The following is a 57671-nucleotide window of genomic DNA, read 5'->3' as shown; positions in this document are numbered from 1 at the left end:
TGATTACTCGTGTTTTGTTATATTAATCAACGGTATTTTGAATATATAAAGATAATAATGAAGCCTGAAATATATTTCTTTTCTATAGTATTTAAGCTTAATAAAGCGTTCATTCTGACAAACAATAAAGAGTATGGTTATGATTAAAGTATTAGTGGTAGACGATCATGATTTGGTACGGATGGGTATTAGCCGTATGTTGTCAGACAGCCCTGATATCGAAGTAGTAGGTGAAGCAGACAGCGGTGATATGGCTATCAAGCAAGCCAAACTGTTACATCCTGATGTTATTTTACTAGACGTCAATATGCCGAATATTGGTGGACTAGAAGCAACCAAACGTCTGATTCAACTCGATATGGGTATCAAAATTTTAGCAGTCAGTAGCATGTCTGCACAGCCCTATCCTTCAATGTTAATCAAAGCAGGTGTCAACGGCTATATCACTAAAGGTACACCCCTCGATGAGATGATACGTGCGGTCAAAAAGATTTATCAAGGCGGTCGTTACTTCAGTCAAGACGTCGCTGAGCAATTAGCAGACGTTTTATTGTCTGATAATGCCACCTCACCTTTCGACTTATTAAGCGACAGAGAAAAACAAGTAGCTATGATGGTTGTTAACTGTCAGAGTCCTCAGCAAATCGCTGACCAACTATTTGTTAGTGTAAAAACCATCAACACATATCGCTACCGTATCTATGAAAAAGTTGGAGTCGATAGTGATGTTAAATTGACTCATTTAGCCATTCGTCACGGTCTGATTCAACCATAAAGCACCTACTTTATTACGGCCAGTTTATGAAACCTGCTACCAATCCTAGATCTGTCGTTACTCGCTACGCTAATCATGACGCTACGCTGCCTTTGTCACAATTGCGTAAGTTAGGACTGATTTATAGTAGCTATCGTTTCGTCGTTAGTCTGTTCTCTATGCTCATGCTATACATCCCTGCTCGTACTGACAGCAGCATCTCCCTACCCAGCTTTTTGCAGCAAACAACTTTAAGCTTTTATATGCTTCTAAGCTTGATACTGCTTGGGCTGTTTTATGTCGTTAGAAAGCATATGCGCCGTCAGTTGGCGTTTGGGCTGGCGTTAGACGTTATCATATTAAGTCTGCTGCTTTATACTACAGGTAATCCTGATTTGCAGTTGACCATGCTGTATATGGTTGTCGTCGCGGCCAGCTTTATGCTACTGCATAGCTCACAAGCGTTGATTATTACTTTACTTGCCATCATTCTTGTTATTTATCAGCAGTTTTTTTATGCTATTGCTAATAGCATGAGTCTAGCTAACCTAGGTGATGCGCTATTGATGTCGGCGAGCTTTTTAGCAGTTGGCGGTTTGAGCTGGTCTATTTCTCAACGACTGGTGCAACTTGAAAAAGTCGCCGCGGACCATGCTAAGGAAGTCGAGAGACTTAACGTGATCAATCAAGAAGTCATCACGCAGATGGTCGATGGTGTCATCGTTATCGATAAGCAGCATATTGTCTTAGCTAATATTGCTGCACATCAATTGCTTAGTCTTTCACTTGTCACGCATACTACAGCGCAAAATACCTTTGACAATACTAAAGACGCTCAACACAAAGCGCTTCTCTCTAACTTCGAGCATCAACTCAATAAACAACATCCACGATTATTTAGTGCTTGTTTGTCAGTAGCTTCAGGGCAGTCACGTGCTTTTACCTATGATGTACCAGCGGTGGCAAACACCTCAATATTTGGCAAATTACGCGTACAGATTATTCCACTAAAAGACGATAGCAAGCTTATCATATTAGAAGATTTACGCCGTGAGCAAGCCAGTGCTCAACAGCTCAAACTGGCTTCTTTAGGACAACTAACTGCTAGCATCGCCCATGAAATTAGAAACCCTTTAGCAGCGATATCGCAAGCTAGCCAGCTATTAATGGAAGATGTTGCAGACCAAACGGAAAATAATAGTGCATCAATAAATAAAGTGCATGCTGCTATGGAAGGCAATCATGAGCTTTATGAAATGATATTCTCACAGACAAAACGTGTGAACCGTATCATCGAGGATATTTTAAAACTGTCTCGCCAGCAGACAGCGACCCAACAGGTACTCAAATTGGCTGATTGGATGCCATCGTTTTTGGAAAATTACTTTCAAGGACACGACATTTTTCTACGAGTAAAAACCAAACCTATAATATCATTCGATACTCATCAGTTAGAGCAGATATTAATCAATTTAATCAACAATGGCCTGCGCTATAGTAGCTATGCTCACCCTCATGCTTACGTAGAAATCGACATTTACTGCGCAGACAACGATGTTATAATCGATGTATTAGATGATGGTAATGGCGTGAATGCTGAGAATTTACAACTTTTGTTCGATCCGTTTTTCACAACAGATAAAGCTGGTACAGGTTTGGGGCTTTATTTATCACAAGCATTTTGTGAAGCCAATCAAGCACGTCTACTCTATATTCCTGAACATGAAAAAACATGCTTTCGACTGATTGTGCCTTCTATTAAGTCTGATAATAAATTTCAAACCATTGAAGAAAGTCTTTCCTAAATTTATTTTTTGGAACAATATTGTTCTACGTTAATTTTACCAAACAGCAGATTTGAGATGAAATTAATAAAAGTACATGATGTTTTGAATTTGTGTAAAGCTATACGCCTATTTAGATCCAGCTATAAATTTTATAGCCATTGAATACGATGAGATGATGTATGACAACAACTGCGCTAGTCGTCGATGATGAGGTAGATTTATGTCGATTGATGCAAATTACTTTGACAAAAATGGGTATCAAAAGTGATGTGGCTTATACTTTGTCGCAAGCAAGATCATTTTGGCAAGATAATGACTACGGTTTTTGCTTGACGGATTTGAAGCTGCCGGATGGCTCAGGATTAGAGTTAGTAAAAGAAATCAGCAGGAGCTCTAATATTCCAATAGCGGTGATTACGGCTCACGGCAGTATGGATTTAGCTATTGAGGCATTAAAACTTGGTGCCTTTGATTTTGTTAATAAACCACTTGAACTACCACGTTTGCGCCAACTGGTAGAGAATGCCTTAAAAGTTATTCATCAAGATAGTGAAGTACAGCACACACCAGAGTGTTCTCCTGAACAAAAAATGTTGGATAGCAGATTGATTGGTAACTCCGCTGTCATGCATCCTCTTAAGAATACTATTTTAAAACTAGCACGCTCACAGGCGCCTGTATTTTTATCGGGTGCTTCTGGCACAGGTAAAGAAGTGGTCGCTAGATTGATCCATGATTTAAGTCCACGTCGTGATGGCAGCTTTGTACCAGTGAACTGCGGTGCGATACCATCAGAGCTGATGGAGTCGGAGTTTTTTGGTCATAAAAAAGGCAGCTTTACAGGGGCTGTCGCTGATAAACAAGGATTATTTCAACAAGCCAATGGTGGCACGTTGTTTTTGGATGAAGTAGCAGATTTACCTTTAGCTATGCAAGTTAAATTGTTACGTGCCATTCAAGAAAAAACAGTCAGAGCAATTGGTGATACAAAAGAGGTTCCAGTGGACATACGCATATTGTCTGCCACTCATAAGGACCTAAGCCAATTGGTACAAAATGGTGCATTTCGACAAGATTTATATTATCGCATTAATGTTATTGAGCTCAAGCTTCCAACCCTGAACACACGCCGCGACGACATTCCTGTATTGGCAGAACACTTTTTAGCGATGATCGCTGATGATTGGCAATTAGAGTCACCGCCATCACTGACGATTGAAGCCTGCGCACGCTTACAACGTCACGATTTTGCGGGTAATGTCCGTGAGCTACGCAACTTACTTGAGCGTGCAGTCACGTTAGCTGAAACCTCATGCATTGACGTTAGTCATTTAGGTCTTCCTGACATTGAACCTGAACTTATAAATACACAAGAGCAGAATCATAGCTCAGCTATTGACGACTCTGAACTACTTCCTAATAACGTAGAAAACCAAGTCGATGCTCAACCTACAGCCCAAGTAACAAAAAGTGGTGAGCAATCCATTCAATCTAGCAGTAATATAACGACACAGGTTAAGCAAAGTACGATTAATATACATCCCTATCGTACTAGCACCCATCACTATCCTTCAATAATACAGCAATCATCAGCTAATAGTGACAACTTGTCAACTAACGTAGCAAGTACTCATGACAAAGAGTCACTTCTTAACTCTACTTCGCACCAAGAAATATCTAAAGATATATCAAACTCGCAAGAGTTGTTTAACGATCAACTACCGCCTCAAGGATTAGAGCATTATTTGCAAGAACAAGAAAAGCAATTAATTATCACCGCACTCAAGCAAACTGGCTGGAACAAAACCAAAGCAGCTGAGTTGTTGGGAACAACTTTTCGCTCTTTACGCTACCGTATGAAAAAGCTTGAAATTTCTGAAGAGGCGTTCGATTAGCGTCTTCAAAAATTTCAACTGTGTGATTAGATGTACTATTAACTGACAGATACAAAAATCTATTCTTGTGCAGCCGTTTTTCTAACAAAGCGAATGCCAGAATCTAGCGCGCGCACTTTTACTAATTCTAGTGCTTGCTGCTCCCACGTACTCTCATTGCCTGACAAGGTCACATCAGGCTCTACGCCGATCTCGTCTATTTGCTTACCTGCTGCCGTCATATAATTGGCCACAGTCAACTTAACGGCTTGCTCATCGTTTAAAGGAATAACCGATTGTACTGAGCCCTTGCCATAACTCACTTCACCGATGACAGTAGCGCGTTTTTGTGCCTGTAAACTACTAGCAAGCACCTCTGACGCCGATGCTGAATAGCGATTTTGTAATACAATTAACGGCAAAGGCTTGAGTATCGCATCACCTTGGGTCGATAGTACGCGCGATTTATTTTGACGTGCTTGCACTTGTACCACATCAGTATCATCCATAAATAAACTGGCAACACTTACTGCTGATGTCAGTACACCACCTGGATTATCGCGCATATCTAACAAAATGCCTGATATAGGAGCATTTAGGTTAATTAAACCTTCTAACAATTTTTCACGGCTATTGTTTTGAAACGCAGGTAATTTAATAATAGCAATGCCATCAACTAGCTTAGTCTCGATAATCTGCGGATGACTATTATTACGCTGCAACGTCGTTGTGTGCTTACGTCGACCAGCTTTGGAAGTAATAATATCTACCTGCGTACCAGCAATACCTGTCAAAAGCTGCTCAACATCATTAGCCTGTCGCCCTTCATCTAACTTAAACTCATCAACCTGATGTAAATAGTCACCAACTGCGATGCCTTTTTTATCCGCAGGTGAGTCATCGATAACTTCTGTTACGACCCAATACCCTGCCTCTGGCTGATAATTAACCTTAAGTCCAATATCACCTACATCACCTTCGGTAAAAGCACGCAGGTTCTCATACTCTTCTGCATCTAGAAACTCAGCATGACTGTCAAGCTTGGTCAGCATACCGCTCATCGCATTGCTAAATAATTCTTCGTCATTGACCGTATCAACATACTCACGGCGTACTAAATCCACTACAGCCACGAACGTCTTTAGTGTCTCAGGAGAGATGGCATTTAACGATACCTGAGCGACCTCCGCTGGAATGTCCGTATTAATATCATCGGTATCATCTATTAGAGCGCTTTCATCTGGCACACTATCTATCAAATCATCTGGCTCATCGGCAACATCTAGCATATCAGCAATATTCGATAAATTATCAGCGTCGTTTTCATCCACTATCTCATCTGCATTTAGACTGATGAGCTGTAGACCGTCTGTAGAATTAGTACTATCTGCAGAAGACTCTACCCCTACTGCTGCCTGTACATTCACGCTAATCGCACAACCAAGCATACCTACCAAAATTGCAGGCTGTAAAACCGTAGACGCGGCTAACGGCTTTCCTACTGATTTACTTAACCCTTTGGATAAAAAAGAACGTGCAAGAGAAATAGGCTGCATAGAAGGACTCATTCAGATAATAGAAAATACGAATTTATGGTTATATAGCGACTGATAAGATAGCACCAAACGTATATTTCGAACTAGCATAGTATTGCAAGTAAACTAAGTAAAATGTATCACAAAAAAAGGAAAGGATAATAGGTTATCCTTTCCTTTTTGATACCTTTTAGTATAGAGATTAAATCAATATAAAGCCCAGTAACTCAAGGGCCGTTTTTGATTCGACTATCTTAGACCGCTGGGATAAGCAAGCTCTCACCTGTCATCTCCGCTGGAGCATCAATACTCATCAACGATAAAATAGTCGGTGCTATATCACTCAGTTTACCGCCATGACGTACTTGCAGCTTTTGCTCGCCCACATAAATTAACGGCACATGCTCTGTCGTATGCTGCGTATGTACTTGACCGCTTTCATAATCTTGCATCTGCTCACAGTTGCCATGATCGGCTGTGATAAGCATATCGCCACCAGCAGCACGCACTGCTGACTCGATACGGCCAACACATACATCCAAAGCCTCAACCGCTTTTACCGCTGCATCAAAGATACCTGTATGCCCAACCATATCACCATTGGCATAATTGACAACCAATACATCATACTTACCAGACTCAATCGCTTCTACTAGTTTATCCGTAACTTCAGGCGCGCTCATCTCAGGCTTTAGATCATAAGTCGCAACGTCTGGTGATGGTACTAGAATGCGAGTCTCACCTTCATACTCTTCTTCGCGGCCACCACTAAAGAAAAACGTCACATGCGCATACTTTTCAGTTTCAGCAATTCGCAGCTGCGTTTTTCCTTTATCCTGTAAATACTCTCCCAATGTATTAGCCAAAGACGTTGGGTAGTAAGCAATACTAGTCTTTGGGTTATCCGCTAGGATATCTGAATACTTCGTCAACATCACAAATGCTGCCAGTTTTGGTTGCTTTTGGCGAGCAAAACCAGAAAACTCATGGTCTGGTAAAACAAACGCTTGGGCAAGTTCACGAGCACGGTCAGCCCGGAAATTCATAAAAATAAGTGCATCATTATCATTAACGGTATATGGCACTTCATCACGTCCAATTACGGTTGTTGGACTGACGAACTCATCGGTCTCACGCGCTTTGTAAGCAGCTTGGACAGCACCATCTGCCCGTGTTGATAGACGATCAGCTTTACCTTCAGTAATCAGCTCATAGGCTTTTTGTACTCTATCCCAGCGATTGTCACGATCCATAGCATAGTAGCGTCCGATAATACTTGCGATCTGTACGCGGCCACCTTCGTAATGAGCATTCAACTTATTGATATAGTCACGCAGACGGTTGATATATTTATCAGCAGACTTAGGCGGGGTATCACGGCCATCTAAAAAGCAATGAATAAAGACATTTTTGGCACCATGGACCAACGCTGAATGACACATACCTTCGATATGGTCTTGATGTGAATGGACGCCACCATCAGAAAGCAAACCCATGATATGGACATTACCGCCGCACTCATTGGCAGCTTTTACGGCATCAACCAACGCTTCGTTTTTATAAAATTCACGGTTAGTAAGTTCACTTGAGATACGTGTCGAATCCTGATAAAGCACGCGACCAGCACCTAGGTTCATGTGACCAACTTCTGAATTCCCAAACTGCCCCTCTGGCAAACCAACATCTTCCCCTGAAGCAGAAATCAGCCCGTGAGGATACTGCTGATAGATCTTATCTAAATTTGGCATATGAGCGGCAGCGATGGCATTATCTTTATCTTCTTCACGATGACCAAAGCCGTCCAATATCATCAAGACATGCGGTATTTTTTTGTTTTGGGCACTGTCTTGGTTATTGCTAAGCTGTGTTTTGTTATTATCAATAGAGTCTGATGCTTGTTGGGTACTGGTCATATATTACCGCTCCTCGAGTGAATGAACGCCTATAATGTTGTATAAGGGAATATAAAGCACTATATATTAACACACATCTTAAAATAGCTGAAAAACTGACAATTTTTTACTAATAAACGAATGGTTTTGTATCGTTTTTATACCTTTGTATTTGTAAGCAAACCCTTACTAGTCATGCCATTCAATGGTACTGAGTATCAATCTGTAATTCAGACTTGCAATCACTCTTTTCATTGGTTAAGATGAAACTATTCTGAAGTGTTGGCTAGTAGATGTTTATTCCCTGAGCCGATAATGCTTTACTAGGATGTGGTACCTATTGTCTCATTGTGTATGCCTGCACCGCTCGCGGTGTATCAGGAAACCTGCAGAGATGATGACGCATCCGCCCTGAACTTCACGGTTCATGGGTCACCATCTTACAGCGGCACTTCGGTTGTTTCATTCGGTTAGTAACTACACCTTTTATAATTTGTTTATTTACTACCACTAAAAAGCCCCTTCCGTCATTGACGAAAAGGGCTTTTTTTATGCTTATGATTTTGTTAAATAGTTATTCGTCATTAGCAGATTTCGTAATCTTTTTTACATCTTTAGGGACGTTTTTAGCGGTACCATCAACGGTAGTATGCTGTTTAAACACATCACCAAATGGGTTCTTCTGCTGTTGACCAAATGGATTTTGACCATTCATTCCACCTGCACCACCGAATGGGTTTTGACCACCCATACCACCAGCACCGCCAAACGGGTTTTGACCACCGCCCATTTGACCACCCATCTGTTTTGCCATCATTTCCATCATTTTTTGCTGATTGTTCATGACATAATTATTGGCCAAGTCTTTTAGCTTTCTCTGCACAGGTGGCAATACGACCAATAACGCTATCAAATCACTGAGCACCCCAGGGATAAGCAATAAAATACCAGCAGCTGCCATCGCGATACTTTTGATCATGGTGGTCTCTGGTGGACGCATGGCAGGGTTCATCATGCCACCAGCTTTCATTTGCTGTGCCATTGGATTAAGAGCAGCCATACCTTTGCGTATTAATGAAATACCGATAACTGCAGCAATAATAAACCATATAAATACCCACCAGCCGCTCATAAATTGAGCAAGCAAATACCACAGTAGCATCTCGATAATAAACCAAACAATGGCTATACCAACTATCTGACCCATAAAGTGTCGTCCTATAAAATAAAAACCAATAAATTGAACGCCATGAAAATTAAAATGGCTAACATATGATGTATATGGGGATTGGTTGCTATACTATCAAACTTAAGGCTAATTTTTAAGCCATATAGTCGGTACAATATAATTTGGATACAAGGAAGATGAACGTCAGTACTACAAGTAGTAAGCTGAGCGAGCCTGACTCCGTACTCAATTTATATAGGATTAAATGTAAAACAAAATGTAAGCAAGACGGAATATTATGGCAATTATTATAGGTATTGACCCAGGGTCACGCATGACCGGTTATGGAATAGTACAGCAAACAGGGGATAAGCTGACCTATATCGATGCAGGGACGATTCGCACAGATACCAAAGAGATGCCTGAACGCCTCAAGCGCATCTTTAACGGACTAACTCGTATCACAAAACACCATTTGAAATATGCCGACGAACCTATTTATACAGCGATTGAGCAAGTATTTATGGCGGAGAACCCTGATTCTGCACTTAAGCTTGGACAAGCACGAGGCGCAGCGATTGCAGCGATGGTCGCCTTAGATTTAGAAGTATCAGAATATACCGCTCGGCAGATTAAACAAGCCGTCTGTGGCTATGGAGCTGCGGGCAAAGAGCAAGTACAAGAGATGGTATGTCGTATACTATCGTTAGAAGTTGTACCGCAACAAGATGCTGCAGATGGACTTGCCTGCGCCATCTGCCATGCTCACTCAAGCCACTCCATGAACAAGCTCATATTGAATAGTGCCATGCGCGGACGCGGTGCTTCTAAAAAGAAAGGCCGTTGGCGTTTGACTGAAGAAGATTTGGGTAACTTACGTTAAAGACAAGCGTTAAGATAGCTAGGAGTTTAAACAGGAAAGCGTTAAATAGACTTTCCATAAAAAACACGCGCTATTAGACGCGTGTTTTTTATTGCTATAAATATTTCAACTCTCAAAGCTCAAACGACAACAGGCTACTCTATAACTGAACTTTCAATCACTGCATCTAGTATATAGGCATACTTTTCATCAGCAGTATCATCTTTGATTGACTCACTGGTTTCTGATGCCTCATCGATGTTTAGCGCATAGCGTTGTAAGCGTAATACCTCTTCATGTTTGCTATCGTGCTGATAGCCATCAATTTCACCAAAGAATACTCGCCACTCTCCTTCGTGAATTTTGATGCCTTGATTATTGTAGGTGATAGGCTTAACTTGTAGACATTGTTCAGAGTTACTTGCTTCACACGGTACAGTTTCGGAGTTTACTGCCCAAAATACTGTCTCACCTTTGCTATTGTATTGTGCTTGTGCAGTAAGCCTACCATTCCATACCAAAGTCACATCGTCATCAGTAACCTGCGTTAATACTGTGTTATCGCCTTGATCTATATTGAATTCGCTACTGCCTTGCATAAATGTATTTAGGGTATTTTCAGCTCCGTCCAGATCACCACAGGACATTTTCGTACTCATACCCTCTTCAGTAGTTAAAGTATGCCCTTTTAGCTGGTAGACTGCGCTAATCGTATTACAGCCTACGCTATAGCTTAGCGTGTCTTGCCCTTGATACTGGTTAAATGAAAGGGTTATATGACTATTAATATTCGCAAGATCAGCCACAGGTTGTTCATTGGCATCGACTGCACTTATTAACATCCAACGATGATGAGATAAGGTGGTCGTTAGCTTTTCTTTATCGGTCAATTCAGTAGACTTAGATTCGTCTAGTGTAGATTTGATACTAGATATTAAACCTTCATTTTTTGCTGCGTTTGTCACTTCACTATCTTCAGCAGTCTCTGCCATATCGTTTTTGCCAGAGGCCGCTTCTTGGTGACACGCACTTAGCATCAGACTAACCACCATCACACTGGGCAATAGCAGTACTTTTAACGTTGGCTTATTTCGGCTACCTACCATATTACATACCTCTTAGTAAGCTTGTACAACTTATCTCACGTACCCTCTATGTTTTAAAACACTTATTCAAAAGATGCCATAATCTAAGAACACCTATTTTAAGTAAACGGTTCTGAAACAGAATTGATATAACGGGGTTAGACTGACCACTATAACCTTGGCTCTGTTGACCTATGTAACGAAATGTTGATTTTTATTATATTTCATAAAAAAACAGCTAACGGTTGAGGTTAGCTGTTTTGCGCTATCGCGATCAATTTACTGAAAAGGGTAATAGATAAATTTTTTAATTTGAATTATTTTCCTAGGACCTTCTAGTCGTTCACACTTGCAGGTTTTGCTTTAGCCATGTTTTTAATACTAAATCGCTCATTCATCTTTTGATAAAAACGAGCTAGGTTTGCGCCTTGTTCATTAGGATCTACTTTGAGTACTTTACCAAAGTCTAAACCTATATAGAGTACGATATCGGCAAAACTTAATTGCTCACCAACCAAATACTCGCGGTCTTCTAGTATGCTTTCAAAATAAGCAAGTGTTTTGACACCTCGTGCGATAGACGGCTCAACAAACTCTGGCACTTGCTCAACACGTTGAGCCTTAGCAGGATTACTATGTTGAAACGCCAACATGAAGTTGTATAGTACTTCGAACTCTGCAATGCGGCGCATAGAACAAACTTGTGCACGCTGTACCACATCATTACCCATTACTGAACGCTCACCGTAAACGCGGTCGAGATATTCACAAACAGCCTGTGAATCATTTAGAACAGTCCCATCAGACAGTGTTAAGACTGGAACCGTACGCATCGGGTTCATGTTAGTAAACTCATCTGAATTCTGCTCATTTTCCGCAAAATCAATATCGATAACATCGATGTCATCCATGTTATCAACATCGATACCTTTTGAGGCCAATAGGATAAGCGCTTTACGTGGATTGGGCGCGGTACGGGTGATATATAGTTTTTTCATAGTAAACTCCTTGTAATAATGATTAGACAACAACTTAGCGCTGATACGCTTTATTATGGTTGTTGTACTTATAAGTATAAACCTATTGATACGCTATACCACAGTTATAGCCTAATCTAACCGTCGTGGCAAAGTTTTATTAATCATAAAATAGAAATAATAAAAGCCCCATAACTCTAAGTCATGGGGCTTTATTTAATCACATTTAGTCATCAGTATAATTATTTGTTTGGTGCAGGTGTAGTACGTAGATACGGCTTAATCTCTTTATGACCTTTTGGGTATTTTGCAGCGATATCTTCATTTTTTACACTTGGTGGAATAATCACGTCATCACCATCTTTCCAGTCTACTGGTGTTGCAATGTTATACTCGTCCGATAACTGTAGTGCGTCAATCACACGGATAATTTCATCAAAATTACGACCACAGCTGGCAGGATATGTCAGTGTTAGACGGACCTTTTTGCTTGGATCAATAACAAAGACGCTACGTACTGTATGAGTGCTATCAGCATTAGGATGCATCATGTCATATAGTTCAGCGACTTCTTTGTTAGGATCAGCGATGATTGGAAAGTTCAGGTCTGTACCTTGAGTCTCACCGATATCGCTCGCCCACGCTTTGTGATCTTCTAGGCTATCAACAGAAATACAAATTGGTTTTACATTGCGCTTTTGAAACTCACCATTCAATGCAGCGGCGCGACCAAGCTCAGTGGTACATACTGGCGTAAAATCTGCTGGATGAGAAAAGAAAACGACCCAGTGATCACCTGCCCACTCGTGGAAATTGATATCACCTTCTGTGGTTGTAGCGTCAAAATTTGGTGCGGTATCACCTAAACGTAAATGTGCCATGTTTGAATCCTTAGTTATATGGGTGAACACTTATATCGACACGTCGGCCTCGCGTTCTATTATTATCATCGACGTGCTTAGCTATCAAATATAACATAAAGCACATCCGTAAAAACTGACTTTATCTTAACAAACTGGTTATGAATGTCTTGTGACGGATTGTAATGCGGTTATTCCATCTAACGCTAAGCTGATGGACAGAGTTTTTAATAAGTTTTATGAATCAACAGCTTTAATAAATAACTAGACCACCATACCAGCATCCCATAAGCAAAATTCGCCAAACTTACCTTTTCTGCTAGTACCACCAGTGGCACGTCCAGCATCAGCCAATACTAGATCCCCATCTTGCGTTTCTAGATAACCCGCTGCAAGCAGCTTTTCATTCAAGTCTTGAGTTTTTAAACCTAACTCTTTAGCAAGCTTAGCAGTGGTCAGTTTAGAATAATTAGGTGTAGATTCTGTCGTAGAGTTGACAGCTGCACTAATAGTAGAGTTTGTCGTTTTAGTATTATGTTCAGACTTACTTTCAGTTTCGGTCACTTTCTCAAGTGACATTCTAACTTCGTCACTGATACGGATAATGCGCTGCGCTTCCTCATAGGTGTCGGCGTAAAGCTTGGCATCGTCATTACGATAAATTAATACACCCATTTCATTGTTATTAACTTGGCTAAATTCATAAAGATTTAAACTGGTAATAATGCATTCGTTTTCGTTTAGGTAGCATTTCGCATGTAAATTTTTGCAAAAGCTAGTACGAATAAATGTCAGATTTTTGAGCCAGTTGATTTCTTCAGGGTGTAAGTCATTCTTACCATAAACAATGCGAATGTCGATCTTAAGACGGTTTCGGTCTTCTAATAACTCTTTGATACGTTCATTAAGCTTCAAATATGGGCTAATAATAATCAACCTGTCAGAAGCGTTTTTAATCAACTCTTCTAAATGATAAGTTGTCCCACTGCTGTTTAGAAACTTTGCCATTCTTATTTCCTCAAATCTTACTATGCTTAACTTTAAACTACACACGAAAAAGCCCATCCCTAGCGTACTAGAAATGGGCTTGCTTGCAAACTACTATTGTTCAGTATTATTTCAAAGTATCCTGTCCATTTGGATAACAGCGCTTTTCAAATATTAAACGAATATAAATTAGGCTGGCTTATAGCTATCACGCAAGCTAACGATTTGGTTAAATACTGGCTTATCGGTGCTGTGATCTTCGCTGTCAGAGATGAAGTAGCCTTCACGCTCAAACTGGAAGCGCGTGCCAGCATCTGCATTAACCAAAGATGGTTCAACTACTGCGTTTAACTCAGTGAGCGAGTTCGGATTTAGCGCTTGATGAACGTCAGCCACACCACTTGGGTCTTCAGCACTGAACAGCTGCTCATACATGCGTACTGTGGCTGGTACACCTTGGCTGGCTGATACCCAATGAATCACACCTTTGACCTTACGCCCTTCAGGGTTATTGCCCAAAGTAGTAGGGTCAATTGTCGCTTTTAGCTCAACGACATTGCCATTTTCATCAGTGATATGCTCAGTGACTGCTAGCACGTAAGTATTACGCAGACGAATCTCTGGCTTTTCTGGAGAGAGACGCTTGTAGCCTGCAGGCGGTTCAATCTCATAATCACCCTGATCGATATATAGCGTTTCAGTAAATGGAATCTCACGCTCGCCCATATCGACGTTAGGATGGTTCGGCTGAGTCAACCAAAGCGTCTGAGTCGCCCCATCAAAACGTGCATTAACGCTATCGGCTTTTTGCGACTCCCAGCTACTGACCGCTTCTGCAAAGTTGGTGATAGTCACTTTTAATGGCTTCAATACCGCCATACCGCGACCAGTAGTCGTTTCTAACGATTGACGAACGCTAAACTCTAGTAAACGGAAATCAACCACACTATCCGCTTTGGTCACACCCACACGCTCACAGAAATCACGCAAGCCCTCTGGCGTATAACCACGGCGACGCATGCCAGCGACGGTCGGCATACGTGGGTCATTCCAACCACTGACGATCCCTTCATCTACCAATTGCTTTAGCTTACGCTTACTGGTCAATGTATGGTCAACGTTTAAGCGGCTAAACTCGTACTGATGCGGCGGTACGTCAAAGCCGACTTTCTCAATAACCCAATCATAGAATGGACGATGATCTTCAAACTCAAGCGTACATAATGAATGGGTAATACCTTCTAGCGCATCCGAGAGTGGATGAGCAAAATCATACATGGGATAAACGCACCATTTATCACCAGTCTGATGATGCGCTTGATGCATTACACGATAAATGACAGGATCACGCAGGTTCATATTTGGGCTGGCCATGTCAATTTTGGCACGCAAGATAGCCTTTCCTTCAGCGTACTTACCTACTTTCATATCATCAAAAAGCGCTAGGTTTTCTTCAACACTGGCATCACGATATGGTGAAGGCGTTCCTGCTTCATTAAATGAACCACGGTTATCGCGGATTTGCTCTGGGGTTTGCAAATCAACATAAGCGTCGCCTTGCTCAATCAATTGGACTGCCCATGCATGTAGCTGATCAAAATAACCTGAGGCATGATGTGCCTCGCCTGCCCACTCAAAACCTAACCACTGTACATCGTTCTTAATATTGTCGATGTAATCTTGCTTTTCAGCAGTTGGGTTGGTGTCATCAAAACGCAAGTTGCACACACCGCCGAACTCTTTGGCCACACCAAAGTTCAAGCAGATAGATTTTACATGGCCTAAATGCAGGTACCCATTCGGCTCAGGCGGAAAGCGCGTTACAATTTGCTGGTATTTTTGCGCATTGACATCGTCACGAATGATATTACGAATAAAATCGTTTTTTGGTTCGTCTTTTTGTGCATTGTTGCTTGAGTGATCACTCATCGGGCATTGCTCCTAACGCAAATTGTCAGTTCATGGTGCGTGCCATCACGCATCACAGAACGTTTAAACTAAAATATAAAAATAAAATGAGAATATAAAAATTTAGATAGTGCGACTGCATTATCAAAATTTGTCAAAAATGGATAAAGTTGCGTTATTCTATCAGCTTTTGCAAACGCATTAACAGCCTGATACATGACACGAGATAAAAAAGTCGTTAGACTATCCGTAACTTTTTAACCACCACCCACAATAGTGCTATTTAAGGCGCTGCAATCAAAAAGGAATCTCCCATGGTAGACATGCCACCAGTAGTAGAACTAGAAACCAATATGGGTGCGATCGTTATCGAACTCAACGATGAAAAAGCACCAAAAACCGTAGAAAACTTTTTAAACTACGTAAAATCTGGTCAGTATGACGGTACTATTTTCCATCGCATCATTGATGGTTTCATGATTCAAGGCGGCGGAATGGACGCTGAAATGAATGAAAAACCAACCAATGCGCCTATCGAAAACGAAGCGGACAATGGTCTAAAAAATGACAAGGGTACTATCGCAATGGCGCGTACCCAAGACCCGCATTCAGCAACTAGCCAGTTTTTCATCAACGTAAAAGACAACGACTTCCTAAACCACTCTGGCAAAAACATGCAAGGTTGGGGCTACACCGTATTTGGTAAAGTCACTAGTGGTATGGACGTTATCGAAAAAATGCGCAGCGTACCAACGGGTCGTTTCGGTATGCATGCTGATGTGCCAAAAGAGCCTGTTGTTATCAACTCAGCTACTATCGTTACTCAGTAGTAGTTATTTAATAGCAGCTATTCAGTAATAGTTACTTAGCGATAGCTGTGAATGAGCGAGCATTTTTTAATAGAATTGATTAAATGTTGCTCGCTATACGATAAGTCACGAGGACAAAGATAAATGCAAAGTTTTAATCACTTAATCACGACCCGCCCTCATCAAGTGCGGCAAGTATTGATTAGCGATTTGCATTTATCGCCTCAAGAGCCTGCCTTAGTGCAGGCTTTTTTAGCGCTGCTCGATGACTGTCTTGCCCTACCCACTCTCAAACGCCTCTTTATATTGGGTGATTGGTTTGAGGTGTGGCTGGGTGATGATACCTACTTGTCACTTTCAGAAGATGAGCAGATGGCGCACTGGTTGACGCCGCTTATCATTAGACTCAAACAATTACGTATAAATGGATGTGAGATATTAGTCATGCACGGCAATCGTGACTTTTTATTGGGTCAGCCGTTTTGTAATCTGTTCGGTGGTGAGCTTATTAACGAGCCGTACACTTTGCCCATTGGTCCGCAGAATTATCGCTTAGAACATGGTGATGCACTCTGTACTGACGATAAAAAATATCAGTTTTTTCGCAGGATTATGCGTAACCGCTTAACGCAGTGGTATTTGCTTAATAAGTCACTAGAAAAACGCTTAGCCATTGCTGACAATATGCGCCAACGGAGCCAGCAGAACAATGCTAATAAAGCCGCTTATATCATGGATGTGAATGATGAAGCCGTGAGTAAAGCCATCACCACTAGCGATGCATTATTGCACGGACATACTCATCGTCCAGACATTCATCAGGCGACTACTGATAAAAAACGTTATGTGCTTGGCGACTGGCGATTATTAGATGAAGATTCCCGCCAGCCGAAAGTCAGTGCAGTGATTGGTGCAGTAACAGATAACGTGCATTCAAATGACAGCTCTAGTAGTCATAATACTGAGTTTGGATTGTTTGAGTTTGAATGTCTTATTCGCTAAAGAACGTTTGATGACTTTTTAGACAACGCATCTCAAAACATTTTTTTTAATATAAAAAGGGTCTGTTGATAATTCAATAGACCCTTTTTACTTTTACTACACTCTTGAACTGCTTATCGCCCGCTCTTTAGTCCATCAATTTAAAGAAATGCTGACGGTAGTGCTTTAGTTCACGAATAGAGTCACGAATATCGTCTAGTGCTAAATGACTGCCGCCTTTTTCAAAATTTCGTAAGATATCAGGACGCCAGCGGAAACAAAGCTCTTTGATTGATGACACATCAAGATTGCGATAATGGAAGAAACGCTCAAGCTCTGGCATTTGGCGTGCCATAAATCGGCGATCTTGGCAAATAGAATTACCACACATTGGGGACTTTCCACTATCAACCCATTTGTTTAGGAACTTGATAGTCTCAGCTTCGGCTTCTGCCAATGTCACCGTACTACGACGCACACGATCGACCAATCCAGATTGACCGTGCTGCTTGGTATTCCAGTCATCCATTTTATTTAAGACTTGATCCGATACCTTTATAGCAAATACTGGGCCTTCAGCAAGTACATTCAAATCTTCGTCAGTAACGACAGTAGCAATCTCGATAATCTCATCGTTTAAGGTATCAAGTCCGGTCATTTCTAAATCAATCCACACCAGCCCTTTTTTGCCTTTATTTTTGATTTTAATCTTGTTGGGATGGTCACCGGTAGTCATACAGTATCCTATGGTCATTGAATTTTGGAACAGTTTTAAACACAATTAAAAAAACGTATTACGAGTAAAGACTCATGCTCAGACAGTATCGTAGCGCACTGATAGATTTGAAAAATCTAGTAAGCAGCTAAAATATTACAAAACCACTGTCTGCCGCAAACGCTTTAGGCTGTATGTTAGCAAATTTTCACGCTACACTTAGCAATATTTTTATAATAGGTCACAAACCCATGGCATTAATCCGGCAACGCAAACTGACTAAACAACAGATTCGTCGCATCGACAAGCAGCAACTGTCCAATCAAGATAGTATTGATGACAGTCTGATGGATGGCGTAGTCATGGCGCATTACGGTAAGCAACTAGAAGTACAAGTCACTAGCCTGCCTGCAGTGATACCTGAGCAACCAGAGATTGCGCCTGATGATCCTGAGCCGTTTTGGCAAGCGCTTGAGTTGAATGATATTTGGCGCTGTCATGTGCGTACCAACCTACCCATGCTAGCTGCTGGTGATCAAGTTCGCTGGAATGCTGACTCTAATACCGGCTTTGGACGTATCGAAGCTGTTAAACCGCGTACTTCGCTGGTGTCTCGTCCTGACCGCTATCATAAACTCAAACCTGTCGCTGCCAATGTCGATATTTTGGCCATTGTTTTTGCGCCTTTACCTGCCGCTGCACCAACACTGATCGATCGCTATCTCGTGGTATGTCATCATGCAGGGGTCAAGCCACTATTGGTACTTAACAAAGCCGATTTATTGGCAGCAGAAAACGGCGTAGATACCAATGAATTATTGGCACAATATGCCGCACTTGGCTATGAGAGTGTTCTGACTTCGGTCGACTGCCCTGAAAATATTGCCGAGAACGATGAGCAAGAAGGCCTTGATGAGCTAAAGCGCTATATAGATAAAAAACTGGTTATCTTTGCTGGTCAATCTGGCGTCGGTAAAAGCAGTTTAATCAATGCCCTACTTCCCGACTCTGGTCAAAGCGTCAATATCATCTCACAAAACTCCAAGCTCGGTCAGCACACGACGACGACCAGTCGACTGCTACCATTTAATCAAGAAGACCTCACCCAAGGTGGTATCGTTGATACACCAGGGATTCGTGAGTATGGTATTTGGCACCTCACTCCTGATGATATTATTTCAGGCTTCGTTGAACTAGCACCATTGGCTGGTGACTGCCAATTCCGTGACTGTCGCCATACTCACAACAGCAAAGGCTGCGCATTATGGCAAGCAGTCGCTGATGGTAAGGTATTGCAGCGCCGTGTTGAAAACCTCGTTACGCTACGAGAAGAAGCGGATACTAAGCCTTATTGAATTTTAGTTTGTCAGTGTCCGCCTTAGTTAAAAGCGGTATTGTGAGTAGATATTTTTATTAGGCTGAGAAACTCAATAGATAAGTACAATATCCATTTAATTATTGCCCGTGTCATCGCCCGTTTACTATAGATGACCTTATCGGTATAATAGCGCCTTGTTCAATATCATTGGGCTGTCTTCTCAGCTTAATAGAACACTTATTTTTTTGGAGGTATGGTTTGGATCGTGCGCTGGAATTTGTGGGCAACCACCCGTTTTTATTTGGTATATTAGCCGTACTTGCTATACTGTTTTTTACGATTGAAAACAAACGTAGCGGTAGAAAAATATCGCCTAACACGCTTGGCATGATGGTCAACTCTCAAAACGCGCAGCTTATTGATATTCGCGCTAAGAAGAAGTTTGAATCAGGCTATATTCAAGGCAGCCGCAATATACCGTTCACTGACCTCAAAGACCGCTTAGAAGAGATTCGCGCGATTGAGCAGCCAGTGATTATCATCTGCGACATGGGCGTACAAGCAGGCGCTGCGATTCAGATGATCGGTAAAGATAGTGTCTACCGCTTAGATGGCGGTGTCGGCGGTTGGCAAGGCGCTGGTATGCCATTGGTTGGTGTAAAAGACGCCAAATCAAAGACTAAAGGTAAAACAAAACCAAGTCTAAGCAAGTAATAGACCGGTATAAGCGCTATAAAAAAGACACCTGATCAGAAGGTGTCTTTTTTTTGTGGTTCGCTTTTTATATTCTATTTATAGCTTAAAAGACGTTTTGGGCGGAAACGGCTTGAATTTACTATACCCATCCCCACTTTAGTAATGAGCATCACCAAATGCATTTATACTTTACTCATTGATAACAGACTATACCAACTCTTAGACTATGATAATTTATCATGCTCTTTATAATAAGTTTGTTATCCCATAAATTTATAAATAAGGATTTACCATGACTGTATCTGTGAAAGTTTACACTACCCCTATCTGCCCATACTGCTCAAACGCCAAACAACTACTAAAAACCAAAGGCGTTGATTATGAAGAAATCGGCATGCACGATATGAGCAGCGAAGAGCGCCAAGCTTTGATGAAAAAAACCAATAATTACCGCACTGTGCCGCAAATCTTCGTTGGTGAAACCTTTGTCGGTGGTTTTGATGAGCTCAACCAAATGAATCAGCAAGGCAAACTTGACGAGCTATTGGCTGGTTAATCTGATACATCTCTTTACTGTCTGTCTTTATCTATGTAAAGATAGGCAGCGGCGAATTTTAATAGAGCAGTAAGAAGTAATGATAAGAAATATCAAGTTTTCGTCTTGATTTATATTACAATGAATTTTTATTGTAATGACGATTTGTCCAATCATTTGATTTAATTTTAGAGGATTTACCATGGCTGAAGAACAAGCACAACCACAATTGGCACTAGAACGTATCTATGTAAAAGATATGTCACTTGAAGTTCCAGGCGCTGGCGTATTCACCAAAGAGTGGAACCCAGAGCTTGATATCAATTTGTCTAGCAACGCTGAAAAATTAGATGACGATCATTATCAAATCATCCTAACTGTGAGCGTTACTGCCAAAAATGCGGAAGAAGCAGCGTTTATCGCTGAAGTGCATCAAGCAGGTATCTTCTTACTAAAAGACATTCCAGAAGACCAAATCGGTCAAATCTTAGGTGCATACTGCCCTAACGTGTTGTTCCCATACGCTCGTGAAGTCATCAGTGACATCGTGACACGTGGTAGCTTCCCACAATTGCTACTAGCACCTGTGAACTTCGATCAAGCATACGCGCAAAGCCAACAGCAAGCTCAAGTGGATGCTCAAGGTAACGCATAGGTATTAATCAAAAGCATATGAGCTTTATAAGTTGTATATGTTGATAAAAGAGCCGTTTACTTATAATGAGTGAGCGGTTTTTTTGTGGCTATGTTTTCATGACGCACAAAGTCATCAGCCATAAAAAAACCCTGTTATCAAACAGGGTCTTCAATGACTATATCAACTGGCTAAATCAATTAGCTAAAATCGACAATTAGCCTTTTAGTGCAGACAAGATTTGCTGCTTAACATCATCGATACCTTGCGTACCATCAAACTTGTCATAGCTAGGTGCTTCATCGCCTTCTTTAGCTTTGTCTTGGTAAAAACCAACCAATGCTGACGTTTGCTCATGATAAGTAGACAGACGGTCACGAATAGTGGCTTCTTGGTCATCTTCACGCTGGATAAGCGCTTCACCAGTGACATCATCGATGCCTTCAACTTTTGGTGGATTGTGATGGATATGATACACACGGCCTGAACCTGGATGCTGACGACGGCCAGACAGACGGCTAACGATTTCGTCGTCAGGCACACTGATCTCAACTACATGGTCAATAGCAACGTCGGCGTCTGCAAGTGCTTGCGCTTGAGGAATAGTACGCGGAAAACCATCTAGAATACAACCATTGACACAATCAGGCTTAGCGATACGCTCTTTCACTAGGTTGATAATAAGGTCGTCAGAAACCAAACCACCAGCATTCATGATATCTTTGGCTTTTTTGCCAAGCTCGCTACCTTCTTTGATTGCTGCACGTAGCATGTCGCCAGTTGAGATCTGTGGAATATCATATTCTTTAGAAATAAACTGGGCTTGGGTACCTTTACCGGCGCCTGGTGGTCCTAGTAAAATAATACGCATCATTACACGACTCTCCTTAATAGATAGGATTTTGGGATTAATAAAACCCAGGGATTATTTGTTTGCAAAGCTACCTTACCTTGTGGCCCTGCAAAGCTCAAGTATTTTCATTATTGATGTGATAAGTTGGCATGACTTATCTGTTCATATGTAGTCAATTCAGAATAAAAAGTAGAAGATTAACCGTGTTTAGAATATTTATTTAACTACCTGAATTAACTTCACACCTCTTCTAATCAAGTCAATCATCGCACTGTTGCTCACGGCTATGCTGAGCAACAGCGTCTATATAGTACATACCATTTTCGTTAGGTATTTATACTGCTATAACTATGGAACTTGCTGATTGATTTCCACATTAACCTCAGTTTGTTCTGCGCCGATGACCACTGGGTTACCAGAAAGGTCACCTGATTCTGCGGTAGCATTACCGCTATGGCTGATACGAGCGATGACCGCTAGCTGGACTTTATCAGAACGAGCCGACCCGAGAGTACGCTCTGGCATCATAGCATCAAGATCACTTAGACTAATAACGGCTTCGCCTTGCTTGATATTGCTGATTGGTAGACGCTTCGCCGCAAATGGTGGACCACCTTTTACATCGCGTATCGCTACAAACAGTGTATCGTCAGCTTTTACCAATGGTAGTAGACTGGCATTGACTTTGACCGTCACTTCGACGCCTTCAGAGGCTTGCTGCTGCTGCATCACCACATTAGCACTCAGCTCGTCTAGACTTGATAGCGCTTGCGTATGATCACCTGGTTTGGCTGCGATACTCTCACGCAGACGCTTAATCCAGCCTTGCGCTTGATCGAAGTTACTAGCACGTGCTTCACCCATCGCCATAAGCATTTGTGCGCCTTCATGCTCTGGGTTTTTGGCTAGTATGTTTTCTAATACTCGGCGACTATTTGCATCTAACTGACCTTTATTAGCAAAGAAACTGATCTGCGCATAAGTGGTCGCAATTTCTTCGTTGTCAGGTGATAGACGATAAGCGCGCGACAACGCCTCTAACGCTGAATCAGTCGCTTCTAATGATAAGAACAGCTCCGATAGGCGCATCCAGCGATTGTAATCACTAGCATGACGGTAGACGTTAGTCTGCATAGCACTAATCAGCTGATTACCATCTTCAATTGCCCAAGCAGGTGGTTGATCTATTCTACCTGCTAATAGATCATCCGCCACTTGGCCAACTTTGTCCTCAGCAGCCCACAACTCAAATACGGGTGTGCGATCACCGACCATCAGATATGCCATGGCAGTCAATACAGGTACCCAAACGATAACAATCAATCGGCTTTTGATACCTGGCGTGACCATTGGTGAGACTTCACGCTGGGCATCCAAAAGCTGACGTTCAAGCTCAAGTTTTTGGTTTTGATAATGATGATCATCAATAACGCCACTGTCTTTATCTGTTTTCAGTTCTGCTAGTCGCTCACGGAACACAGCAACGTTGATATCTAGTAGTTGATTGTCCAAAGGCTTACTATGTGAACGCGGTGCTTTTAACCATGGTTTAATGGTGATAACACCCAGCAACAAAGCGACAAGTAAACTTAGCGCAATAAATAAGCCAACAGTAGAAAATATGGTCATTTTTTGCCCCCAAGGCTTGTAGTGTCGTCTTTGTCATCATTATTAGCTCGTGACAATAAGCGATCAAGTTCTGCTTTTTCAGCGGCAGACAATGCTTTTATATTGTTGTCTACTGTGACACCACCCTCGCCACTAGCGACGAGCTGACGACGTTTGCTTTGCCAAAACCAACCAACTAGCAAAACGATCAATAGTAATGGTGGGAAAAACCATAAAATCCATGTTGAAGGACGTACCGGTGGCTTATAGCTGATAAAGTCACCGTAGCGTTCTTGCATATACGCTCGAATCTCGCCATCACTACGACCATCTTTTATCAAATCATAGGTCTTTTGTTTTAAGTCTTGCGCAATGGGTGCATCAGACCCTGCCAAATTTTGATTCTGACATTTTGGACAGCGCAGTTCTTCGATGAGACCACGATATTGGGCTTCTTGTTGCACAGAGTCAAAGTCATAGACATCAATTGCAGCAAAACTGGCCATGCTGAATAGACAGGCGATCAGCAAGCTTGCTAACTTGATAGTCGCACTTCTTATTTGATGGGCTATCATTTGCACACCTCCGCAACTTGACTCGGATCTGGACTAACCCCATTATTGCTAGCCTCATTGAGTACCATCAAGCAAGGCGTAATACGACTTTGCCAATTGCTTTCGTTGATTTCACCGACGATATGCTGACGAATAACCCCTTCACCATCGACAATAAAAGTCTCAGGCGCACCTGTCAGACCCAAGTCTAAAGCAAACTGTCCTGACAAATCCTGAATAGACATAGAGAACGGATCACCACCGCGATTCAGATACCCTAATGCATCGCCAATATCATCTTTGTAATTGACACCCACTAAGTTAACGCCGCGCTCTTCTAGCTCCATCAAAAAAGGATGCTCAATGATACAAGTTGGGCACCAAGAGCCCCAAATATTCATTAAAAATGGCTTATCTGGTAAGTTGTCATTGGTCATAATACGACTGGTATCTGACAACAACGGTAGTTCAAAGGCAGGTACTGGGCGTTCTAGAGCCGTATTGGTCACGATATCAGTCGGTTTGCCCAAACGCATATAGAGTATAGCGACCAAGCCAATAAAGATAACCAACGGAATCAAAAATCCAATCTTTAACTTTTTCTTACTTTTCACTTTATTGCTACTTGTCGTTTTGCTACCGTTGACGGTTGCTTGTTGAACTTTGTTATCAGGTTCATTGTTTGAGGCAGTCATATCAACGCTCCCCTATCTTTGTAGCTGACGTATCTAAATCTGCAACTGTAGCAAAGCCTGATTTTTTGGCCGCAATTTGCGCAGGTGTTTTGGTTTTTTTGATACGATAACGACTGTCTAGCATACTGAGTAATGCACCAAACGCCATGATAAGCGCACCCAACCATATCCAGCGAATAAGCGGTTTAACATAGATTCGAAAAGCCCATTCATTGCTATCTTCGGCAATCGGCTCACCAAGTGCTACGTAGACATCACGCATCAGATTGGCGTCAATCGCAGCCTCTGTCATCGGCATCATACTGATAATATAGTTACGCTTTTCAGGGTATAACGTGGTCACTTCTTGACCGTCTTTACTGACCATTACTTCTGCTTGTGTGGCATCAAAGTTACTACCTTTTACTTCACGGAAGCCTTGTACAGTAAAGTCATAACCTTGTACATTCACACTATCATTAGGCCCTAATGCCACATCACGCTCAATGCTCAACGTGCTGGTAAATGCCACACCGATGACTGCAATGATGACGCCAATATGAGCGGTTTGTTGACCCCAATAACTTAGACGTAACTGACGTAAACCCTTTAAGCGACTTGGTGCATTTTTGGTTTTATCTTTGAAGTCGACAACCATCCATAACAGTACCCAAAAGCTCACGACCAATGTGACACCAATATTTAGCATCGCTGATGGACTGGTGAAGTAGGTGATGATGGCAGCCAATACCAAACTACTTACCGCGATAACCATACCAGCGCCTAATAACGGACGGCTGTCTTGTTTCCAGCGGATATTAGAACCCATACCCATTGCCACTAATAGTAGCCACGTCAACGGCACAAATAGTGCGTTGAAGTATGGAGGGCCAACAGACACCTGACCTAAATTAAAGGCATCAGCAATAATAGGATAGAGCGTACCAAGTAGCACTACTAAGGTTGAAATCAGAATAATAACGTTGTTAATCACCAAAAATGATTCACGTGAGATAAGTCGATACTGACTCTCGACCGTCAAACGCCAGCCGCGTACAGCGAACATCAACAGACCACCGCCGACGATGATACCGAGGATCACTAAAATCACCAGACCACGCGTCGGGTCAGCGGCAAATGAATGCACTGACGTGATGACACCTGAACGTACTAAGAATGTACCAAGCAAACTGAGCGCAAAAGCAAAGATTGCAAGCATGATTGTCCATGCTTTAAATACACCGCGTTTTTCGGTGACAGCAAGTGAGTGCAGTAGCGCTGTCCCTGCCAGCCACGGCATCAATGAGGCGTTCTCTACTGGATCCCAGAACCACCAACCGCCCCAGCCAAGCTCATAATAAGCCCACCATGAGCCAAGCGCGATACCGACTGTCAAAAAACCCCAAGCAGCCAATGCCCATGGACGCGACCAGCGTGTCCATACTGCGTCTAAACGCCCTTCCCACAATGCTGCCATACAAAACGCGAATGGTACAACCATGCCCACATAGCCCATATAAAGCATCGGTGGGTGAATAATCAAACCAAAATCTTGCAATACAGGGTTGAGATCCGCACCATCAACAGGCAGATTAGGTAATGTGCGATCAAATGGTGATGAGGTAAAGATAAGCATCGCTAGCATCATCATCTGCACGCCTGCTAGTATCACAAGCACTCGCGCACGCATAGATAACGGCAACCCACGGCTGAAATATGAGACCAGCGCACACCAAGTGGCCATGATGGTCATCCAAAGCAGCAACGAGCCTTCATGTCCGCCCCATGTCGCAGACAACTTGTAGTACCAAGGTAGCAATGTATTTGAGTGCTGAGTGACATAGACGAGACTAAAATCATTGTAATAAAAGCCTGCCATCAGCGCAGCGAATGATGTAATCATTGCCGCAAATTGTGCCCATGCCAGACTTGGCGCCAAACGCTGCCAAGCGACGTGGTCACGCATGACGCCAATGGTTGGTAGTACCACCTGCAAAATCGCCAGTATAAAAGCGGCCAGCAAGGCAAAATAACCCAATTCTGTGATTAACATACGGTCTAACCTTGTTTACCTTGGATATAATTAAGGGTTCACCGATGGCATTGCTAGCCACCGGCAAACGCTAATAATCCTTTATGCGGTCATAGTTTACGGTTAAAAACTGAGGTTTCAATTGCTGTAGAAGCACATAAAACCCGCTACTATCGTTGTGACGTACCAATATGAATGATTGATACAAAATGCTTATCTATTGTTAATTCTGCATTTTTTAGTTATTCGAAGCTTATTCAGTACAGCAGCTCATTATTATTTAAAAATACTTATTCACGCATTACTGCACTGAGGGGAAAAATACTAACACTAAATGTAACCAACCTGCTAGAAAACCGGTCAGACCGCCCAAAACAATCAGCGTCATCTCATCCTCACGAAAAGCTGGACGCAATAGATTCTGAAATTCATTTGGCGTGAGCGCACGTATTCTATCGCGAAACAGACCAAATATCTTACTGGCCCGGCTTTCGTTTAGCTCAGGATCTCGCAATGGAACCATCGTTGCGACAATAGACTTGTCGATGATGGTATTTTTTAATTGTCCATAATCACGGCGACCCAAGCCCACGCGTAATGTTGTGCTGATCACTGGCGACTCAAGCACCGTATATAGATGCGATTTCATCAAATCGCGCGTTTGCGCTGAGCGGTCACCATACATCATTTCATTCATAATGTTTTCTAAAGTGACCAAATCTTTCACCACAATCTCAGCAAAAACCTCAGAGACTTCCTCTTGGCGCTTCATGAAGCCGCCTTGTAAACGATACTTTGCGATATGCGGCATGACTGGTTTGATAAATGGAAAGCGACTCTGCACCGTAAATAGCTTCAAGTAAGGTATAAAGTGCGGTTCTACTGGATTAAACACCATCCAAATAGCAATCCAATTGGTGAGAAAGCCCCAAATCGCAGCAAAAAATGGTACGGTCCAATGCTGGGGCACCATCAAAAATATAAACATCTGGATAATACCAAATACCAAACCAATCAAAGCACTGATATGCCAGATAAAATCGATCTCTTTTTGCCCGACCTTTAGAAACATATTGACCATCAGGCGACGATCGTTTTCCATTGTATTAACAATCATCTTACGCATATCGACTAGATCTTCGACATGGTGGGTCAAATCTGTTACAAGCGACTGCATAATACTGGGTAGCTCTTGATGTGCTTGAGCATAAACTCGACGCTTAATCGCATACGGTAAATTGCTCCACAATGCTGGCGAATGATCCAGCATGATCTCATCTATCAAAGGCTCAAGATTCCTGTCAACCGTATCAGTGACAAATGTCGCCGTTTGCTCAGGCTCCATCGCCTGAAAAAACTCATCAAGCGAACCGAGTTTTGAGAGCGTCTGATCAACAATAACGCCTGATATCTTGCCCGCTTTACGCGGAACGATACCTTGCCAACCGATCCCTGGCAACCCAAAAAATGGGAAATTAGGAATACGAACACCCCGAAACTTAATCGGATAGAACAGCATTTTGAGCGCCATCCACACATGTAACCAAGTGACAAATGCCGTCACTGGTGGGATAGTCAGCATGGCGAAAAACTCTGGGTGTTCAGCTATCGTCTGCCATAGTGAATTTACGTCCATGACTTATCTAGTCCCTGACAGGTTGATTGTCGTTGCTAATATTATCGTTACAGATGATGAACCTTTAGCAAAATAAGAACGTTTAAAAAGACGCTCCGCCCATAATAACTACTATAAAATAAATCGCCTGATTTTAGCATACTTGCTATTTATTAGCACATATAGACCATAGTCGAGTTATAACTAAAAATGATATATCTCACAGTACTCCTTAACCCTCAAAGACCCGAATATAAGCCGGTTTTTGGCTAATAGATAAACAGAACAAAATATATGACTGAGTACTGCGCCTTCTCATTTGTTCTGTTATAATTTGTAGTGAAATAACAAAGACTATCTGCGTATAGATGAATGCATGACGTTTTCACATCACATCTTCTATGTGATTGAAACCATTTGTATTATCCTTTAGACTCACCGCACTTTGGTTAACCAGCCTGCCCTCTTATTTTTCCTTTATTGACTCACTGACCGTTTGGGCTCTGATCTTCTATGAATAAACCGATAACTCCCAATACCCAGCAGGTCAACAGTACCTTTACCAATCGTATTATCATTTTTGGGATTATAATCTTGATTGGTCTGGGCGGTTTGATAACACGGTACGGGTATTTGCAAGTCTATGCTCATGATCAGTACACAACGCAAGCAGATAACAACCGTATTAAATTGATATCTGCGCCGCCTAGCCGTGGTTATATTTACGATCGTAATGGGGTAATACTGGCAGACAATCAGCCTGTATTTACAGCGATGTTAAGCCCTGATGAGGTCGAGAACCCAGAGCGTACGTTAAATCTACTTGCGCCTATTTTTGATTTAACTGATACAGATATTACTGATATCTTAGCGCGTCTAAGTAAAAATAAGAATGATCCTGTAACCATCAAAATCGATTTAACAGAAGCGCAACTGGCTCAGTTTAGTGAGCGTAAGCCGTTTTTCCGTGGCGTCTCTATCCAGAGCAAGCTTACCCGCTCATATCCGTATGATGAGCTGTTTGCCCATGTCATTGGTTATGTTGGCCGCATTAATGATAAAGAGTCTAAACGCATTGATAAAGACCGTTATGCTGGTACTGACCTAATCGGTAAAATTGGCATCGAGGATTACTACGAAGACATCTTACTTGGGCAACCAGGTTATCAATCGGTCGAAACAGATGCGCATGGCAATATTTTACGTCAACTGGATACCAAGCCGCCGATAGCTGGTAACGATATTACGTTAAGCTTGGATTATGGTTTACAAACCATCGCCCAGCAGCAGCTCGATGGACGCCGCGGTGCAATCGTCGCGATAGATCCAAAAAACGGTGACGTCTTAGCATTTGTCAGTAATCCAAGTTACGATCCCAACCCCTTTATATCAGGTATTTCTTACAGAGACTACGATGACCTGCGTGAGGATCTGGATCAGCCGCTGTATAACCGTGCGCTTCAAGGTACTTACCCACCTGGCTCCACTATCAAGCCATTTGAGGGTCTAGGCGGCATTCATTATGGTTTACGCGATTGGAACAGCACCATCTATGATCCTGGCTATTTTAGCTTACCTGGCGACACGCATCGATTCCGCGACTGGAAACGTGGTGGTCATGGTACTGTAGATCTCAAAAAATCTATCATGATGTCAGTTGATACTTATTATTATAAATTGGCTTATGAGATGGGCATTCAACGTCTACACGATTGGATGGTACGCTTTGGCTTTGGTGAAGATACTGGTATTGATTTGCCTAACGAAAAATCAGGCATCATGCCATCGCCGAAATGGAAAAAAGATTCTTACGATAAAGACTGGCTACCAGGCGAGACCATCTCGGTCAGTATTGGACAAGGTTACTTCTTGGCGACACCGCTACAGATTGCCAACGCAACAGCCATGACGGCCAGTAAAGGACAGCACATTACCCCGCATTTGTTAAAAAGCAGTGACGGTGCTGCGGACGTCAAGATTATCACTAAGCCAGATGGCAAAATTGATTACAACGGCAAGCCATCAGACTGGTTACGCATGCACGACGCTATGGAAGACACTGTTAAAAGTGGTACTGGGCGCGGCATCTATACACCGCGCTATCGTATCGCTGGTAAAACAGGTACCGCACAGGTGAAATCTATCGCTCAAGGCAAACGCTATGACAAATCGGCCATCGATAAGCGCCACTGGGATCATGCTTGGTTTAATGGCTTTGCGCCAGTAGAAGATCCACAGATTGCGCTTGCCGTACTGGTCGAAAACGGCGGTGGTGGTAGTACTACTGCTGCGCCTATTGGCCGTGAGCTATTTGACTATTGGATGATACAACGCAAGACAGACCCTATACTTCCACCTTCTGCGGATGAACTAAAAGTTATTAAACGCCAAAAAGCTTTTGAAAAAGCCATGCGTGATGCTATTCGTGATAAAGAGGAAAAAGCATTGGAAGAGGAAGAAGCCGCGGAAGCCGAAACAGCGACAGCAACGTCTGAGTAACTAACCATTTAAACCGTAAAACCCAGCAAAGAATTGGTAAGCGAGACACAATAATGAAAAAAGCCTCAAATGGACGCGCATCAAAGAATCACCGTAAAGCGAAAAATGCAGCAGCAGGTGATGTGCGTATCATTGGTGGACAGTTTAAACGCCGTATTGTCAGTTTCATCGATGCAGATGGTCTGCGCCCAACCCCAGATCGACTGCGGGAGACTTTATTTAACTGGCTACTGGCTGATATTCATGACGCCTATGTACTCGATAGCTGTGCTGGCAGTGGCGTACTAGGGTTTGAAGCGCTATCTCGCGGCGCTGCCCACACGACATTTATCGAAATCAATCCAGCACAAAGCAACATGCTACGTCAGAGTGCTGAGCAGTTGCGCCTTGAGGCGTCTTCTTACCAAATCATCACTGGTACTGCTGAGCAGGTATTGCATCAAGAGCAGCTGACTGATCGGCCTTTTAACATTGTCTTTATCGATCCGCCTTATGCTCAGGATTTATGGCAGCCTATTTTGACGTCGCTTATTATCAACGCTTCAATTAATACTGAAACATTGATTTATTTAGAAGCTGATAAGGATTTATCAGCACAGCTTAAGCAATTAGAAGCGTCGCTAAATGAAAGATTAGGCTCGCCATTAAGCGTTATTCACCAACCAATCGCTTTTGAATGCCTGAAACAAACCAAAGTTGGACAAGTTGTCGCTGGACTTTATCGTCTATCATCGTCATAATTGTCGGGTTAATAATAGCCATTAACATATTTTACAAATGTTTAGAACCGCTAAAAACTGGCCGACGCTGCAATTTAATGTATATAAGGCGAAAATAAACCCCAATGCAGCTTGCAAGCGTAGGCGCTACTGCTTATAATGTGCAGTCTGTTTTTTGAGAGCCCCGTTCCCAGCTAAACTCTCAACGAATTCTAATTTTAAGGTTTTATCATGAAAACACTTAGTGCAAAACCAGCTGAAGTGACCCATGACTGGTATGTCGTAGATGCTGACGGCAAAACCCTTGGTCGCTTAGCCACTCAAATCGCAACTCGCTTACGTGGCAAGCACAAGCCTTCTTTTACTCCGCACGTTGATACTGGTGACTTTATTGTTGTCATCAATGCTGACAAAATCACGGTAACGGGTAAAAAAGCACAAGACAAAAAGTACTATCGTCACAGTGGCTACCCAGGTGGTATCAAAGAAACCAACTTCAACAAGTTGCTTGCACATAAGCCTGAAGATGTTCTACACAAAGCAGTTAAGGGTATGCTTCCAAAGGGCCCTCTTGGCTATGCGATGATCAAGAAGCTGAAACTTTATGCGGGTACTGATCATCCACATACTGCACAGCAACCTAAAGAACTAGACATCTAAGGAATACTTATGGAACGCAATTACGGAACTGGTCGCCGCAAGACGTCTACTGCTCGCGTATTTTTATCAAAAGGTACTGGTAGTATCGTTGTTAACGGTAAGCCACTTGACGAATACTTCAGCCGTGAAACTTCACGCATGGTTGTACGTCAGCCATTAGAACTACTAGACTCTGCTAACGCATATGATTTATATGTAACTGTCGCAGGCGGCGGTACTACTGGTCAGGCTGGCGCAATCCGCCACGGCATCACACGTGCATTAATCGAAGCTGACGAAACTTTGAAGCCTGCCCTAAAAGCAGCTGGTTTTGTTACTCGTGATTCACGTCAAGTTGAACGTAAGAAACTGGGTCTACGTAAAGCACGTAAACGTCCACAGTTCTCAAAACGTTAATCAAAACTCTCTCTTATATTTTTGCTGCTGTTGTCTTTTTCTCAGAGGATCAGTAGCAAGACTAAATAAGAGTCTGGTTTTGCAAAACCTTATAAGCTGGTCACAGCTTATAAGGTTTTTTTATGCCTACTAATAGCGCGTTAATTATATGATTGACTTAGTCAAACCAGCTTTACGATATATTGATAATAAGAATATTTTTAATATTCACTCCTTTGGATTGATAGTCGAAGCATGAGACTTTGTTTCAACACTGCAAAGTAGCGCATCTATAAAAATTCTAACTTGCAAAGCATTTAACGCTACCCCATCATACCAGTAACTTTTTATTATTAGCCATGATGCCTCAAACCTTGTTGTAGAAGGATATTATGAAAGCGCCAGAACAATACGACCCTAGCAAACCATCTGCTAATAGCAGCGTGCCACCTAGTACAAAGCAGTCGGCTAAATCGCCTGCCATACCTGCTGGAACGCCAACGATTACGCAAAATCATAAGCGTACCGCACAAGCAGATAAGAAACCATTTCAATGGCAGTTCTTAGTGCCAAAGTACTGGGGCATTTGGTTGTTGTTTTTGATCATGTTGCCAATGATATATTTACCATTACGTTGGCAATTTTGGCTAGGTCGTAAGCTTGGTAGTTTGATTTATAAAGCTGCTGGCTCACGTAGACGCGATACGTTAATTAATCTGAAGTTGGCGTTTCCAGAGAAGCCCGAAGCTGAACGTGAATTAATGGCCAAGCAAGTATTTGTCAATCAAGGTATTGGTGTATTTGAAACGTTATGTGCTTGGTTTCGACCCAATGTGTTTACCAAAACGGTATCTATCTCAGGACTACAGCATCTTGTGAATGCGCAAAATGAGCAGCGGCCAGTTATCCTGCTAGGTGCACATTACACGATGCTCGATTTAGGCGGCTTGCTAAGTGCACAGTTTTTCCCTGTAGACTGTATGTATCGTACGCAAAACAACCCTTTATTAGATTGGTTTATCTATAACGGTCGCACTAATATATTTGGTAAGCAAATCTCTAGCCGAGATATGCGTAGCTTAGTTACCTCTATCAAAGCGGGACACGTCGTCTGGTACTCTCCTGATCAAGACTACGGGCTAAAACAAGGAGTTATGGCGCCATTTTTTGGTGTACCAGCAGCGACTATTACTGCCTCTCGTCGTATGGCAAAAATGGGCAACAAAGCCAAACCACCAGCAGTTATGGCATTGCATACTTATCGACAGACACCTGATAATCTGCCGCGTGGTAAGCGTCCTCATTATCATTTGACTATTACGCCAGAATTAAACAACTACCCAAGTCATGATGAGGTCGCTGACGCCACTCGGGTTAATGAAGTCTTAGAAGGACTCATTCGTATTGATCCTACCCAGTGGATGTGGTTCCATCGCCGCTTTAAACATGGGCCAAACGGTCGTACTGATATCTATAAGTAAGCCTTTATTCCCAAAAATACTAGTGAAGTTTGCTATACTTTGCAGCTAATATTTCGCACTTTTGATATACATTTATAATAATTTGATAAACAAAATAACGGATTTTCCATGAGCAATAACAGTACTCCTGACAATCAAGCTTCTGTTACTTCAACCGAAGCTAAACGCATCCTAACTGGTATTAAACCGACTGGTATTCCGCATTTAGGCAACTATGTTGGAGCGATTCGTCCAGCAATTGAGTCTATTCAAAATAGTGATCATGAAGCGTTTTTCTTTTTAGCAGACTACCATGGCATTATCGGTTGCTATGACCCTGCTATCATTCATGAATCGACGAGAGCCATTGCCGCTACGTGGATTGCTTGTGGTCTAGACCCAGAACGCGTGACGTTTTACCGTCAGTCGGACGTGCCTGAAATTCCAGAGCTGGCTTGGATTTTGAACTGCTCATGTGCCAAAGGTTTAATGAACCGCGCCCATGCCTACAAAGCAGCAGTCGATATCAACACAGAAAAAGCCGATGTCGATCCTGATCAAGGTGTCACCATGGGTTTGTTTGGTTATCCAGTGCTAATGGCTGCTGATATCTTGATGTTTAATGCGACTCATGTGCCTGTTGGTCGTGATCAAGTGCAGCATATCGAGATGGCTCGTGATATCGCAGGTACTTTTAATCATCGTTATAAGTCACTTTTCACGCTACCCTCAGCAGTTGTTGATAACGATATACCACTGCTTACTGGGCTTGATGGACGCAAGATGAGTAAGAGCTATAGCAATACTATTCCTCTATTTGGCGAGCCAAATCCACAAGTTAATCCTGAAAAACAAATGCACAAAGCTATCATGAAAATTGTGACTAACTCACAGCTGCCTGATGAGCCAAAAGATCCTGATGACTCCGCTATCTTTGAGATTTATAAAGCATTTGCTACTGCTGAAGAAATTGCTGATATGCGTGCGCGTTATGCCGCTGGTATTGGTTGGGGTGATGCTAAGCAAGCGCTATTTGATAAAATTAATGACGAAATCGCGCCATTCCGTGCACGTTACGAAGAGCTGATGGCCAATCCAAAAGAGTTAGAAGAAATCTTACAGATGGGTGCAAACAAAGCCCGCCGTCATAGTCGTAAGCAGCTGGATAAAGCTCGTCGTGCCATCGGTATCCGTCCACTTGCTAAGCTTAAGTAATCGCTTCACTGGCGCAATTTATCAGAGCGGGTGCTAAACGTGCAGACTGAACCAAATACCAAACAGGCGGCTTTGTCCAAAGTCGCCTTATCTGCTATGGCTGATTCAACCTCTGAGCCTATGGATCATCAGAGTGCCTATGATGAAACAGTTGACCATGATATATCGCTGCGTATCTATCAGACGCCTGTGCAGCACTTGCCAGAAGATCTATATGTACCACCGCAAGCCTTTGCTATTTGGTTAGAGCAATTTGCTGGGCCATTAGATTTTCTATTGTATTTGGTCAAGAAAAATAACGTCGACTTGACTCAAATGCCAATTCTGCCTATTACTGAGCAGTATTTATCATATATCAGTGAGTTGGACACCGAGCACTTCGAGTTAGCAGGTGACTATCTACTGATGGCATCAACGCTCATTGCTATTAAAACCGAATTGCTATTACCTGCTCCTGATACCCCTACTGATGAGCGTGACCCAAAAGCAGAGCTCATTGAACGCCTCGAAGAATACGCGCAAATTAAAGTGGTCAGTCAACGCTTAGACAATCTAGTACGCTTAGAGCGTGATGTGTTTTTGGCAATGGTCAGTATGCCTGGTCAAGAGGTTATGAATGCAGAACTGCCAAGCTACTCGCCCAACTTACTGATTGATAGCTTGTTCAAAATGCAATTACAGCCCGACTATCAAATGCATACCATCAAAGTTGATGCAGTACCACTTGCCGATCGTATTGCCAGTATTAGCAGGCAACTAAGTACGGATGGGGCGCGCTCCTTTTATGAGCTGTTGGATAAAGCACAAGGTAAAATAGGCGTGGTTGTGAGTTTCGTCGCTGTACTTGAGCTCATAAAGCGGCAACTGATTGGTGTGGTTAACATCGAGACAGATAGCGAGATCGTTAGCTCTGTTTCCAATGACGAGCTGCCTGATATAGACAGTGAGCCTACAACGCTTACGTTACAGTGGTTAGCCTAGTCAGCTTTAAGACTGTCTCCTAGACCTACTCTCTATTAACAAACAACACTGAAATAAGAGCACATTTGAGATGGTAGATATTGAAAACTCAAAACAGCATGATAAAACCCTAGAATCAACACATATAACTGCATCAATTGAAGCGCAGCATGATTTACTTGAAGATATGAGTAAGCGCATTGAAGTGCTGTTACATGCGTCAGAAGCACCGCTGACAGGTCATGCATTGAAAAAACATTTATCATTATCTACTAAAGAATTAGAACAGACTTTGGAAGTGCTGCAAAAACGCTTAGATACAGGTGTACTAAGGCTTCATGAAACCGCCAGTGGTTATCGCTTACAGATATCTGATGACTACAGCAGCTTAATCCAGCGCATTTTTCCACAGCGTCAGGAACGTCTGAGCCAAGCCTTACTAGAAACCCTGAGTGTTATTGCATATAAGCAACCTGTGACACGCAGTGATATCGAGCACGTACGCGGAGTCACATTATCGAGCAATATACTGCGCCAGTTATTTGATAAAGGGTGGATCGTTGAGAAAGGCTTTAAAGACACTCTAGGTCGCCCTGCATTACTCCATACCACTGCGCAGTTTTTAGATGCGTTTGGACTAAACCATCTAAATGAACTGCCACCTATGCCAGATATGGAAACCATAAAATCCATGTCTTAATTTATCTGCTAGCCAAATTATAGTTACTTACATAAAAAAGGACAGACCGCATAGGACCTGTCCTTTTTATTACGTTGCTGATTTTGAATCGATATCAGAACCTAACAATATATTTGCTAATTACTGATTAATAACATCAACACCCTCTGGCGGTGTAAATTTAAACTGACTGCTACCAACACTTGGGTTCATCTTGATACTACTGAACTTAATAGAAGTTGTTTGTCCCAAGGTATCATTCAATACCATCATGACAGGTTTACCACCACTAAAGCTCATTGAAAGACTTTTGAAGCTTGCACTCTCTGACTTAGGATAGAGCACATAGTAATTTTTGTTGTCATATGGCTGAGTAATTTTAAAGTTTTGATCAATTTTGCTCGGATCACCTGACAGCAGCAAAGCTGGTGTATTACCTACTTGGCTATCAACGTTTTGTTTAGTCGCTTGCTCTAGGTCTTTGTCGTAAACCCACATAGAATTACCATTAGCAACAATTAGCTGCTCTGATGGTGACTTAGTTTCCCAGCGAAAATTGTTTGGACGTTGAACACTCATAGAGCCTGTGAACGTACCGCTACTCGCGCCTTTGGTCGTTTGGCTAAAGTTGGCTGTCATGCTCTTAGTATTCGTTAGTAGTTTATTTAAACGTTTAGCAGCGGTTAGATTGTCAGCAGGAGCTGCTGTAGCCGTTTGAGTCAGTGCCATCATTGGAGCCACAATACCTAGCGATGTCATCAATACACCTGCTAAAGCACCACTCATCATTTTTTGTTTGGTTGATTTTGTCGTAGATAAGTTCATCATAAATCCTCTCTAAAAAAGCATAGTCGCTTAAAGATTGTCACATTAAAGTTGTCGCTAAAAATAAAATGTTTTATTGAAATTTTTGTTTTCTATAAATACTAATTTTACCAAGATAAAACGGGTAACCATCAGCAATGACAATAGTGTGCCAGTTTTTTTATTACGCGCCTAGTCATGATTTGCAATCTTTACTACGGCTGCCATACACACTTGTAACCAATACAATTACACAGCAAAAGTTTGTATTCAGTATTCTTAGCTACAGTAATTATGCTAGTAATAGCTTCAAAAATAGTACTTATAATAATCATTATTACTTTATATGAGTCTACAAATATAAAAAGCCCCTATTACCATAAGGCAACAGGGGCTTTTTTAATTATCCAATCATTTTATCCAAAGAATAAAACAACTTGAGTAGATAATTATGCGTTTTCAACCGTAACATAACGACGGTTAAATTTACCTTTGGTCGCAAACTTTACAACACCGTCATTCAGTGCAAATAAAGTATGGTCACGACCCATGCCAACGCCTTCGCCTGCATGGAATTCTGTACCACGTTGACGAACGATGATGTTACCAGCTGAGATAGCTTGGCCACCAAAGATTTTTACGCCTAGCATTTTTGGGTTTGAATCACGACCGTTACGGCTCGAACCGGCAGCTTTTTTATGTGCCATGAGAAAATCTCCTTGTTAATTTGACTTATCGCTAATGCGACAACTCTTAAGCATTTAGTGCGCTATTTAGCAATAATTGCTAAATGAATAATTAGGCATTAATCGCTTTGATTTTTAACAAGGTGTACCATTGGCGGTGACCTTGTTCTTTGTGATAATGCTTACGACGGTTGTGCTTGATGATACGGATTTTTTCGCCGCGACCATGCTCAACAACTTCAACTTCTACGCTAGCGCCGTCAACAACAGGCTGACCGATTTTGACGTTATCGCCGTCAACAACCATCAACACGTCTTCAAATTTGATTGTTTCGCCTTTTTCTGCTTTTAATAGTTCAACTTTAAGCAATTCATCGACGACTACACGGTGCTGTTTACCACCAGTTTTGATTACTGCGTACATTATATGACTCCGTTTAACCCGTGTGCCGTGGCTGATGTTATACCAACGCTTTTACGACGAACACGACAGGGAAAAATTAAAGGCAAGATTTTACGGCTTTTTGCTCATAAAAGCAAGCCGCGCCTCTTGTTTTTGTAAGGTGGTTACACTAATGACCATCTCTCATTTTGCTATAACGGATGCTCATCAAGGAAAGTCGATGAACGACAATACGAATATAAACATGAGAAATAGTCATGATAAGTGATAGATTAAGCCCAACAGCGGCCATTATAACTTATGCAATCAGTTACTTACAGCTTTTTATAAAACATTTATGTGACTAAAAAACTCAGATAAGCTAGAAGATTTATCTTCAAAACATGAGGGGTTTTTATTTTGTCTTATAGACTTGGTACGCCCTACATATCATACTCCTGACCTACTTGTGCCCTATATTTTAACCAACAATTTAAACAGATAGCTATGCTATCATAAGCGCAATAATACTTTATCTACTGATAGATAAAGTCAAGGTTATAACAACTCTCTTTACTCTTATTAATATGACTATTTATTATGACTAGTAACTCTTTAAATAATACCATGCCTGTTTCTCAATCGACGCCTAGCTATGCTGACATTCAAAGTATTGTAGCCAATGATTTTGAAGTAATGGACAAGCAAGTGTTTGGCAGCTTGAACTCAAAAGTACAACTCGTCATGAGCGTATCGCAACACGTGATCAATGCTGGTGGCAAACGTATGCGTCCACTGATTACATTGCTCTGTGCCCGTATGTTTGATGATAATCCATCAGAAAAGGCCATGCATCTGGCTGCTATCACGGAAATGCTACATACGGCTACCTTAGTGCATGATGATGTCATCGACGAATCAGGACAGCGCCGCGGCAAACCAACGGCAAATGCCACATGGGATAATGCTACTGCTGTGTTGGTAGGCGACTATCTGATTGCTCGCGCTTTTAATCTTTTGGTTGGTTTTCAAAGCCTGCCATTGTTACAAGTATTTTCAGATGGGACTTGTGACATTGCTGAGGGCGAAGTATTACAGCTACAGCACCAGCATAACCCTGCTGCGACAGAAGAAGATTACTTGCGCATTATCGATGGCAAAACATCACGCCTTTTCATGATGGCGACTCAAGGTGCTGCTATCTTGCAAGACAAGACAGAATACATGGCAGCATTGGGCGACTTTGGACAGCACTTTGGCAATGCCTTTCAGATTATCGATGATGTACTCGACTATAGTGGCGATAGTGACGTGATGGGCAAAAACCTAGGCGACGACCTTGCTGAAGGCAAACCTACCCTACCGACTATTAAAGCACTCGAACTACTCAAAGATAGTAACTTTGAAGGCTATGAGCAGTTACGTATCGCCGTTCAGACAGGTAAGACACCAAATGCTGAGCAGCTTATTGAATTGGTACGTAGCTCTGGCTCATTGGCTTATTGTAAGCAGCGCGCGTTGGAAGAAACCAAATTGGCGCAAGACGCTCTGAGCACACTACCTGATAACCGTTATCGTACAGGCTTATATCAATTAACTGAACTCGCTAGCGCACGATTAGTATAATCAAAACTGAGTCGTCTATATTGTTAAATGATTACGGCGACTCATTTTTTAGCAGAGCTTTTTGGCCATTAAGGAATATAAGGCCCACTAAACAAGAATTATCTTCTCAAAAAATCGTTTGTCAGCTAAATCGTTACCTTTCTTTAAGTTTCATACATCCTAGCAGTACTATAATCATATAAGAATTTTTTCAACAGTCGAATAATATTTGTGCACGCTTCGCAGGCACATACTGATAGTTATTTTTTATGACTGCAATTAGGGGTTGCTAAAATTGTCGTTTTGTTGACAAAGTTGATTTTTTACTATTTAAAGACCTCATTAACTCTAGGGCTTTAGATTTATAACAAAAATTTACAATATATTTTGATACTAGGTTGTGCATGGAGCTATTAGCTGTTAGTAGAGACGACGCTTACTATGACAGTAATTCGTTAATCCGCAAACTGTCATACTTCTCCTTTTCGGTCCAGCTCATATCGCAAACCACTTGACTGTGGGGTTACCCCAATAGTTTATAATAACTCATTAAATTTATTAATCCACTTTGTGGTTTGCTTAAACAATTAATGCTAAATAGTTCTTTCGATACTTAATCCATGTCGATGTCAGATTTTTGATTGGCAATGTTCCATTAACTGAACGATCTGAAATTTGAGTAAATAGTGCTAGCGTAGACTATTTATTTTTTATTTATCATTAGTAAGACCCTTATATTCAGTACACTAAACTTATTGATCGATTTTTATACTGTCACTATTTATATATTGCCGAGGACATTGATGAAGCACTCTTATCTTGCGCTTGTAATAGCATCTGTACTATCTGGAGCTGTACTGGTTGGCTGCGACAACAGCGGAGACGCCGCTGGGGATGCTGCTCAACAGCAGATGCCACCCTCTGTCGTCAACGTACAGACTGTCACTTTTGAATCTGTACCACAAGTACAAACATTCTCCGGCCGGACCTCAGCCTATCAGACAGCCGATGTCCGTCCACAGGTTAATGGCGTCATTGACGAAGTACTTTTTCGTGAAGGAAGTAACGTCAAAAAAGGTCAACCACTGTATCGCATTAATACTGATAACTATGCCTCATCTGTAACGAGTAGCCAAGCAGCCGTACAGCAAGCACAAGCCAATTATCAAACGGCATTGGCAAATACGGCTAGCAGTAGAGCTGCTCTGGTTAGCAACCAAGCATCATTAGCACAAGCAAAAAGCGACTTACAGCGATTAAGTGGTTTGGTCGAAATTGATGCTATATCTAAACAAGAATACGACCAAGCTGTGACCACTCTTCGTACCGCCGAAGCAGCGGTAGCCAGCGCGCGCGCAGCTATCGGCCAGTCTGAAGCCAGTGCTGAGAGCGCAAAAGCGACTATTGAAAGCGCAAAAGCAGGTTTACAAGCCAGCGCTTTGGATCTGAACCGTACCATCGTACGCGCCCCTCTTACAGGCCGTAGCGATCGCTCAAGTTTTACTGCTGGTGCATTGGTTAGTGCAAGCCAAGCCGATCCATTGGTTACTATCTCGCGCTTAGACCCTATCTACGTTGATATTAGTCAGTCTTCTTCTGAGCTACTCAAACTACGACAACAGATTTCTGCTGGCGAAGCTCAAACAGGTACAAATACAGTTGAGTTAGTATTAGAAGATGGAACAGTTTATCCTGTCAATGGTCAACTGGCTTTGTCTGAAGCAAAAGTGGATGAGTCAACAGGTGCTGTCACCCTACGTGCTGTATTCCCAAATAGTAATAATATCCTGCTACCAGGTATGTATGTCACGGCACGCTTAACTCAAAGCGTTATTACCAATGCTACACTCGTTCCTCAAAGCGCTGTTACACGTTCTGCTAAAGGTGATACTCAGGTTTATATCGTCGACGAGAATAATCAAATTAAAGTACGTCCTGTAACGGTCAATGGCACTTATAACGGCAACTGGGTAGTAACTGACGGTCTAAAAGAAGGCGAAAAGCTAGTAGTTATTGGTGGCTCAAAGGTAAAACCAGATCAGGAAGTGGTTGCTAAACCCCTTGAAGACACTAAGTCAACATCAGCGACGCAAAGCGCTTCTTCTAATACTGTAGCCAAAACACCACAGCAAGCTGCAAAAGAGAGCGAAAAACCTGCAGAAACTGCCACTAACTAATTCCATTCAAATATAGGAAGACTTAGGGATATACTATGTCACGTTTTTTTATTGATCGCCCTATTTTTGCATGGGTACTGGCTATTTTGATCATGCTCATCGGGATAATATCGGTTAACAGCCTACCGGTTGAACAGTATCCTAGTATTGCACCACCAACTGTTTCGGTTAGTACAAGCTATCCAGGTGCCAATGCGCAAACTATTGAAAACTCAGTTGTTCAGGTTATTGAACAAAAAATGAAAGGGCTTGACGGCTTGATGTACATGTCGTCAACCAGCTCATCAAACGGCAGTGCATCCGTGACGCTGACGTTTGAGAATGGTACTGACCCTGATACGGCTCAAGTACAAGTACAGAATAAACTCCAGTCAGCAACAAGCTCACTACCTGAATCCGTTCAGCGTCAAGGGGTTACCGTTAACAAATCCTCTAGCAGCTTTTTAATGGTACAAGGCTTTGTGTCTGAAGATGGTAGTATGGATCGTAACGATATTGCCGATTACGTTAACTCAAATGTCGTTGATCAGATCAGCCGTGTTGAAGGGGTTGGTGAAGTTCAAGTATTTGGTTCTACATACGCGATGCGTATCTGGCTCGACCCTGCACGCTTACGCAGTTACAGCTTAATGCCCTCTGATGTGGTCACTGCAGTTACCGCGCAAAATACGCAAGTATCTGCAGGACAGCTAGGACAAGCACCCGCTGATACTGAACAGCAAGTCATCAACGCAACAGTTACGGTACAAAGCTACTTACAGACGCCTGATGAATTTAAAGATATATTATTAAAAACTGATGCCTCAGGTGCACAAGTGCGCTTAGGCGATGTCGCAGATGTTGAGATCGGTAGTGAAGACTATAGTGTCAACTCATTATATAATGGTCAAGATGCGGCAGGTATGGGTATCTCACTTGCTAGTGGTGCCAATGCGCTGAATACTCGTGAGGCCATCAGTACACGTATGGCTGAGTTAGAAGCCAATTTTCCTACAGGCCTAGTATCAGTTACACCTTACGACACGACACCCTTTGTACGTTTATCTATTGAGCAAGTGGTACATACGCTTATTGAAGCAATCGTATTAGTATTTATCGTCATGTTCATTTTCTTACAGAACTGGCGCGCCACAATTATTCCAACGCTTGCTGTCCCTGTCGTTCTTTTGGGTACATTTGCCGTGTTATATATTGCTGGCTTTAGTATCAACGTACTGACGATGTTTGCCATGGTACTATCCATTGGTCTACTGGTCGATGATGCCATCGTCGTTGTAGAAAACGTTGAGCGAATATTAGAAGAAGACCCGCATATCTCTATTAAAGACGCCACGATAAAGTCGATGGGTGAAATTAGCAGGATTGTTGTTGGTATCGCTCTGATCCTATCAGCAGTATTTTTACCAATGGCCTTCTTTAGTGGTTCAACTGGAGCTATTTATCGTCAGTTTTCGATTACTCTGATTACCAGCATGGTGCTATCTGCTCTAGTAGCACTTATCTTTACCCCTGCTTTATGTGTAACCTTGCTAAAGCGTGGTAAAAGTCACGAAAAAGACAGCACCGAAAAACAAAAAGGTTTCTTTGGTTGGTTTAACCGTAGTTTCTCTAAAGCAAGCCGCTCGTATGAAGGCTTTATTGGTAAGAGCTTCGGTCGTAAATGGATATACCTTATCATTTATGCTGCGATTATCGGCATCATGACGGTGGTCTTTTTACGGATTCCTAGCTCATTTTTGCCAGAAGAAGATCAAGGCCTTATGTTCACGATCGTTCAGCTGCCTTCTGGCTCTACTATAGATGAAACACAAGACGTTCTTGATAAGGTAAGAAACTATTACGATACTGAAGAAACAGACAATATCGCTTCTGTCTTTACTATCGCAGGCTTTAGTTTTGCCGGATCGGGCCAAAATATGGGTCTGGCGTTTGTGCGCTTATCAGACTGGGATGACCGTCCGGGTGATGATAATACTGCTCAAGCCATCTCCGAACGTGCCATGGGGTATTTCTTTACTCAGATTAATGAAGCATCAGTATTCGCGATTGTACCGCCCGCTATTACCGCACTGGGTAATGCCAGTGGTTTTGACTTGATGTTGCAAGATACAGGCAACCTTGGTCACGATGGTCTGCTCGAAGCCCGTAATACACTGCTTGGTATGGCCGCACAAAATGAAAACTTAACTGGTGTACGCCCTAACGGTCAAGAAGATGCTCCACAATTAAAAGTCAATGTCAATCAAGAACAAGCCGCCGCTTATGGTTTGTCAATGTCAAATATTAATAGCGTCATATCAACCGCATGGGGTTCAAGCTATATTAATGACTTCATTGACCGTGGTCGTATTAAAAAGGTTTATGTACAGGGTGAACCAAGCAGTCGCACCAATCCTGATGATCTTGGCCAATGGTATATACGCAATGAAAATGGTGATATGATTTCATTCGATGCATTTTCTAGTAGCGAATGGCAATCAGGCTCTCCACGTCTGACGCGTTATAACAGCTTATCATCAATGAATATTCAAGGTTCAGCAGCAGCTGGTCTTAGTACTGGTGAGGCAATGAGTACGATGGAAGAGCTCATAACCAAGCTACCTGAAGGTGTCGGTTATGAATGGACAGGTATGTCACTAGAAGAGCAAGAATCAGGTGCGCAAGCCCCAATGCTATATGCGGTCTCAATCCTAGTCGTCTTCTTATGTCTTGCAGCACTATATGAGAGCTGGTCTATACCATTTTCTGTACTATTAGTGATCCCGCTTGGGGTCTTGGGCGCTGTGATATTCACATGGCTCCGCGGCTTATCCAATGACGTTTATTTACAAGTAGGTCTATTAACTGTCGTTGGTCTATCAGCCAAAAACGCTATTTTGATTATCGAGTTTGCAAGAGATCATCAAGAAGAGGGTTACAGCCTCAAAGAGTCAGTCATGACAGCGGCGCGTCAACGTTTACGTCCTATTATCATGACATCACTTGCCTTTGGTCTTGGGGTCGTGCCATTATTCCTAGCCACTGGCGCAGGGTCTGGCAGTCAAAATGCGATCGGAACTAGTGTGGTTGGTGGCGTTGTCACTGCCACCTTATTAGGAGTGTTCTTTATTCCGATGTTCTATATTTGGATACGAAGCATCTTCCCTCATAAATATGAGAATAATAAGCCAAATGATAGAGATGGTGGCAATGGTACGCCCAACTCGCCTAACCCAACATCTTCTGAGAGTTATCAGCCTGCAAGTCTTGGAGACAATATACAATGAGTGCTCAAAAAACAATTATCACTAGTGCATCATCGGTAGCTATCACAGCTACCGTTGCACAGCCAACGCTATCACGTTTGCGTAAGAACAGCGGTCGCTTGTTAGGTCTAACTGCTTTAGCAATTAGCATGGCCGCTTGTAATACCATTCCAAAAGCCGATATGAGCCCAGTTCTCGCAGAGCCGAACATTTCTATGCAGCAATCTTATGGTGCGTTTGATAAGGAAACGGCAAGTAGCGCAGAGCAAGCGAGTATTGCAGGTCAACGTTGGCAGAACTTTTATAGCGATGAGCGTCTAAAAGGCCTGATTGCGTTAGGTCTTGAAAACAATAAAGACTTTGAAAGCGCTCGCCTAGCTATCGAAAAAGCACGTGCACAGTATCAGATTACCGATATTAATGACTTGCCAGCTATCGATGGCACTGCCGGTTATACCCGTCAAGCACAGAATCGCACTGACCGAAACGCTAGTAGCAGTTATAGCGTCAATCTAGGTCTTGCTAGTTACGAGCTAGACTTTTGGGGCAAAATCTCGAGCTTAAAAGATCAAGCCTTACAGAACTTCTTGGCGACTACAGCAGCCAAAGACGCGACTCAAATCAGTCTAATCAGCAATATCTCACAAGGCTATGCCAATCTAAGCTATAGCTTGGCACAGTTAAAGCTTGCTGAAGCGACTGTTGAAAGTCGCGAACGTTCGTTATTCATTACAAATAAGCGTTTTGAAGCAGGTATTGATGCAAAACTACCTTCATTGCAGGCTTCTGCTTCTCTTGAAAGCGCCAAGCTTGCTGTATTGGCTGCGCAAACCAATATTCTAAAAGCCAGAAACGCACTGCAGTATTTGGTTGGTGGCTCTATTCCTGCTGAGCTAATTCCAACACCGGCTGTTAGTAATATTACTAGCCAGAAAATCTTTAATACTGGCTTACCAAGTGAGTTGCTACGCTATCGTCCTGATGTTTTGCAAGCAGAATACAACTTGAAAGCCGCTGGTGCCAATATTGCAGTGGCTCGTGCGTCTTACTTCCCCTCTATTAGTTTAACCAGTAGTGTGGGCGTGAGTAGCGGCAGCTTAAATGACTTGTTTAAGAATGGTGCCGTTGGCTGGTCATTTGGCCCAAGCGTTAGCGTACCTATCTTTGATGCAGGACGTTTGGATGCTGATTATGATGTGGCTCAAATTGAGCGTGACCAAACGCTTACCAGTTATGAGAACTCTATTCAAACAGCATTCCGCGAAGTGTCAGATGTACTTGCCACACGTGCAACGCTTGGTGAGCAATTAGAAGCGCAGTATCGCTTGCAAGATAATTTTGAGCAGACCTATCAGATAGCAGATGCGCGCTTCAAGTCTGGTCTTGATAACTACCTAGACGTGCTTGATGCCCAGCGCTCACTGTTCTCTACTCAGCAAGACATATTAGATTTAGAGCTACAAAAAATCATTAGTCAGGTTGAGTTGTACCAAGCGCTCGGTGGCGGTGCCAACCTTGATATACCGACCGCTATCCCAGTACCGCAGCATACCAACTTGGCACAGATTGTGACTGGCTCTGCTACTAGTGCAAAAACCAAAGCGACAAATGCTATCAAAGCAGCTGGTTCAGCGCGTGTAACGACGCCACAGGAAGCTGTCGCGATTAAGCAATCACAAGCGGTAGAAACAACTACCTTTGAACCGACTGCTATCGTCGATGTCAATGATGATGGCAAGAAGGATGCTGCTGTCGGTGTGGTTACTGAAGAGACTCGCTTTAATAACAATAGCGCCGAACAAGCTCCTGCTACGCAGATTGTTGAGCCTTAAATGACTCATGCTTAATTTGATGATATAAACTATCATCACATTGACAGTCGATAAGTAAGATCAGCCCTACCGACTCAACTTGGTGGGGCTTTTTACTTTTATTAACGTCTTTTTGTTATAGTAGAGCCGCTTTATACAAGGCCTCTCTCTATACAGCCACTTTATGAAATACCGTTTCTGATAGGCCAATTTTACAAAATACCCTTTAGAAAGATATTATTTTAACCATGTAACATGATAACTATTAAAACAATCACAAGGAATTATTATGAGCTATACCTTTAATCGTCAGTACCCTGCTACTCGCTTACGCCGTCTACGCTACAATGACAACGTACGTTCAATGATTCGTGAAGTAGAATTGCATCCCAAGCACTTTATCGCCCCTGTCTTTGTATTAGAGGGTGAAAATCAGCGCGAGACCATCGCGAGTATGCCAGGTGTCGAGCGCCTATCGATTGACTTGCTAATCAATTATGCCAAAGAGTTATTAGCAGAAGGCGTCACAACCATCGACCTTTTTCCTGTGATCGATAATGCTTTGAAAACACCAGACGGTAGCGCAGCTTATGACGAAAACGCTCTGACAGTACGCACGATAAAAGCGATAAAAGACGCTGTACCAGAAATGGTCGTCATGACTGATGTCGCGCTAGACCCTTATACCTCACATGGTCAAGACGGTCTGCTTGATGACAGCGGCTACGTCATCAATGATGCCACCATCGAAGTATTGGTCAAGCAAGCACTTGTACATGCTCGCGCGGGTGCAGACATTATCTCTCCTAGTGACATGATGGATGGCCGTATCAAAGCCATGCGTGATGCGTTTGAAGCAGAAGGTTTTGTCAATACGGCTATCATGGCCTACTCAGCAAAATATGCTTCTGCTTACTACGGTCCATTCCGTGATGCTGTCGGTAGTGCGGGCAACCTAAAAGGTGGCCATAAAAAGCAGTATCAGATGGATTTTGGCAATCGTGCTGAGGCGCTACATGAAGTGGCTATGGATATCAACGAAGGCGCAGATATGGTCATGATCAAACCAGGTCAGCCTTATCTTGATTTGATTCGTGAAGTCAAAGATACCTTTGGCGTACCAACCTTTGCCTATCAGGTGTCTGGCGAATATGCTATGCATATGGCGGCCATTCAAAACGGCTGGTTGAGTGATGCAGTGATTTTAGAGTCGCTGATTGGCTTCCGCCGTGCTGGCGCTGATGGCATCTTGACCTACTTTGCCTTAGAAGCGGCCCGTCAGCTAAATAATGCCTAATAGTAATTACACTACTTTTTATAGTGCGAAAGCCCCAGCTGCTTATTAGTAGCTGGGGCTTTTTTATGCTGATACTCTATTCAAAATAAAGAGGTTTATTAAGTTTACGAACTATAAATATCTATAGCTGCTCACGATAATGCGCTGTCATAAAATCAATATCAGGACCAATAGGCACAATACGCGTAGGATTAATATTGGCATGACTGGTGTAATAATGCTGCTTGATATGATCCATATTTACAGTATCTGCGATACCTGGTACTTGATATAAATCACGCAGATAGCCCCAAAGGTTTGGATAATCAACAATACGATGCATATTACATTTGAAATGCCCAACATAAGCAGCATCAAAACGAACCAAAGTCGTAAAGAGTCGCCAATCAGCTTCGGTTATAGTGCTGCCTGTCAGATAACGCTGATGTGCTAAGCGCGCCTCAAGAGTATCTAAGGCTGTAAATAGCTCGGTCACAGCTTCTTCATAAGCCTCTTGTGTGGTAGAGAATCCTGCTTTGTACACACCATTATTTATCGTAGGATAAACAAAATCATTGATCTCATCGATTTCTTGCAATAACTCTGCTGGTACAAAGTTACCTGCTAACGCACCAACCTCGTCAAAAGCTGAGTTAAACATGCGAATGATCTCAGATGACTCATTACTCACAATCGTGTTTGTTTTTTTATCCCATAAAATAGGTACGGTGACACGGCCTGTATAGTCTGGCTTGGCCTTGGTATACAGCTCATAGGCATAGTCTGCATTGATCACTGGATCAGCAATGACCCCTGCCCCCTCTGCAAACGTCCAGCCGTACTCACCCATATATGGATGTACTACAGATATCGGAATGATGTCTTCTAAGCCTTTAAGCTTGCGATAGATAAGCGTGCGGTGTGCCCAAGGGCAGGCTAGCGACACATAAAGATGATAGCGGTCAGATTCGGCTTTGAAACCCTCAATACCTGTTAGCCCTGCACTACCATCTACCGTTACCCAATTTCTAAAACCAGCATCTTCACGCTGAAAGCGGCCGCCACTTTTTTTTGTATCGTACCATTTGTCTTGCCACTGTCCGTCTACCAAGAGACCCATGTTATTCTCCAACTATTTTTAATATTTGTCTAACGCTTACTAAGCATGATTGACTTTAAGCTATTGTTATCACGATAAACGCGTTATTTAAAGAGGTATCATACCAGTTATAGACCTGTATTCATTAGAGTCGTACCATTTATTAACAATAAATACTTAACGGACTAAATTTAATATTTAGTAAATATACACAAAAATATATTCCAATAACTAATATCTAACTGAATACTAAATATTATGACAATAAAATAGGTTTATGCTAAAAAAGACTTGCAAAGTCTGGGAAACTTGCTAAAATGCTCAACCTAAATAGGCGTATAGCTCAGTTGGTTAGAGCGCTACCTTGACATGGTAGAGGTCGTTGGTTCGAATCCGATTACGCCTACCAGATTCGAAAATCCCCAATCTTAAGATTGGGGATTTTTTTTGTCCGTGAAATATGGGCTGTAGCGGAAAATACTTGTCTACATCGACTCATAGTCATGATTATACAAGCAGATTTAAATCATTTAAAAAAGTGACGGTGACCAAATGGTGACCAAAACGTGACCGACCCTCAAAAACCATTAAAATTAAAACCCTCTTTTTGACCTCTACTTTAAACTGTAAGCTAAAACCTATTTCTGAGTATTTTTCTCTTTATCCTCTTTTACATATTCAAAAATATCCCCTACCTCTACGTCTAAATACCCACAAAGCTTATCTATAGTATCAAAATCAATTCTAGATGATTGATCGTTATATATTTTATGTAATGTCGTTTTGCTTACCCCTGTTGCTCGTACGGCATCCGCTACTTTTAGCCTTCTTTCAGCTAACAAAGTTGGGAGATGGTTAACTATCATTCTATAAACTCCAATTATAATTATAAAAAGTACTTGCATAGTTATAAATTTATGGTAAATTACAACTATGGTGTTTAAAAGTACCATTATGGTTAAACTTTATATAAGGAACATATTATGTCACATACCTACCTAACTACCCAAGAGCTTTCTGAGCTCATCAAATACAACCCTCGTACTATCCGTAATGAGCTCAAAGATAGTGTGCTTATCGAGGGTATTCATTACATACGTCCATTTGGTGGTCGTAAGATTTTGTACATTTGGGAAGAAATTGAAAAAGATATGCGCACTGGTATCGCCGGTAGCGTCAATGCCATGACACTTCAATAAGGAGAAATAGAATGGCTAGTATCAGAAGTAGATACGGCAAGCTTGTTGTAGATTTTTACTATATGGGTATACGCTGTCGGGAGACGACAAACCTAACAGACACACCAGCGAATCGCAAGAAGCTTGAAAAAGTGATTGAGAAAATGGAAGCAGAAATCGTTTTAGGACTGTTCAACTACGCTAAGTACTTTCCAAAAAGTGATAAAGCGGCACAGATGGTAGCGTTAAACGATCGCAAGGAATGCATTAGTACCGATACGCCCTCTTTTGAACAGTTTGCAGAATTATGGTTCTCTGAAAAAGAAATTGAATGGCGTGATACTTACAAGCGCAAAATAAAGGAGATTATTGATATGTACTTGATTGTTAAGTTTGAGACCAAGCCCATCCATCTCATAAAAAAGACAGATGTATTAGCCTTCCGTTCATCGCTCGCCAAAGTAACGTACGGAAAAGCTAACAAACATCTGTCAGCGGCACGCATCAATTCGATCATGGTACCTTTAGGTATGATACTAAAAGAAGCGGCTAAACGCTATAAATTTGATAATCCTTACTACGATATCAATGCGCTCAAACAGCCCAAAACGGATATTCAACCATTCACACTGAATGAGGTTTGGACGTTTATTAATGGTGTAAGAGCAGACTATCGCAATTATTATCTGGTACGTTTTTTCACAGGTATGCGTACGAGTGAAATTGATGGATTGACTTGGGAGAACATTGACTTTAATCGACGTGAGATTGTGATCAAACAAGCTTATGTCAAAGGCAAAATTGTTCCTCCTAAGACTCAAGAGTCTTACCGTGCGATTCAAATGTCACCTTGGGTCTACGATGCTCTAAGGAACAGCAGACCATCACTTATAAGCGATCTGACTATGTATTTTGCGCGCATACGGGTGAGCCACTTGACTACAACAACGTGAATAAACGTGTTTGGCACCCTACTCTTAAGATTTTGGGTCTGAAGAAGCGCAATGCTTATCAGACTCGTCATACCGCAGCAACGCTATGGTTGGCTGCTGGCGAAAGTCCTGAATGGATTGCCAGTCAAATGGGACACTCTACAACCAAGATGCTATTCAACACATATAGCCGTTACGTACCGAATATGACTCGGCAGGATGGTAGTGCATTTGAAGCATTGGTCAATCGCAGTCAGATTGCTCAGGTATCTACCGATAAGGGGCCTCACAATGAAAATGATTGATTACGATAAATTGCATGCGACGTTTAAACCTAGTGGCTATGTCAGTAATGGCGCAGATAATATTGCTAACTACCTCATTTGTGAGCTCTGTATTCAGTCAGGTACTGGTTTGGCTAGGTTCCTAAGTATTGATAGTTGCTTTGATAATCATACGGCGCTGCGCATATGGGTACAGACGCGCTTAGAGACCAATCCTGATTATGTCTTTGATGATATGTGTAGTCAGCTACAGAGTGAGCTCTACGAGCTACTACCACAAACTGGCTATGGATACTAAGGAGGGTATTATGAGCATGAACTTCGTCTTTGATTCAGCTCTAGAGGATACAGCAAAGCGTTTGTGCCATGAGTATTGGTCCTATGTGTCGCCCAGTAATTATATAGCGCATTTAGAACTGCTTTGTTATGAACACAACACGGAGACTGATGTTTTATTTGCTACACTTGCAAAATGTCAGGTTTATTTAGATGACGTACACTGTGAGTACTGTGGTCGTCCCTATCAATTAGATGTCCCAGCAGATATTCCTCATGCAAGGAGATTGAACTCTTGGTTTTGTGAGGGGTGTATTAGCTTTTCTGGTGGACAGTTTGTCCTAGGTAGGTAAATCTTGAAATAGTTAGAATCAAAAAAACAAAAAAGCCTCAGCTTAAAGTTGGGGCTTTTTCAGTTCAGCTATATCTTAACCAAAAACCTTATAAGATTACACTCTACAGACATTACAGTTTACTCTTTCTATCTCTTAATATAAACAGCTATAAGATAACTTGCTATACCTACAATACTATACATTAGGGCGAACACCCCTAAAGCTTGGCTTAACAATCAGCTTGCTTCAATACCGGTGCAGATGATGTTTGAACCTGAATACATGGGTAACTCAGCTTGGTCCTAAAAAAGAAGATAGAGAAGCTAGTAAAGCTTCTTGATTCATCCCTTCCCCTATAAATACAATATCTCCAGGTCGAGAGACGCCTTTCTCAGGCGGTAAAACTTCAGGTTGCTGCATGACCTTACGTACAGACTGCAGTAATAGCGCGCCTTCATCCGTATGCAAAACACCCTTAACCCGCAGGATCGTATTACCTCGAGCGTGCAGCAAAGCTGAGAGCCATATAGTAAACCCAACCCAATCTACTTCTTTAGGAATCGTCAACGAAACCACAGTCGTTGATGCGCACGCATTAGTGAGAATCGATTCGTAAATTTCGGTCGGTGCTGGTAGTCGAGGTACAGGGCTTTCGACACCGAATGTGGATAAGGAAATCGATGCAACTGGATTGATTTTACTAATGGCTGAAACTAGGTTCGATAAGGACTGCTCGGACGCTTCCTCTGATTTTGCAATGACAATACGATCGGCTGATAAAACTTGCTGACGACACAATGTGTCAGTCTTTAGCGCCACATGAAAATGTAGGGCGTCAGCCATGATGATAGTTTCTTTGAGGACAAAATGATAGATCAGAACGGGATGCTCTTTAATAGCAGCTATGATTTCTTCGGGATCAGCTAAGCCACTTGTTTCTATGATCAGAGTATCAGGCTGATCAATAGCCAAACCAAGTGACTTTCCACTCGTTCGAGACTCAGCTACTTCAAGTAATGCTGATATCAGCTCTTCTTTACCCTTAGGAGTACCAGCGGTTCCGGTCAAAACAGTGACACTTGTCGCCTTACCTAACAGTAAGTCATCCACTGGTTGCTGCGCCGCTTCTTGAGTGAAAACTTGAACGTTGCCAAACACTTTGGTAAAAAGCGCATGACGCAGCCATGTCGTCTTACCTGAACCCAAATAGCCACTCAATAGAACGACATTAAGACGATTGTCCTGAAATATTTGCATTAAGGTCAAGCCATTGATTGAGTTTCTAAAGGGTCGATTGGAAAACCTTGACGGCCTTCTACTTCGGCCCACAGCTCAGTTAAATTATTGACCATTACTCTTGCCCCACCCGGACATATCAGCTGAATTTGCGGGATCACCCCGTCGGCATAAACTGAGAACCCATAAGGTTTCAGCACTCGCTTTAAAATGGATACTCGATTAAACATCGCCCTAAGACGAATACCGCCCTTTTGCGCACCTGCTTCTGTCCAATGTCCAGGAGCTGCGGGATTTCCACAAGCACTACACATGGCTATTCTCCCTATATATCATCTTGGCAGTACTTTTAACAATGCCACCAAGATTCGTAAATTTATGAACATCCTGCTCTTAAATAACTTCCGGACGCTTGCCGCCTTCAAATGGGAAACGTGTACGGAAATCAGCAGCAATATCTTCAAATGGCATCCAAACAACACCTTCATGACCATTGATATAGTCAATTAGACGCTCAAGCATCATTAGTACATGTGGACGTCCAGAAACATCGGGGTGAATCGTGAAGGGAAACACAGCGTAATCCATATTCTGATATACCCAGTCAAATTGATCACGCCACATTTGCTCAATATCACGTGGATTGACAAATCCATGGCTGTTAGGAACGTTTTTCATGAACAACATTGGTGGTAAATCATCCACACACCAGTTGGCAGCAAGCTCAACCAGATCAATCTCCTCGCCATGGGTCATAGGATGCATCCACTCTTCCGCAGTTTTCGAGTAGTCAATGACAGTCCATTCATCGCCAACTCTAGCATAGAAAGGCTGGAAATCACGGTATCCTTGGCTATGGTCATATTTAAAATTATATTTAGCAAGAATTTCAGGGGTAGATTTAGACATCTCCCACCAAGGAGCAACATAACCACGTGGACTTTGCCCAGTCAGCTTAGTAATCAACTCAACGGATTTTTCCATCACGGCTTCTTCTTGAGCACGGGTCATCGCAATAGGATTTTCATGTAGGTAACCATGCGCCCCTACTTCATGACCATGATCAACAATCATTTTGGCAATATCAGGGAATGTCTCAAGACTATGACCAGGGACGAAAAATGAAGTGCGTAAATCATACTTCTTAAAAAGCCTCAACAGGCGCGGAACGCCAACTTCAGACGCCCAAACCCCGCGCTGGATATCTGACGGGCTTTCACCGCCACCATATGATCCAATCCACCCCGCTACTGAATCTACATCTGTACCGAAGCCGCATATAATAGTTTTTTTACTCATGTCTCTCTCCTTTGACACTTTTAGTTTAGTTTTATTTCTTTAAAGGTCTTAGATTTTCTTTACTTCTTTATTAAATAGTTGGTAAAAGCTTTACTGTAGTAGTCTTTCAACAGTAAGTGCTGCCGCCAGCAAGTCTTTCTCTCGGCCCCCGGGCATTGACATCAAGATACTAGTAGGCATCTGGTTTTGGTCTATTCCATTTGGTAAGGCAACACCACACCAATCTAGAAAATTGCCAAGCGCTGTATTACGTAACATTAATTTGTTAGTAACTCGATACAAATCATCATCTTGTTCAAGCGGTTTGAGTTCAGGTGCAGTAATAGGAATAGTGGGAAATAACACAATTTGATCACCTAGAATTTGGCTGTTTTCTTGAATTAATCTTGCGCGCTCTCTTTGGACAACAATTAAGTCACGTGCGGACATGTTCTCCGCACTAATTATACGTTCAAGCACCCTTTGATCCATCTGGGTCGCATGCTTAGAATGAACAAGATCCCAGTGTACTTCCAATGCTTCTGGGCCAACCAAGGCACCGTGGTGAGCAGCAAGAGTCTCTATTTCTTTAAACTCGCTGCTCACTCCTCGAGTGATCATTGCCCCTTCGCTCTCTAAAGCGCGAATACTGGCTTCAAAATTCTCTATCACAGCATCTTGTACATCTTCAAAGACAACATTACTAGGAATAAAGAATTTGAGTTGACTAATAGGTGTTGGTTTGGGCATTGTGACGGCTCGCCCGTTGAGAATTTCTGCAGCACCGATACAGCTTTTTAGGTCAGCAGCAAGTGGACCAAAGGTATCCAATGTCGGTGAGAGTGGAAACGTACCATCTTTTGGAAACGCTCTACTAGAACCTTTATAGCCAACTATACCATTTAACCCAGCAGGAATACGTATCGACCCCCCAGTATCACTGCCGACAGAAAGTGGGACTAGTCCGCGGGCGATGGCGACGCCGCAACCTGATGACGAGCCACCAGGAATACGAGCAGAGCCTGTACCATGTGGGTTTTGAGGAGTGCCAAAATGCGGATTAAGACCTAGACCAGAATAAGCAAATTCAGTCATATTGAGACAGCCTATCGATATAAGGCCAGCTCGAGTGGCGTTTGCAACCATATCTGCATCATGAGTAGCAGGCTCGTTAGATCTGAATACGATAGATCCTGCGGTGGTGACTCGACCTTCTATATCAAAAAGGTCTTTCCATGCGATAGGGACTCCATCCCATGGACTAAGTAGATTACCTTCACGGCGGCGTTTTCTAGAAGCATAGGCTTCTTTCAGCGCTCGTTCTTCGAGCAACTCTGTAAAAATAGCGGGATCAGAAGCTCTTATGTTTGCAAAGGTCTCTTCAACAAGTGCTACCGGACAAAGACTACCTTCTTTTAGGCGAGCTGCTATATCCATAGCTGAAACAGAGTTTTTGATAATGTTGCTCGCAGTCCGTGTGATCACAATACACTCCATTTTGTTAGATCTATTAATTAGATTTTATATTACAAAATATAGTCTGATAATAAATATAATTTTACTCACCAAGTAATCATACTTAATATAAAACCTAAAACATATAATCTTACAATGTAAAAAATTCAAAAGCTTATTAGATACAAAATCAAAAATCAATGTCAACTTAATTAATTATTTATTACTCATAATTGAAAGCAATACCATCTATATTTTAATTACACTTCAATGGTGGTTTTTATGGTCGCATCATTAGATAACCGCTATGATGTAATTACCTTTGATTATAG

General features: G+C 42.2%; 50 protein-coding genes, 1 tRNA gene, 1 other RNA gene and 1 pseudogene. 29 read left to right on the top strand and 24 right to left on the bottom strand.

The window, feature by feature from the left end; all coding sequences use genetic code 11:
* Positions 1-139 precede the first annotated feature (139 nt).
* From ACT3QN_RS10045 to ACT3QN_RS10035, 3 genes are all read left to right on the top strand, one after another.
* Positions 140-775, top strand: coding sequence for a response regulator (locus ACT3QN_RS10045; RefSeq protein ID WP_444520619.1), 636 nt, complete (start codon positions 140-142; stop codon positions 773-775).
* Between the two features lie 26 nt (positions 776-801).
* Complete coding sequence (locus ACT3QN_RS10040) at positions 802-2559, top strand: sensor histidine kinase (protein ID WP_444523176.1); 1758 nt, start codon at positions 802-804, stop codon at positions 2557-2559.
* Positions 2560-2720: 161 nt separating this feature from the next.
* Positions 2721-4436 (top strand): sigma 54-interacting transcriptional regulator, encoded by a 1716-nt coding sequence (locus ACT3QN_RS10035; RefSeq protein WP_444523175.1) that lies wholly within the window; start codon positions 2721-2723, stop codon positions 4434-4436.
* A gap of 59 nt (positions 4437-4495) precedes the next feature.
* On the opposite strand, the gene ACT3QN_RS10030 is transcribed toward ACT3QN_RS10035, so the two are convergent.
* Positions 4496-5971, bottom strand: a complete 1476-nt coding sequence (locus ACT3QN_RS10030) for a S41 family peptidase (RefSeq protein ID WP_444523174.1) — start codon at positions 5969-5971, stop codon at positions 4496-4498.
* 233 nt (positions 5972-6204) lie between these two features.
* The gene (gpmI, locus tag ACT3QN_RS10025; protein ID WP_444523173.1) at positions 6205-7863 is read right to left on the bottom strand and encodes a 2,3-bisphosphoglycerate-independent phosphoglycerate mutase; all 1659 of its coding nucleotides are present in this window, start codon (positions 7861-7863) and stop codon (positions 6205-6207) included.
* Positions 7864-8110: 247 nt separating this feature from the next.
* Between gpmI and ssrS the strand changes: the two genes are divergently transcribed.
* Positions 8111-8306, top strand: a non-coding RNA gene (ssrS, locus tag ACT3QN_RS10020) — 6S RNA.
* A gap of 110 nt (positions 8307-8416) precedes the next feature.
* Here the strand turns inward: ssrS and ACT3QN_RS10015 are convergent.
* On the bottom strand, positions 8417-9049 hold the full coding sequence (locus ACT3QN_RS10015; RefSeq protein WP_444523172.1) for an FxsA family protein: 633 nt from the start codon (positions 9047-9049) through the stop codon (positions 8417-8419).
* A 259-nt stretch (positions 9050-9308) separates the two neighbouring features.
* Here ACT3QN_RS10015 and ruvC point away from each other — a divergent pair, with 259 nt between their 5' ends.
* Entirely contained in the window at positions 9309-9893 is a 585-nt protein-coding gene (ruvC, locus tag ACT3QN_RS10010) for a crossover junction endodeoxyribonuclease RuvC (RefSeq protein ID WP_444520613.1), read from the top strand.
* 134 nt (positions 9894-10027) lie between these two features.
* Here ruvC and ACT3QN_RS10005 read toward each other — a convergent pair whose 3' ends face one another.
* The 5 genes from ACT3QN_RS10005 to ACT3QN_RS09985 form a co-directional block, all read right to left on the bottom strand.
* Positions 10028-10978: an META domain-containing protein gene (locus tag ACT3QN_RS10005; protein ID WP_444523171.1), complete on the bottom strand. Its 951-nt coding sequence runs from the start codon at positions 10976-10978 to the stop codon at positions 10028-10030.
* 314 nt (positions 10979-11292) lie between these two features.
* On the bottom strand, positions 11293-11955 hold the full coding sequence (locus tag ACT3QN_RS10000; protein ID WP_444523170.1) for a glutathione S-transferase family protein: 663 nt from the start codon (positions 11953-11955) through the stop codon (positions 11293-11295).
* A gap of 221 nt (positions 11956-12176) precedes the next feature.
* Positions 12177-12815 (bottom strand): peroxiredoxin, encoded by a 639-nt coding sequence (locus ACT3QN_RS09995; protein ID WP_444520610.1) that lies wholly within the window; start codon positions 12813-12815, stop codon positions 12177-12179.
* A 243-nt stretch (positions 12816-13058) separates the two neighbouring features.
* Positions 13059-13802 (bottom strand): phospholipase D family protein, encoded by a 744-nt coding sequence (locus ACT3QN_RS09990; RefSeq protein WP_444523169.1) that lies wholly within the window; start codon positions 13800-13802, stop codon positions 13059-13061.
* Positions 13803-13970: 168 nt separating this feature from the next.
* Positions 13971-15710 (bottom strand): glutamine--tRNA ligase/YqeY domain fusion protein, encoded by a 1740-nt coding sequence (locus ACT3QN_RS09985; RefSeq protein WP_444523168.1) that lies wholly within the window; start codon positions 15708-15710, stop codon positions 13971-13973.
* Positions 15711-16003: 293 nt separating this feature from the next.
* Here ACT3QN_RS09985 and ACT3QN_RS09980 point away from each other — a divergent pair, with 293 nt between their 5' ends.
* A complete protein-coding gene (locus ACT3QN_RS09980; RefSeq protein ID WP_444523167.1) occupies positions 16004-16519 on the top strand; it encodes a peptidylprolyl isomerase in 516 nt (171 codons plus the stop codon).
* A 123-nt stretch (positions 16520-16642) separates the two neighbouring features.
* Positions 16643-17500 (top strand): UDP-2,3-diacylglucosamine diphosphatase, encoded by an 858-nt coding sequence (locus ACT3QN_RS09975; RefSeq protein WP_444523166.1) that lies wholly within the window; start codon positions 16643-16645, stop codon positions 17498-17500.
* 127 nt (positions 17501-17627) lie between these two features.
* Here ACT3QN_RS09975 and orn read toward each other — a convergent pair whose 3' ends face one another.
* Entirely contained in the window at positions 17628-18215 is a 588-nt protein-coding gene (gene orn, locus ACT3QN_RS09970) for an oligoribonuclease (protein WP_444520607.1), read from the bottom strand.
* Between the two features lie 230 nt (positions 18216-18445).
* Here orn and rsgA point away from each other — a divergent pair, with 230 nt between their 5' ends.
* The 4 genes from rsgA to secB all read left to right on the top strand — a co-directional run bounded on the left by rsgA (position 18446) and on the right by secB (position 21398).
* A complete protein-coding gene (rsgA, locus tag ACT3QN_RS09965) occupies positions 18446-19549 on the top strand; it encodes a ribosome small subunit-dependent GTPase A (protein ID WP_444523165.1) in 1104 nt (367 codons plus the stop codon).
* Positions 19550-19770: 221 nt separating this feature from the next.
* A complete protein-coding gene (locus tag ACT3QN_RS09960) occupies positions 19771-20226 on the top strand; it encodes a rhodanese-like domain-containing protein (protein WP_444523164.1) in 456 nt (151 codons plus the stop codon).
* Between the two features lie 274 nt (positions 20227-20500).
* The gene (grxC, locus tag ACT3QN_RS09955; protein ID WP_021813631.1) at positions 20501-20764 is read left to right on the top strand and encodes a glutaredoxin 3; all 264 of its coding nucleotides are present in this window, start codon (positions 20501-20503) and stop codon (positions 20762-20764) included.
* 181 nt (positions 20765-20945) lie between these two features.
* A complete protein-coding gene (secB, locus tag ACT3QN_RS09950) occupies positions 20946-21398 on the top strand; it encodes a protein-export chaperone SecB (RefSeq protein WP_444523163.1) in 453 nt (150 codons plus the stop codon).
* 196 nt (positions 21399-21594) lie between these two features.
* Here the strand turns inward: secB and adk are convergent, their stop codons facing one another.
* The 6 genes from adk to ACT3QN_RS09920 form a co-directional block, all read right to left on the bottom strand.
* Entirely contained in the window at positions 21595-22248 is a 654-nt protein-coding gene (gene adk / locus ACT3QN_RS09945) for an adenylate kinase (RefSeq protein WP_444523195.1), read from the bottom strand.
* A 330-nt stretch (positions 22249-22578) separates the two neighbouring features.
* Positions 22579-23859, bottom strand: a complete 1281-nt coding sequence (gene ccmI, locus ACT3QN_RS09940; RefSeq protein ID WP_444523162.1) for a c-type cytochrome biogenesis protein CcmI — start codon at positions 23857-23859, stop codon at positions 22579-22581.
* Positions 23856-24413: a cytochrome c-type biogenesis protein gene (locus ACT3QN_RS09935; protein ID WP_444523161.1), complete on the bottom strand. Its 558-nt coding sequence runs from the start codon at positions 24411-24413 to the stop codon at positions 23856-23858. The genes ccmI and ACT3QN_RS09935 overlap by 4 nt, the downstream gene beginning before the upstream one ends.
* Positions 24410-25087: a DsbE family thiol:disulfide interchange protein gene (locus ACT3QN_RS09930; protein ID WP_444523160.1), complete on the bottom strand. Its 678-nt coding sequence runs from the start codon at positions 25085-25087 to the stop codon at positions 24410-24412. The genes ACT3QN_RS09935 and ACT3QN_RS09930 overlap by 4 nt, the downstream gene beginning before the upstream one ends.
* Before the next feature lies 1 nt (position 25088).
* Positions 25089-27119 carry a heme lyase CcmF/NrfE family subunit gene (locus tag ACT3QN_RS09925; RefSeq protein ID WP_444520600.1) on the bottom strand — a complete coding sequence of 677 codons (2031 nt, stop codon included), beginning with the start codon at positions 27117-27119 and terminating at the stop codon, positions 25089-25091.
* Between the two features lie 280 nt (positions 27120-27399).
* Entirely contained in the window at positions 27400-28734 is a 1335-nt protein-coding gene (locus tag ACT3QN_RS09920; protein WP_444523159.1) for a hypothetical protein, read from the bottom strand.
* 492 nt (positions 28735-29226) lie between these two features.
* On the opposite strand from ACT3QN_RS09920, the gene mrdA reads away from it, so the two are divergent.
* From mrdA to scpB, 8 genes are all read left to right on the top strand, one after another.
* Positions 29227-31212, top strand: coding sequence for a penicillin-binding protein 2 (mrdA, locus tag ACT3QN_RS09915; protein WP_444523158.1), 1986 nt, complete (start codon positions 29227-29229; stop codon positions 31210-31212).
* A gap of 53 nt (positions 31213-31265) precedes the next feature.
* Complete coding sequence (rsmD, locus tag ACT3QN_RS09910) at positions 31266-31952, top strand: 16S rRNA (guanine(966)-N(2))-methyltransferase RsmD (RefSeq protein WP_444523157.1); 687 nt, start codon at positions 31266-31268, stop codon at positions 31950-31952.
* A 210-nt stretch (positions 31953-32162) separates the two neighbouring features.
* Positions 32163-32591 (top strand): 50S ribosomal protein L13, encoded by a 429-nt coding sequence (rplM, locus tag ACT3QN_RS09905; RefSeq protein ID WP_057761004.1) that lies wholly within the window; start codon positions 32163-32165, stop codon positions 32589-32591.
* A gap of 9 nt (positions 32592-32600) precedes the next feature.
* A complete protein-coding gene (rpsI, locus tag ACT3QN_RS09900) occupies positions 32601-32987 on the top strand; it encodes a 30S ribosomal protein S9 (protein WP_444520596.1) in 387 nt (128 codons plus the stop codon).
* A 371-nt stretch (positions 32988-33358) separates the two neighbouring features.
* A complete protein-coding gene (locus ACT3QN_RS09895; RefSeq protein ID WP_444523156.1) occupies positions 33359-34447 on the top strand; it encodes an LpxL/LpxP family acyltransferase in 1089 nt (362 codons plus the stop codon).
* Between the two features lie 108 nt (positions 34448-34555).
* Positions 34556-35641 carry a tryptophan--tRNA ligase gene (locus tag ACT3QN_RS09890; protein WP_444523155.1) on the top strand — a complete coding sequence of 362 codons (1086 nt, stop codon included), beginning with the start codon at positions 34556-34558 and terminating at the stop codon, positions 35639-35641.
* Between the two features lie 120 nt (positions 35642-35761).
* Positions 35762-36622 carry a segregation and condensation protein A gene (locus tag ACT3QN_RS09885; RefSeq protein ID WP_444523194.1) on the top strand — a complete coding sequence of 287 codons (861 nt, stop codon included), beginning with the start codon at positions 35762-35764 and terminating at the stop codon, positions 36620-36622.
* A gap of 166 nt (positions 36623-36788) precedes the next feature.
* Positions 36789-37301: an SMC-Scp complex subunit ScpB gene (scpB, locus tag ACT3QN_RS09880; protein WP_444523193.1), complete on the top strand. Its 513-nt coding sequence runs from the start codon at positions 36789-36791 to the stop codon at positions 37299-37301.
* A 120-nt stretch (positions 37302-37421) separates the two neighbouring features.
* Here scpB and lolA read toward each other — a convergent pair whose 3' ends face one another.
* The 3 genes from lolA to rplU all read right to left on the bottom strand — a co-directional run bounded on the left by lolA (position 37422) and on the right by rplU (position 39194).
* The gene (gene lolA, locus ACT3QN_RS09875; RefSeq protein ID WP_444523154.1) at positions 37422-38108 is read right to left on the bottom strand and encodes an outer membrane lipoprotein chaperone LolA; all 687 of its coding nucleotides are present in this window, start codon (positions 38106-38108) and stop codon (positions 37422-37424) included.
* A gap of 425 nt (positions 38109-38533) precedes the next feature.
* Positions 38534-38791 carry a 50S ribosomal protein L27 gene (rpmA, locus tag ACT3QN_RS09870; RefSeq protein WP_444520592.1) on the bottom strand — a complete coding sequence of 86 codons (258 nt, stop codon included), beginning with the start codon at positions 38789-38791 and terminating at the stop codon, positions 38534-38536.
* Positions 38792-38882: 91 nt separating this feature from the next.
* On the bottom strand, positions 38883-39194 hold the full coding sequence (gene rplU, locus ACT3QN_RS09865) for a 50S ribosomal protein L21 (RefSeq protein ID WP_057761012.1): 312 nt from the start codon (positions 39192-39194) through the stop codon (positions 38883-38885).
* A 558-nt stretch (positions 39195-39752) separates the two neighbouring features.
* Here rplU and ACT3QN_RS09860 point away from each other — a divergent pair.
* From ACT3QN_RS09860 to hemB, 5 genes are all read left to right on the top strand, one after another.
* Complete coding sequence (locus ACT3QN_RS09860) at positions 39753-40778, top strand: polyprenyl synthetase family protein (RefSeq protein WP_444523153.1); 1026 nt, start codon at positions 39753-39755, stop codon at positions 40776-40778.
* Positions 40779-41560: 782 nt separating this feature from the next.
* Entirely contained in the window at positions 41561-42934 is a 1374-nt protein-coding gene (locus ACT3QN_RS09855) for an efflux RND transporter periplasmic adaptor subunit (RefSeq protein WP_444523152.1), read from the top strand.
* A gap of 35 nt (positions 42935-42969) precedes the next feature.
* Positions 42970-46200 carry an efflux RND transporter permease subunit gene (locus ACT3QN_RS09850; protein ID WP_444523151.1) on the top strand — a complete coding sequence of 1077 codons (3231 nt, stop codon included), beginning with the start codon at positions 42970-42972 and terminating at the stop codon, positions 46198-46200.
* On the top strand, positions 46197-48011 hold the full coding sequence (locus ACT3QN_RS09845) for an efflux transporter outer membrane subunit (protein ID WP_444523150.1): 1815 nt from the start codon (positions 46197-46199) through the stop codon (positions 48009-48011). The genes ACT3QN_RS09850 and ACT3QN_RS09845 overlap by 4 nt, the downstream gene beginning before the upstream one ends.
* A gap of 268 nt (positions 48012-48279) precedes the next feature.
* A complete protein-coding gene (hemB, locus tag ACT3QN_RS09840) occupies positions 48280-49287 on the top strand; it encodes a porphobilinogen synthase (RefSeq protein WP_444523149.1) in 1008 nt (335 codons plus the stop codon).
* 121 nt (positions 49288-49408) lie between these two features.
* Here the strand turns inward: hemB and ACT3QN_RS09835 are convergent, their stop codons facing one another.
* Complete coding sequence (locus ACT3QN_RS09835) at positions 49409-50386, bottom strand: glutathione S-transferase family protein (RefSeq protein WP_444523148.1); 978 nt, start codon at positions 50384-50386, stop codon at positions 49409-49411.
* Positions 50387-50697: 311 nt separating this feature from the next.
* On the opposite strand from ACT3QN_RS09835, the gene ACT3QN_RS09830 reads away from it, so the two are divergent.
* Positions 50698-50774, top strand: a tRNA-Val gene (locus ACT3QN_RS09830).
* A gap of 229 nt (positions 50775-51003) precedes the next feature.
* Here ACT3QN_RS09830 and ACT3QN_RS09825 read toward each other — a convergent pair.
* On the bottom strand, positions 51004-51231 hold the full coding sequence (locus tag ACT3QN_RS09825) for a helix-turn-helix domain-containing protein (protein WP_444523147.1): 228 nt from the start codon (positions 51229-51231) through the stop codon (positions 51004-51006).
* Positions 51232-51348: 117 nt separating this feature from the next.
* On the opposite strand from ACT3QN_RS09825, the gene ACT3QN_RS09820 reads away from it, so the two are divergent.
* From ACT3QN_RS09820 to ACT3QN_RS09805, 4 genes and pseudogenes are all read left to right on the top strand, one after another.
* Positions 51349-51564: a hypothetical protein gene (locus ACT3QN_RS09820; protein WP_444523146.1), complete on the top strand. Its 216-nt coding sequence runs from the start codon at positions 51349-51351 to the stop codon at positions 51562-51564.
* Between the two features lie 11 nt (positions 51565-51575).
* Positions 51576-52780 (top strand): annotated as a pseudogene (locus tag ACT3QN_RS09815) (Arm DNA-binding domain-containing protein).
* Positions 52767-53057: a hypothetical protein gene (locus ACT3QN_RS09810; RefSeq protein WP_339726124.1), complete on the top strand. Its 291-nt coding sequence runs from the start codon at positions 52767-52769 to the stop codon at positions 53055-53057. Before ACT3QN_RS09815 ends, ACT3QN_RS09810 begins: the two are co-directional and overlap by 14 nt.
* A 10-nt stretch (positions 53058-53067) precedes the next feature.
* A complete protein-coding gene (locus ACT3QN_RS09805) occupies positions 53068-53388 on the top strand; it encodes a hypothetical protein (RefSeq protein WP_444523145.1) in 321 nt (106 codons plus the stop codon).
* Positions 53389-53661: 273 nt separating this feature from the next.
* On the opposite strand, the gene ACT3QN_RS09800 is transcribed toward ACT3QN_RS09805, so the two are convergent.
* From ACT3QN_RS09800 to ACT3QN_RS09785, 4 genes are all read right to left on the bottom strand, one after another.
* Entirely contained in the window at positions 53662-54627 is a 966-nt protein-coding gene (locus tag ACT3QN_RS09800) for a CobW family GTP-binding protein (RefSeq protein WP_444523144.1), read from the bottom strand.
* 5 nt (positions 54628-54632) lie between these two features.
* A complete protein-coding gene (locus ACT3QN_RS09795; RefSeq protein ID WP_444523143.1) occupies positions 54633-54920 on the bottom strand; it encodes a hypothetical protein in 288 nt (95 codons plus the stop codon).
* Between the two features lie 79 nt (positions 54921-54999).
* Positions 55000-55905, bottom strand: a complete 906-nt coding sequence (locus ACT3QN_RS09790; protein WP_444523142.1) for a polysaccharide deacetylase family protein — start codon at positions 55903-55905, stop codon at positions 55000-55002.
* A gap of 90 nt (positions 55906-55995) precedes the next feature.
* Positions 55996-57369, bottom strand: a complete 1374-nt coding sequence (locus tag ACT3QN_RS09785) for an amidase family protein (protein WP_444523141.1) — start codon at positions 57367-57369, stop codon at positions 55996-55998.
* Between the last annotated feature and the right edge of the window lie 302 nt (positions 57370-57671).

Origin of the sequence: Psychrobacter sp. AOP7-C1-14 (assembly GCF_052376135.1) — a bacterium.
Lineage (GTDB): Bacteria > Pseudomonadota > Gammaproteobacteria > Pseudomonadales > Moraxellaceae > Psychrobacter.
The sequence above is the reverse complement of the archived record's forward strand: the minus strand, read 5'-3'. Positions and strand labels throughout refer to the sequence as shown.

Excerpts from the sequence above, each read along its gene's own strand:
- ACT3QN_RS10000 (WP_444523170.1), bottom strand. The coding sequence starts at position 11,955 with ATGAAAAAACTATATATCACCCGTACCGCGCCCAATCCACGTAAAGCG.
- rsgA (WP_444523165.1), top strand. The coding sequence starts at position 18,446 with ATGGCATTAATCCGGCAACGCAAACTGACTAAACAACAGATTCGTCGC.
- ACT3QN_RS10005 (WP_444523171.1), bottom strand. The coding sequence starts at position 10,978 with ATGGTAGGTAGCCGAAATAAGCCAACGTTAAAAGTACTGCTATTGCCC.
- ACT3QN_RS09860 (WP_444523153.1), top strand. The coding sequence starts at position 39,753 with ATGACTAGTAACTCTTTAAATAATACCATGCCTGTTTCTCAATCGACG.
- ACT3QN_RS09990 (WP_444523169.1), bottom strand. The coding sequence starts at position 13,802 with ATGGCAAAGTTTCTAAACAGCAGTGGGACAACTTATCATTTAGAAGAG.
- rsmD (WP_444523157.1), top strand. The coding sequence starts at position 31,266 with ATGAAAAAAGCCTCAAATGGACGCGCATCAAAGAATCACCGTAAAGCG.
- ACT3QN_RS09975 (WP_444523166.1), top strand. The coding sequence starts at position 16,643 with ATGCAAAGTTTTAATCACTTAATCACGACCCGCCCTCATCAAGTGCGG.
- ACT3QN_RS09925 (WP_444520600.1), bottom strand. The coding sequence starts at position 27,119 with ATGTTAATCACAGAATTGGGTTATTTTGCCTTGCTGGCCGCTTTTATA.
- lolA (WP_444523154.1), bottom strand. The coding sequence starts at position 38,108 with ATGATGAACTTATCTACGACAAAATCAACCAAACAAAAAATGATGAGT.
- ACT3QN_RS09855 (WP_444523152.1), top strand. The coding sequence starts at position 41,561 with ATGAAGCACTCTTATCTTGCGCTTGTAATAGCATCTGTACTATCTGGA.
- ACT3QN_RS09805 (WP_444523145.1), top strand. The coding sequence starts at position 53,068 with ATGAGCATGAACTTCGTCTTTGATTCAGCTCTAGAGGATACAGCAAAG.
- ACT3QN_RS09800 (WP_444523144.1), bottom strand. The coding sequence starts at position 54,627 with ATGCAAATATTTCAGGACAATCGTCTTAATGTCGTTCTATTGAGTGGC.
- rpsI (WP_444520596.1), top strand. The coding sequence starts at position 32,601 with ATGGAACGCAATTACGGAACTGGTCGCCGCAAGACGTCTACTGCTCGC.
- grxC (WP_021813631.1), top strand. The coding sequence starts at position 20,501 with ATGACTGTATCTGTGAAAGTTTACACTACCCCTATCTGCCCATACTGC.
- ACT3QN_RS09885 (WP_444523194.1), top strand. The coding sequence starts at position 35,762 with ATGGATCATCAGAGTGCCTATGATGAAACAGTTGACCATGATATATCG.
- scpB (WP_444523193.1), top strand. The coding sequence starts at position 36,789 with ATGAGTAAGCGCATTGAAGTGCTGTTACATGCGTCAGAAGCACCGCTG.
- secB (WP_444523163.1), top strand. The coding sequence starts at position 20,946 with ATGGCTGAAGAACAAGCACAACCACAATTGGCACTAGAACGTATCTAT.
- ACT3QN_RS09935 (WP_444523161.1), bottom strand. The coding sequence starts at position 24,413 with ATGATAGCCCATCAAATAAGAAGTGCGACTATCAAGTTAGCAAGCTTG.
- ACT3QN_RS09835 (WP_444523148.1), bottom strand. The coding sequence starts at position 50,386 with ATGGGTCTCTTGGTAGACGGACAGTGGCAAGACAAATGGTACGATACA.
- ruvC (WP_444520613.1), top strand. The coding sequence starts at position 9,309 with ATGGCAATTATTATAGGTATTGACCCAGGGTCACGCATGACCGGTTAT.
- ACT3QN_RS10040 (WP_444523176.1), top strand. The coding sequence starts at position 802 with ATGAAACCTGCTACCAATCCTAGATCTGTCGTTACTCGCTACGCTAAT.
- ccmI (WP_444523162.1), bottom strand. The coding sequence starts at position 23,859 with ATGACCATATTTTCTACTGTTGGCTTATTTATTGCGCTAAGTTTACTT.
- gpmI (WP_444523173.1), bottom strand. The coding sequence starts at position 7,863 with ATGACCAGTACCCAACAAGCATCAGACTCTATTGATAATAACAAAACA.
- ACT3QN_RS09920 (WP_444523159.1), bottom strand. The coding sequence starts at position 28,734 with ATGGACGTAAATTCACTATGGCAGACGATAGCTGAACACCCAGAGTTT.
- ACT3QN_RS09995 (WP_444520610.1), bottom strand. The coding sequence starts at position 12,815 with ATGGCACATTTACGTTTAGGTGATACCGCACCAAATTTTGACGCTACA.
- rpmA (WP_444520592.1), bottom strand. The coding sequence starts at position 38,791 with ATGGCACATAAAAAAGCTGCCGGTTCGAGCCGTAACGGTCGTGATTCA.
- ACT3QN_RS09850 (WP_444523151.1), top strand. The coding sequence starts at position 42,970 with ATGTCACGTTTTTTTATTGATCGCCCTATTTTTGCATGGGTACTGGCT.
- ACT3QN_RS09980 (WP_444523167.1), top strand. The coding sequence starts at position 16,004 with ATGGTAGACATGCCACCAGTAGTAGAACTAGAAACCAATATGGGTGCG.
- ACT3QN_RS09820 (WP_444523146.1), top strand. The coding sequence starts at position 51,349 with ATGTCACATACCTACCTAACTACCCAAGAGCTTTCTGAGCTCATCAAA.
- adk (WP_444523195.1), bottom strand. The coding sequence starts at position 22,248 with ATGCGTATTATTTTACTAGGACCACCAGGCGCCGGTAAAGGTACCCAA.
- ACT3QN_RS10045 (WP_444520619.1), top strand. The coding sequence starts at position 140 with ATGATTAAAGTATTAGTGGTAGACGATCATGATTTGGTACGGATGGGT.
- ACT3QN_RS09825 (WP_444523147.1), bottom strand. The coding sequence starts at position 51,231 with ATGATAGTTAACCATCTCCCAACTTTGTTAGCTGAAAGAAGGCTAAAA.
- ACT3QN_RS10030 (WP_444523174.1), bottom strand. The coding sequence starts at position 5,971 with ATGCAGCCTATTTCTCTTGCACGTTCTTTTTTATCCAAAGGGTTAAGT.
- ACT3QN_RS09895 (WP_444523156.1), top strand. The coding sequence starts at position 33,359 with ATGAAAGCGCCAGAACAATACGACCCTAGCAAACCATCTGCTAATAGC.
- ACT3QN_RS09845 (WP_444523150.1), top strand. The coding sequence starts at position 46,197 with ATGAGTGCTCAAAAAACAATTATCACTAGTGCATCATCGGTAGCTATC.
- orn (WP_444520607.1), bottom strand. The coding sequence starts at position 18,215 with ATGACTACCGGTGACCATCCCAACAAGATTAAAATCAAAAATAAAGGC.
- ACT3QN_RS09890 (WP_444523155.1), top strand. The coding sequence starts at position 34,556 with ATGAGCAATAACAGTACTCCTGACAATCAAGCTTCTGTTACTTCAACC.
- hemB (WP_444523149.1), top strand. The coding sequence starts at position 48,280 with ATGAGCTATACCTTTAATCGTCAGTACCCTGCTACTCGCTTACGCCGT.
- ACT3QN_RS09795 (WP_444523143.1), bottom strand. The coding sequence starts at position 54,920 with ATGTGTAGTGCTTGTGGAAATCCCGCAGCTCCTGGACATTGGACAGAA.
- ACT3QN_RS09810 (WP_339726124.1), top strand. The coding sequence starts at position 52,767 with ATGAAAATGATTGATTACGATAAATTGCATGCGACGTTTAAACCTAGT.
- ACT3QN_RS09790 (WP_444523142.1), bottom strand. The coding sequence starts at position 55,905 with ATGAGTAAAAAAACTATTATATGCGGCTTCGGTACAGATGTAGATTCA.
- ACT3QN_RS09985 (WP_444523168.1), bottom strand. The coding sequence starts at position 15,710 with ATGAGTGATCACTCAAGCAACAATGCACAAAAAGACGAACCAAAAAAC.
- rplM (WP_057761004.1), top strand. The coding sequence starts at position 32,163 with ATGAAAACACTTAGTGCAAAACCAGCTGAAGTGACCCATGACTGGTAT.
- ACT3QN_RS09930 (WP_444523160.1), bottom strand. The coding sequence starts at position 25,087 with ATGACTGCCTCAAACAATGAACCTGATAACAAAGTTCAACAAGCAACC.
- ACT3QN_RS10015 (WP_444523172.1), bottom strand. The coding sequence starts at position 9,049 with ATGGGTCAGATAGTTGGTATAGCCATTGTTTGGTTTATTATCGAGATG.
- rplU (WP_057761012.1), bottom strand. The coding sequence starts at position 39,194 with ATGTACGCAGTAATCAAAACTGGTGGTAAACAGCACCGTGTAGTCGTC.
- mrdA (WP_444523158.1), top strand. The coding sequence starts at position 29,227 with ATGAATAAACCGATAACTCCCAATACCCAGCAGGTCAACAGTACCTTT.
- ACT3QN_RS10035 (WP_444523175.1), top strand. The coding sequence starts at position 2,721 with ATGACAACAACTGCGCTAGTCGTCGATGATGAGGTAGATTTATGTCGA.